Annotated in this window: 46 protein-coding genes, 1 tRNA gene and 1 other RNA gene (2 of these 48 cut by a window edge); 32 read left to right on the top strand and 16 right to left on the bottom strand. The window is 58.6% G+C overall.

Going from position 1 to position 57,467, the window contains the following annotated elements:
* Window positions 1–43: the 5' portion of a bifunctional DNA-binding transcriptional regulator/O6-methylguanine-DNA methyltransferase Ada gene (gene ada / locus JIN78_RS02900; RefSeq protein WP_200390430.1), read on the bottom strand. It extends 1,013 nt beyond the left edge of the window; only the first 43 of its 1,056 coding nucleotides appear in the window; it begins with the start codon at window positions 41–43; the stop codon falls past the left edge of the window.
* Between the two features lie 160 nt (window positions 44–203).
* Window positions 204–764: an elongation factor P gene (efp, locus tag JIN78_RS02895; protein ID WP_234037743.1), complete on the bottom strand. Its 561-nt coding sequence runs from the start codon at window positions 762–764 to the stop codon at window positions 204–206.
* 344 nt (window positions 765–1,108) lie between these two features.
* Between efp and JIN78_RS02890 the strand changes: the two genes are divergently transcribed.
* From JIN78_RS02890 to JIN78_RS02865, 6 genes are all read left to right on the top strand, one after another.
* Window positions 1,109–2,779 (top strand): GspE/PulE family protein, encoded by a 1,671-nt coding sequence (locus JIN78_RS02890; protein ID WP_200390429.1) that lies wholly within the window; start codon window positions 1,109–1,111, stop codon window positions 2,777–2,779.
* 24 nt (window positions 2,780–2,803) lie between these two features.
* Complete coding sequence (locus tag JIN78_RS02885) at window positions 2,804–4,477, top strand: GspE/PulE family protein (RefSeq protein ID WP_200390428.1); 1,674 nt, start codon at window positions 2,804–2,806, stop codon at window positions 4,475–4,477.
* A 72-nt stretch (window positions 4,478–4,549) separates the two neighbouring features.
* The gene (locus JIN78_RS02880) at window positions 4,550–5,827 is read left to right on the top strand and encodes a type II secretion system F family protein (RefSeq protein WP_200390427.1); all 1,278 of its coding nucleotides are present in this window, start codon (window positions 4,550–4,552) and stop codon (window positions 5,825–5,827) included.
* Window positions 5,828–5,851: 24 nt separating this feature from the next.
* A complete protein-coding gene (locus tag JIN78_RS02875; protein ID WP_200390442.1) occupies window positions 5,852–6,406 on the top strand; it encodes a prepilin-type N-terminal cleavage/methylation domain-containing protein in 555 nt (184 codons plus the stop codon).
* A gap of 196 nt (window positions 6,407–6,602) precedes the next feature.
* Window positions 6,603–9,788, top strand: a complete 3,186-nt coding sequence (locus tag JIN78_RS02870; protein ID WP_200390426.1) for a DUF1553 domain-containing protein — start codon at window positions 6,603–6,605, stop codon at window positions 9,786–9,788.
* 4 nt (window positions 9,789–9,792) lie between these two features.
* Window positions 9,793–11,247, top strand: a complete 1,455-nt coding sequence (locus JIN78_RS02865) for a DUF1501 domain-containing protein (RefSeq protein ID WP_200390425.1) — start codon at window positions 9,793–9,795, stop codon at window positions 11,245–11,247.
* Here JIN78_RS02865 and JIN78_RS02860 read toward each other — a convergent pair.
* From JIN78_RS02860 to JIN78_RS02850, 3 genes are all read right to left on the bottom strand, one after another.
* Window positions 11,244–11,711, bottom strand: coding sequence for an FxsA family protein (locus JIN78_RS02860; protein ID WP_200390424.1), 468 nt, complete (start codon window positions 11,709–11,711; stop codon window positions 11,244–11,246). The genes JIN78_RS02865 and JIN78_RS02860 overlap by 4 nt on opposite strands.
* Before the next feature lie 93 nt (window positions 11,712–11,804).
* Complete coding sequence (locus JIN78_RS02855; protein ID WP_200390423.1) at window positions 11,805–12,749, bottom strand: AAA family ATPase; 945 nt, start codon at window positions 12,747–12,749, stop codon at window positions 11,805–11,807.
* A 71-nt stretch (window positions 12,750–12,820) separates the two neighbouring features.
* Entirely contained in the window at window positions 12,821–16,975 is a 4,155-nt protein-coding gene (locus JIN78_RS02850; protein WP_200390422.1) for a ThuA domain-containing protein, read from the bottom strand.
* A 188-nt stretch (window positions 16,976–17,163) separates the two neighbouring features.
* On the opposite strand from JIN78_RS02850, the gene JIN78_RS02845 reads away from it, so the two are divergent.
* Window positions 17,164–18,321 (top strand): phospholipase D-like domain-containing protein, encoded by a 1,158-nt coding sequence (locus tag JIN78_RS02845; RefSeq protein ID WP_200390421.1) that lies wholly within the window; start codon window positions 17,164–17,166, stop codon window positions 18,319–18,321.
* Window positions 18,322–18,339: 18 nt separating this feature from the next.
* Here the strand turns inward: JIN78_RS02845 and JIN78_RS02840 are convergent, their stop codons facing one another.
* Together JIN78_RS02840 and JIN78_RS02835 are read right to left on the bottom strand one after the other, a co-directional pair.
* The gene (locus JIN78_RS02840; protein ID WP_200390420.1) at window positions 18,340–18,771 is read right to left on the bottom strand and encodes a hypothetical protein; all 432 of its coding nucleotides are present in this window, start codon (window positions 18,769–18,771) and stop codon (window positions 18,340–18,342) included.
* A gap of 4 nt (window positions 18,772–18,775) precedes the next feature.
* Window positions 18,776–19,993, bottom strand: a complete 1,218-nt coding sequence (locus JIN78_RS02835; RefSeq protein ID WP_200390419.1) for a hypothetical protein — start codon at window positions 19,991–19,993, stop codon at window positions 18,776–18,778.
* A gap of 198 nt (window positions 19,994–20,191) precedes the next feature.
* Here JIN78_RS02835 and JIN78_RS02830 point away from each other — a divergent pair, with 198 nt between their 5' ends.
* Window positions 20,192–21,523, top strand: a complete 1,332-nt coding sequence (locus tag JIN78_RS02830; protein ID WP_200390418.1) for a right-handed parallel beta-helix repeat-containing protein — start codon at window positions 20,192–20,194, stop codon at window positions 21,521–21,523.
* Here the strand turns inward: JIN78_RS02830 and JIN78_RS02825 are convergent.
* Both JIN78_RS02825 and JIN78_RS02820 read right to left on the bottom strand, forming a co-directional pair.
* Window positions 21,520–22,239 carry a uracil-DNA glycosylase family protein gene (locus JIN78_RS02825; protein ID WP_200390417.1) on the bottom strand — a complete coding sequence of 240 codons (720 nt, stop codon included), beginning with the start codon at window positions 22,237–22,239 and terminating at the stop codon, window positions 21,520–21,522. The genes JIN78_RS02830 and JIN78_RS02825 overlap by 4 nt on opposite strands.
* Before the next feature lie 73 nt (window positions 22,240–22,312).
* On the bottom strand, window positions 22,313–22,783 hold the full coding sequence (locus tag JIN78_RS02820) for a MauE/DoxX family redox-associated membrane protein (protein ID WP_200390416.1): 471 nt from the start codon (window positions 22,781–22,783) through the stop codon (window positions 22,313–22,315).
* Between the two features lie 117 nt (window positions 22,784–22,900).
* Here JIN78_RS02820 and ffs point away from each other — a divergent pair.
* The 3 genes from ffs to JIN78_RS02805 all read left to right on the top strand — a co-directional run bounded on the left by ffs (window position 22,901) and on the right by JIN78_RS02805 (window position 24,325).
* Window positions 22,901–22,995, top strand: an RNA gene (gene ffs / locus JIN78_RS02815) — signal recognition particle sRNA small type.
* A 277-nt stretch (window positions 22,996–23,272) separates the two neighbouring features.
* The gene (locus JIN78_RS02810) at window positions 23,273–24,127 is read left to right on the top strand and encodes a hypothetical protein (protein WP_200390415.1); all 855 of its coding nucleotides are present in this window, start codon (window positions 23,273–23,275) and stop codon (window positions 24,125–24,127) included.
* A gap of 27 nt (window positions 24,128–24,154) precedes the next feature.
* Window positions 24,155–24,325 (top strand): hypothetical protein, encoded by a 171-nt coding sequence (locus JIN78_RS02805; RefSeq protein ID WP_200390414.1) that lies wholly within the window; start codon window positions 24,155–24,157, stop codon window positions 24,323–24,325.
* Window positions 24,326–24,346: 21 nt separating this feature from the next.
* On the opposite strand, the gene JIN78_RS02800 is transcribed toward JIN78_RS02805, so the two are convergent.
* Complete coding sequence (locus JIN78_RS02800; RefSeq protein ID WP_200390413.1) at window positions 24,347–25,444, bottom strand: hypothetical protein; 1,098 nt, start codon at window positions 25,442–25,444, stop codon at window positions 24,347–24,349.
* A 78-nt stretch (window positions 25,445–25,522) separates the two neighbouring features.
* Here JIN78_RS02800 and JIN78_RS02795 point away from each other — a divergent pair, with 78 nt between their 5' ends.
* The 3 genes from JIN78_RS02795 to JIN78_RS02785 all read left to right on the top strand — a co-directional run bounded on the left by JIN78_RS02795 (window position 25,523) and on the right by JIN78_RS02785 (window position 28,575).
* Complete coding sequence (locus tag JIN78_RS02795; protein ID WP_200390412.1) at window positions 25,523–26,638, top strand: MGDG synthase family glycosyltransferase; 1,116 nt, start codon at window positions 25,523–25,525, stop codon at window positions 26,636–26,638.
* Window positions 26,638–27,240, top strand: a complete 603-nt coding sequence (locus tag JIN78_RS02790; RefSeq protein ID WP_200390411.1) for an HAD family hydrolase — start codon at window positions 26,638–26,640, stop codon at window positions 27,238–27,240. Before JIN78_RS02795 ends, JIN78_RS02790 begins: the two co-directional genes overlap by 1 nt.
* A gap of 174 nt (window positions 27,241–27,414) precedes the next feature.
* Entirely contained in the window at window positions 27,415–28,575 is a 1,161-nt protein-coding gene (locus JIN78_RS02785) for a GAF domain-containing sensor histidine kinase (protein WP_200390410.1), read from the top strand.
* Window position 28,576: 1 nt separating this feature from the next.
* On the opposite strand, the gene JIN78_RS02780 is transcribed toward JIN78_RS02785, so the two are convergent.
* Entirely contained in the window at window positions 28,577–29,344 is a 768-nt protein-coding gene (locus JIN78_RS02780) for a hypothetical protein (protein WP_200390409.1), read from the bottom strand.
* Window positions 29,345–29,615: 271 nt separating this feature from the next.
* On the opposite strand from JIN78_RS02780, the gene JIN78_RS02775 reads away from it, so the two are divergent.
* Window positions 29,616–31,508: a GxGYxYP domain-containing protein gene (locus JIN78_RS02775; RefSeq protein WP_200390408.1), complete on the top strand. Its 1,893-nt coding sequence runs from the start codon at window positions 29,616–29,618 to the stop codon at window positions 31,506–31,508.
* Window positions 31,509–31,512: 4 nt separating this feature from the next.
* Here the strand turns inward: JIN78_RS02775 and JIN78_RS02770 are convergent, their stop codons facing one another.
* Entirely contained in the window at window positions 31,513–32,454 is a 942-nt protein-coding gene (locus tag JIN78_RS02770; RefSeq protein WP_200390407.1) for a type I phosphomannose isomerase catalytic subunit, read from the bottom strand.
* Window positions 32,455–32,608: 154 nt separating this feature from the next.
* Between JIN78_RS02770 and JIN78_RS02765 the strand changes: the two genes are divergently transcribed.
* Window positions 32,609–32,884, top strand: coding sequence for a DUF8066 domain-containing protein (locus JIN78_RS02765; RefSeq protein WP_200390406.1), 276 nt, complete (start codon window positions 32,609–32,611; stop codon window positions 32,882–32,884).
* 161 nt (window positions 32,885–33,045) lie between these two features.
* Here JIN78_RS02765 and JIN78_RS02760 read toward each other — a convergent pair whose 3' ends face one another.
* Entirely contained in the window at window positions 33,046–34,347 is a 1,302-nt protein-coding gene (locus JIN78_RS02760) for a bifunctional UDP-3-O-[3-hydroxymyristoyl] N-acetylglucosamine deacetylase/3-hydroxyacyl-ACP dehydratase (RefSeq protein WP_200390405.1), read from the bottom strand.
* Window positions 34,348–34,447: 100 nt separating this feature from the next.
* Here JIN78_RS02760 and JIN78_RS02755 point away from each other — a divergent pair, with 100 nt between their 5' ends.
* The 11 genes from JIN78_RS02755 to JIN78_RS02705 all read left to right on the top strand — a co-directional run bounded on the left by JIN78_RS02755 (window position 34,448) and on the right by JIN78_RS02705 (window position 44,972).
* The gene (locus JIN78_RS02755) at window positions 34,448–35,200 is read left to right on the top strand and encodes a Nif3-like dinuclear metal center hexameric protein (protein WP_200390404.1); all 753 of its coding nucleotides are present in this window, start codon (window positions 34,448–34,450) and stop codon (window positions 35,198–35,200) included.
* 143 nt (window positions 35,201–35,343) lie between these two features.
* Window positions 35,344–35,414, top strand: a tRNA-Gly gene (locus JIN78_RS02750).
* A 50-nt stretch (window positions 35,415–35,464) separates the two neighbouring features.
* Entirely contained in the window at window positions 35,465–36,043 is a 579-nt protein-coding gene (locus JIN78_RS02745) for a hypothetical protein (RefSeq protein ID WP_200390403.1), read from the top strand.
* Window positions 36,044–36,084: 41 nt separating this feature from the next.
* Window positions 36,085–37,296, top strand: a complete 1,212-nt coding sequence (locus JIN78_RS02740; RefSeq protein WP_200390402.1) for an outer membrane beta-barrel protein — start codon at window positions 36,085–36,087, stop codon at window positions 37,294–37,296.
* A 116-nt stretch (window positions 37,297–37,412) separates the two neighbouring features.
* On the top strand, window positions 37,413–39,551 hold the full coding sequence (locus JIN78_RS02735) for a GumC family protein (protein WP_200390401.1): 2,139 nt from the start codon (window positions 37,413–37,415) through the stop codon (window positions 39,549–39,551).
* Window positions 39,552–39,573: 22 nt separating this feature from the next.
* On the top strand, window positions 39,574–40,146 hold the full coding sequence (locus JIN78_RS02730) for a polysaccharide biosynthesis/export family protein (RefSeq protein ID WP_200390400.1): 573 nt from the start codon (window positions 39,574–39,576) through the stop codon (window positions 40,144–40,146).
* Between the two features lie 100 nt (window positions 40,147–40,246).
* Window positions 40,247–40,978 (top strand): PDZ domain-containing protein, encoded by a 732-nt coding sequence (locus tag JIN78_RS02725; protein ID WP_200390399.1) that lies wholly within the window; start codon window positions 40,247–40,249, stop codon window positions 40,976–40,978.
* An 89-nt stretch (window positions 40,979–41,067) separates the two neighbouring features.
* On the top strand, window positions 41,068–41,820 hold the full coding sequence (pyrH, locus tag JIN78_RS02720) for a UMP kinase (RefSeq protein WP_200390398.1): 753 nt from the start codon (window positions 41,068–41,070) through the stop codon (window positions 41,818–41,820).
* Window positions 41,821–41,847: 27 nt separating this feature from the next.
* A complete protein-coding gene (gene frr / locus JIN78_RS02715) occupies window positions 41,848–42,414 on the top strand; it encodes a ribosome recycling factor (protein ID WP_200390397.1) in 567 nt (188 codons plus the stop codon).
* Between the two features lie 27 nt (window positions 42,415–42,441).
* Window positions 42,442–43,767, top strand: coding sequence for an AsmA family protein (locus JIN78_RS02710; RefSeq protein ID WP_200390396.1), 1,326 nt, complete (start codon window positions 42,442–42,444; stop codon window positions 43,765–43,767).
* A gap of 62 nt (window positions 43,768–43,829) precedes the next feature.
* Complete coding sequence (locus JIN78_RS02705; protein WP_200390395.1) at window positions 43,830–44,972, top strand: vWA domain-containing protein; 1,143 nt, start codon at window positions 43,830–43,832, stop codon at window positions 44,970–44,972.
* A 26-nt stretch (window positions 44,973–44,998) separates the two neighbouring features.
* Here JIN78_RS02705 and JIN78_RS02700 read toward each other — a convergent pair whose 3' ends face one another.
* Window positions 44,999–45,898: a sugar phosphate isomerase/epimerase family protein gene (locus JIN78_RS02700; RefSeq protein WP_200390394.1), complete on the bottom strand. Its 900-nt coding sequence runs from the start codon at window positions 45,896–45,898 to the stop codon at window positions 44,999–45,001.
* Window positions 45,899–46,071: 173 nt separating this feature from the next.
* Here JIN78_RS02700 and JIN78_RS02695 point away from each other — a divergent pair, with 173 nt between their 5' ends.
* On the top strand, window positions 46,072–46,839 hold the full coding sequence (locus JIN78_RS02695; protein WP_267906997.1) for a PspA/IM30 family protein: 768 nt from the start codon (window positions 46,072–46,074) through the stop codon (window positions 46,837–46,839).
* Window positions 46,840–47,182: 343 nt separating this feature from the next.
* Window positions 47,183–49,717, top strand: a complete 2,535-nt coding sequence (locus JIN78_RS02690) for an MFS transporter (protein WP_200390392.1) — start codon at window positions 47,183–47,185, stop codon at window positions 49,715–49,717.
* Here the strand turns inward: JIN78_RS02690 and JIN78_RS02685 are convergent.
* Both JIN78_RS02685 and JIN78_RS02680 read right to left on the bottom strand, forming a co-directional pair.
* A complete protein-coding gene (locus tag JIN78_RS02685) occupies window positions 49,714–50,667 on the bottom strand; it encodes a sugar phosphate isomerase/epimerase family protein (RefSeq protein ID WP_234037742.1) in 954 nt (317 codons plus the stop codon). The two genes, JIN78_RS02690 and JIN78_RS02685, sit on opposite strands and share 4 nt — an antisense overlap.
* Window positions 50,668–50,702: 35 nt before the next feature.
* Window positions 50,703–53,702: an SMP-30/gluconolactonase/LRE family protein gene (locus JIN78_RS02680; RefSeq protein ID WP_200390391.1), complete on the bottom strand. Its 3,000-nt coding sequence runs from the start codon at window positions 53,700–53,702 to the stop codon at window positions 50,703–50,705.
* A 91-nt stretch (window positions 53,703–53,793) separates the two neighbouring features.
* Here JIN78_RS02680 and JIN78_RS02675 point away from each other — a divergent pair, with 91 nt between their 5' ends.
* The 3 genes from JIN78_RS02675 to JIN78_RS02665 form a co-directional block, all read left to right on the top strand.
* On the top strand, window positions 53,794–54,450 hold the full coding sequence (locus JIN78_RS02675) for an SDR family oxidoreductase (protein WP_200390390.1): 657 nt from the start codon (window positions 53,794–53,796) through the stop codon (window positions 54,448–54,450).
* On the top strand, window positions 54,447–54,725 hold the full coding sequence (locus JIN78_RS02670; protein WP_200390389.1) for a hypothetical protein: 279 nt from the start codon (window positions 54,447–54,449) through the stop codon (window positions 54,723–54,725). The genes JIN78_RS02675 and JIN78_RS02670 overlap by 4 nt, the downstream gene beginning before the upstream one ends.
* A gap of 220 nt (window positions 54,726–54,945) precedes the next feature.
* A protein-coding gene (locus tag JIN78_RS02665; protein ID WP_200390388.1) for a helix-hairpin-helix domain-containing protein crosses the window boundary here: on the top strand, window positions 54,946–57,467 show its 5' portion. It continues 877 nt past the right edge of the window; the window shows 2,522 of its 3,399 coding nt (coding positions 1–2,522); it begins with the start codon at window positions 54,946–54,948; its stop codon lies beyond the right edge, outside the window.

The following is a 57,467-nucleotide window of genomic DNA, read 5'->3' as shown; positions in this document are numbered from 1 at the left end:
CCTCCCAACGCTGGCAGTCGGTTTTGTCAGGGGAGGGGGGCATGAGGTTCGGGCTGGGAAACGGTTTTTTGCGGATCGTTTTCACACCGGGACACTGGCACGGGCCGGAAAGATACGCACTCCGGTTCTTGCGGTTTCATCCGGGCGACAAAAAAAGCTGACCCTCGGGTCAGCTTTTTGAGAAAATGAAATGGTGGATCGGCTCAGGCGCGGCCCACGTAGCTGCCATCTTCGGTATTCACCTTGAGGACATCGCCTTCTTTGACAAAGAGGGGGACCTGGATGGTGATGCCGGTCTCGAGAGTGGCGGGCTTGGTGGGGTTGTTGGCGGTGTCACCCTTGATGCCCTCGGAGGACTCGGTGACGGTGAGCTCGACATTGGTGGGGAGGTCGATGGAGACGGCCTCGCCTTCGAGGAAGAGGATTTCCACTTCCTGGCCTTCTTTCATGAAGTCCTTGGCGTCGCCGACGAGCGACTCGTCGAAGCTGACGGTCTCGTAGGTGGTCAAGTCCATGAAGTGGTAGCCGGAGGGGTCCGAGTAAGAGAACTCGAGTTTCTGGCGGTCGGTCTCCACGATTTCCACCTTGTCGGAGGAGGCGAAGCGGATGGTCTTCTTGTTGCCGTTGTTGAAAGAGCGGATGGTGGCGGCGATGAGGGCATTGCCCTTGCCGGGGGTGCGGTGCTCCAGACCGAGGACGATCCCGCGATCCCCTTCGTATTTGATGCACTGTCCTTTCTTGAGGTTGGTTGCGACGACTGCCATGATGGGGAGCTTTGAAATCGCAAATAGGGCTCGTGGAAAGGGAAAAGTGGAGGGAAGGGGGAGATTTTTGCCTATTTTGGAAAATTCTTCTCAGAAAATGGGGGTGTGAACGTTACTTGCGGGTGTGGTTTTCTGCTCAGCGGAGCGGGTCAAATTCACTTTCCTGCCAGATTTGGCATCTTTCGTCGCTCTTTCGTAGTGGCGATGGCTTTACCTCGAGGAGGATTCTCAACCTTTCTGGCACGGCGCATTGACAAGAGGGGGGCGTTTGGAGCAATTTGTTATTTCATGGAGGCTGGGCCTGTGTCCGCTTCCGTATTTTCCAAGCACACACCACCCTACCCGTGTATTCGAATCAGGATTATCTCAGTCAATTGTTGGTAGAAGCCGGAATGGTTTCTCCCGAAGTCGTGGATGAAATCAAGCGATCGGGCACTTCCGAGATCGTGGATCGGCTCCTTATGGACGGAGCGGTGAACGAGTCGCAAGTGACCTCCGTTATCGCGCAGAATGCCTCCATGGAGGTGGTTGACTTGTCGGAGTATGAAATTCCGCAAGAGGTTGCGGCTCAGATGACTTCGGATGTGGCCAAACGCTTCCAAGCCGTTCCGGTGCACGATGATGGCAATCAATTGATGGTGGCCATCGCCGATGGATTGAATTTCGAGGTTCTCGACAGTTTACCCCACGCGGTGGGTCGGGAGATCAATCCGGTCTTGGCCAATCTCTCCGATATCCGCCGCTTGTTGGTGGACGTTTATCGCGTGGGCGCGGCCGACGAGGATGACATTCCCGAGTTTGAGGTCTTGACCATGGAAGGGGTGGAGGAAGTGAGTGAGGAAGATGCGCCTATCGTGCGCATCGTGACCACCACTCTCATGAATGCCTTCAAGCAAAAGGCATCCGATATTCACATCGAGCCCTTGGAGACCACGCTGCGGGTGCGTTTCCGGGTGGATGGCAAGCTGGTGGAGGTGGAGAACCATCCCAAGAAGCTTCTTCCCGCCGTGGTGGCCCGCCTCAAGGTCATGAGTGGCTCCATGAGCATCGCGGAAAAGCGCTTGCCGCAGGACGGCCGCATCCAGATGCGCATTGCGGGCAAGTCGGTCGACCTCCGGGTTTCCACCGTTCCCTCCAATCACGGCGAAAGCGTGGTGATGCGTATTTTGGACAAATCAGCCCTGACTCTCGGATTGCCCGAGCTCGGCTTCCTTTCCGATGACGAAGCCACTTTCAAGGAGATGTTGGCTCTCCCCGACGGGATTCTGCTCGTCACCGGTCCCACCGGTTCTGGTAAGACCACCACTCTTTACGCCTGTCTCAACGAAATCAACCGTCCCGACAAAAAGATCATCACGGTGGAAGACCCGGTGGAATACCAGCTGGCGGGGATCAACCAGGTGATGGTGAAGACCGATGTGGGCATGACCTTCGCGGCGGCCCTGCGCTCCATGCTTCGTCAGGCTCCCAACATCATCATGGTGGGGGAGATTCGGGATAAGGAGACGGCCACCATTGCCATGAACGCCTCGTTGACTGGTCACTTGGTGTTCTCGACCCTGCACACCAATGATGCCACCAGCACGGTGGCCCGTCTGGCGGATATGGGCATCAAGCGTTTCCTCATTGCTTCGGCGGTGCGGGCCGTGCTCGCCCAGCGTCTGGTGCGGCAACTGTGCCCGAGCTGCAAGGCCCCCGTGCCTTTGACCGAGCGCGAGATGCGCATCCTCAATATCGACCGCGACCGGGCCGCCTCGGACAACATCCTCGGCCCCATCGGTTGTGAGAAGTGTCGCCAAGGTGGCTACAAGGGGCGGAAGGGTATCTTCGAGATTTTCAAGGTGGACGATGAAGTCCGCAACATGATCAACGACGATCTGAGTAGTCCGGAGCTGCGCAAGCGGGCTCGCGAACTCGGTATGCGCACCCTGCGGGAGGATGGCATCCGGAAAGTATTGGGAGGCATGACCTCGGCGGAAGAAGTCATCCGCGTGACGATGGCTGACGAAAACTAAGAACCCTTTTTACGAAAACAGGACATGGATAATCATCAAGTCATCGAACTTTTTCAGAACCGCGGCATGTTGGAGCCCGGTTTGCAGGCCGAGCTCAAAAGTCAATTGGAGACGAGCGGCAAAGATGTCGGCGAGCTTCTTACCGACTACCAGATTCTCAGCGACAAAGACGACATTTGGCCCATCATCGCTCAGGAATTGGGAACGGAGGTGTTTGACCTCAGTTCTTACAATCCACCCCGCCAAGTGGTGGCCATGGTGCCCGCCGGATTGGCTCGCCTGCATGGAGCCCTGCCCCTGCTGGTGGACGAGCGCGGTTTGACCGTGGCTCTCACGGATCCTTTCAATCCTCAGACCATCGAGGATTTGCGGTTCGCGCTGGGGCAGTCGATCAATCAGGTGATCGCTCCCAATGACCAGGTTGAAGCCAAGCTCAACGAGCTCTACGCCGGCAACCAATCCGAAGCGATGCAGGAGGTCCTCGGCCAAATGGCGGAAGAATTCGGGAGCAAGTCGGCCAGCGAAATGGAGGATGAGGCCAATGCCGCTCCCATCATTCGCTATGTGGACCTCGTTCTTCACCAAGCGATTAAGGAGAAAGCCTCCGATATTCATTTTGAGCCCTTCGAGAATGATTTCCAGATTCGCTACCGGGTGGATGGTGCTCTCTACGCCATGGATCCGCCTCCGGCTCACCTGGCTCTTTCCATCATTTCCCGCGTCAAGGTGATGGCCAACCTGAACATCGCCGAGAAGCGGGTGCCGCAGGATGGCCGCATTGTGAAGAAAGTGGGCGATCACCACGTGGACATGCGGGTCTCCTCCCTGCCCACCACGCACGGAGAAAGTGTAGTGCTGCGGGTGCTCGACAGTTCTTCGGTCAATCTCGACCTTGATGCCCTGAGCCTTCCCTCCGAGATCGACAGCTACATTCGCGAGACTATCGAGAAGCCCAACGGCATTTTCGTGGTCACCGGCCCCACTGGGGCGGGTAAGACCACCACTCTCTACGCGGCCCTGCGCGAAATTAACCGGGTCGACACCAAGCTCCTCACTGCCGAGGACCCGGTGGAATACGACGTGGATGGCATCATCCAGATTCCCGTAAACGAGGCCATCGATTTGACCTTTGCCCGCGTCTTGCGCGCCTTCCTTCGTCAGGACCCGGACAAGATTCTCGTCGGGGAGATTCGGGACCTGGAGACTGCACAAATTGCCATTCAGGCCTCTCTGACCGGTCACCTGGTGCTCTCGACCCTGCACACCAATGATGCTGCGGGGGCGGTCACCCGTCTCATCGATATGGGCACCGAGCCCTTCTTGGTGGCAGCTTCGTTGGAAGGGGTTCTTGCCCAACGTCTCGTGCGGCGGATTTGCTCCGAGTGTAAGGCGGATTACGAGCCCAATGAAGCTACTATTGCTCAGCTCGGTCTCTCTGCCAACGAGTTGGGCGACAAGAGGTTCTATACCGGGACGGGCTGCGAGAAGTGTAACCATGGAGGCTATCGCGGCCGCCGTGGTCTCTTCGAGCTGCTCAACATGTCCGACCCCATCAAGGAGTTGGTCACCGAGCGAGCTCCTTCGGTAGTCATTAAGCACAAGGCGATTGAGTTGGGGATGACCACGCTGCGGGAAGACGGACTACGCAACATCTACGATGGCACCACCACCATTGAAGAAGTTCTGAAATACACCTAAAAAAAATTACCCGAATTGGTGGCTTGCACAGGCCCCGATTCTCAAGCTACACACATTACAACCAGAAACGACATGGCAAATTTCCAGTACATTGCGCTCGATGCTTCGGGCCAGCAACACGAAGGAGCTATCGAGGCGGGAACGCGCGAGGAAGCAATTCAGCAGCTGCAGGCGCAGGGTCTCTATCCCACCAAGGTGGGTGAGGCCGGCAAGGGCGGAAAGAAAAAGGGTGGCGGGGCCAAGAAGCCGGCTGCCAAAGGCAAGAAGGGCTCCAAAGGAGGCGTGGGCGGCAAGCTCAAGCCCAAGGTGTTGATGATTTTCACCCGCCAGCTGGCGACCCTGATTGATTCCGGTCTGCCTCTTCTGCGTGGTCTGAATGTTTTGGAAAAACAGGAACCCAATCCCGTGCTCAAGGGCACCATCGCCTCCCTCGCGGATTCGGTGCAGGGTGGTTCCACTTTTTCGGAGAGCCTCTCCCAGCATCCCAAAATTTTCAACAAGCTCTATGTGAACATGGTGAAAGCCGGTGAGCTGGGCGGTGTCCTTGAGATTGTGCTCAACCGTCTCGCGGAGTATCAGGAAAAGGCGCAAAAGCTGAAGAACAAGATTGTTTCCGCCATGGTCTACCCGGTGATCGTGATGTGTATCGCGGTCTTCATCCTGACCTTCCTCATGATTTTCATCGTGCCGAAGTTCAAGGAGATGTTCCAGGACATGAACGTGGAGCTGCCCATGATTTCGAAGATCGTTTTCAATGCTTCCGGCTTCCTGATGGCGACCTCGGTGCCCTTTGTGCCCAATGTGGTCTGGTTGCTTGTGTTGGTGGCTCTTATCTACGTGGGCTTCACCTCGTGGGGCAATACCAAGGGGGGGCGCAAAGCCATCGATAGCTTCAAGCTCAATGCTCCCTTGTTTGGTGACATTCAGCGGAAGAGCGCCATCGCTCGCTTCTCCCGGACGCTCGGCACCCTGGTGACTTCCGGTGTGCCCATTTTGCAGGCGCTCAATATCACCAAAGAGACTTCCGGCAACGTCGTGGTCTCTGGTGCCATCGAGAAGATTTATGACTCGGTGAAAGAGGGTGAGTCCATCGTGAGCCCCATGCAGGGCAGCGATGTCTTCCCCTCCATGGTCATCAGTATGGTGGACGTGGGTGAAGAGACCGGTCAGCTCCCTGAGATGTTGCTCAAAATTGCCGATGTTTACGATGACGAGGTCGATAATGCGGTGACTGCCCTGACCTCGATTCTCGAGCCCATCATGATCGTCTTCCTCGCCGTGGTGGTGGGTGGTATCGTCTTCGCCCTCTTCCTGCCTCTGATGAAGGTGATTCAAACCATGCAGCAGTAATCGCTGCCCAATCCCAAGTAACTTATGAAAGTAATTTCACTCTCCCAAGAACGAACCCGGGCCGGCTTTACGCTGGTCGAGATCCTGGTGGTCATTTCCATCATGGTGGTCCTGATGGCGATGACCTTCGGCATCGGAGGCTGGGCGATGAAAAATGCCAAGGTCCAAAAGGCGAATACCCAGGTCAAACTCTTCGAGAACAAGCTGCAGGAATACGAAGTCGATAACGGCGAGTTTCCTCCCGGCGATGGTTCGGAGCGAAGTTCCATTTCGCTTTACCAGACCCTCTACGAAAACGGCATTCAGAATGGCACCAAGGTCTACATGCCGGAGCTCGATCCCGATAGCTCGGATCAGTTCAAGCGCAAGATCGAGAAAGATGGCACCATCCTCGACCCCTTCAAGTACAAGAACCCCTATTACTATTTGCGGGGAATTGACGAGAACGGGAACGAAGTGGGCAATGCCTTCAATCCTGACTTCGATCTCTGGTCACTGGGACCCAACGGCGTGGGCCGTGGTAAAGGAGGCAACAGTGATGAAGACCTGGATGACGACATCACCAACTGGGATGGTTGAGCATTCCCTGGTCTCTTGAATTTATCGAATCGCCTTCTCTGCCTCGTGCAGGGAGGGCGATTTTTTTAGGCAGAGAGGCCGTTAGAGGCAAAATTGTTGAAAAAGGGCGTAATTGTTGTCTTTTTTCGGCATTTGAGCCCGGGCGTGAAAGACAAGGACCTCATCCCGCGCTATTGTAGGGAAGAGAACCTTTTTCATGCGCGCACTTTTCTTCACCCTTTTTGCTCCCTTCGCCTCGGCGGCGCCTGCCAAGATCGATGTGATCGATTTCAATGATCACGTGCAGCCGATCTTGTCCGAGTATTGTTACCATTGTCACGGCCCGGACAGCTCCACCCGGGCGCCCAAAAGCGAACCCCTGCGATTGGACCGGGAAGAGGATGCTTTTGTCGCGCGGGAAGACTCGGGCCAACCGGTCATTATCAAGGGGGATGCCGGGAATTCCGAATTGATGCGACGGATCCTCACGGAGGACACCTCTGAAATCATGCCTCCGCCCAAGGCGCACAAGGTGATGAAGGAGGAGGAGATTGCCATTCTCAAGCAGTGGATCGATGAGGGCGCTCCTTACGAAGAGCACTGGGCTTTCATTCCCCCCGAGCGGCCGGATTTGCCGGCGCTGACTGGTGCGGCTGGCGAGTGGGTGCGGAATGGAATCGATGCCTTTGTGGCCGAGGCGCACCATGAGCAAGGCTTGTCGGCTAGCCCCCGGGAAGAGGATTCGCGGCTTTTGCGTCGCCTGAGCCTGGATCTAACGGGCTTGCCTCCGACCCCTGAGCAGCTTGCGCGTTGGCAGGGTAATGTGGGCCAGGCGACAGACGAGCTCTTGGGCACTCCCGAGTATGCCGAGCACTTTGGTCGCCATTGGCTCGATGCGGTTCGCTACGGAGATACCCACGGCATTCACATCGACAATTACCGCTCCATCTGGCCCTATCGCGACTGGGTTTTTGAAGCTTTTCGGCAGAACATGCCCTACGACCAGTTCACGCGCGAGCAGGTGGCGGGAGATTTGCTGCCCAATGCGACCTTGGAGCAGAAGGTGGCCTCCGGTTACAACCGGTGCCTGCCCACCACGGGAGAAGGAGGGGCCATCGCGGAAGAGTTCGAGGCCATCTACGCCCAGGATCGGGTTGACACCACCGCGGCGGTCTGGTTGGGCCTGACCACGGGGTGTGCGGCTTGTCACGACCACAAGTTCGACCCCATTTCGCAGAAAGACAATTATGCCCTCACGGCCTTTTTCCGCAACAGCACGATGTCGGCGATGGATCGCAACAGTGCGGAACACCCGCCGAATCTCTTTGTCCCTGCGCTGGACGACCGGGAGAGATGGGCTGAGATCGGCGATCGCATTGCGGCGCAAAAAAAGAAGGTCAAGGAACGGGCGGCGGCTGCGGAAGGCGATTTCGTGGCTTGGGCGGAGAGCCTGCGCGCGGCGGGGCCGGAGAAGGTGGACCGCCCGGCGACCGGGAACCTGGACCAGGGACTGGCCTTCCACCTTCCGCTCAGTGGCGACGCCGGGGAGGTGGCTGGACGCATTGCTGGCCAGGAGCGCAGTTGGACCGCCCCTCACCGGAAATTTTTGGAAGGCCCCCTCGGCCCGGCCACTGTGGCCAATGACGCGGGGATTAGCATTTCCGATGAAATTAAGCTCGATGCCAATGGACAGTTCAGCATGGGGCTCCTGATCTATCATGAAGGCCGGCCCGATGGCCCCGTCATTGCCAAGATGGACGGGCAGGCGGCCTACCGGGGTTGGGATTTCTGGATGGAACAAGGCCGCTTGGGTTCCCATCTCATCGAAAGTTGGTCCGGGAAGGCTCACAAAATCATGCTGAACAAACCGTTGGCGGAAAAGACCTGGCATCATGTGGTCGTGACCTATGACGGCACTCGTCCTTCCCATGAGCGGGTGAGCATTTTCGTCAACGGCAAGCGAGAGGCTGCCAATACGAATCCCAATACCAGTGCCGAGACTTTTGCCACCAGCAAGCCGCTGATGCTGGGCGCTCGCTCGGGGGGCTCCAAGCTTTCTGGCGGCAAGGTCGCCATCCAGGATTTCCGGATTTATGACCGAGTCCTTACCGAAAATGATTTGGCGGAGTTAACCGGATTGCTGAATTTTGTCCCCCTGGAGATCGCGGCCACCACTCCCCTGGCGGAGCTTCCGCAGGCTCAACGCGATTCCTTGAAGCGCTATTTCCTGACCGAAGAAGACGAGCTTTACCAGGCCGCCAACAAGGAACTGCGTGAACTGGAGAATGAAAAGGCGGTCATGAAATCGCGCGGGGGAATTTCTCTCGTGATGGATGATCGTAAGGATCAGGAGGCCTTTGCCCACATTCTGACGCGGGGCGATTACCGCCAGAAAGCGGAGAAATTGGCGCCCGATGTGCCGGACTGGCTGCCGCCGCTGGAGGAGGGAGTGCGCCCGGATCGACTGGCGTTGGCCAACTGGCTGGTTGACCCCGCCAACCCCTTGCCCGCGAGGGTGACGGTCAACCGGGTGTGGTATTACTTTTTCGGGCGTGGTCTGGTGGAAACTACGGAAGACTTTGGGGTGATGGGGGCGCGGCCCACCCATCCCAAGTTGCTGGACTGGCTGGCGGTGGAGTTCGTGGAATCGGGATGGGATTTCCATCATTTGTTGCGGCTCATTGTTTCTTCGGCGACCTATCAGCAATCCGGGCGGATCACGCCGGAGTTGCGGGAAGCGGATCCGGACAATCTCTGGCTCGCCCGCGGGCCCCGCTATCGTCTGGATGCCGAGCAAATCCGCGACCTCGCGCTCTCGGCTTCCGGTCTTCTGGTCAGAAAATTCGGGGGTCCTTCGGTGAAGCCCTACCAGCCCACGGGGGTTTGGTCGGCAGTAGCGATGAATGAATCAAATACCCGCTTCTACAAGCAGGACGAGGGTGAGAACCTCTTCCGGCGCTCGGTTTACACCTTCTGGAAGCGCACCGCTCCTCCCGCTTCGCTGGACCTCTTTGACGCTCCTTCGCGGGAAATGTTCTGTGTCCGTCGCGATCGCACCAATACTCCGCTGCAGGCCCTTGTGCTCATGAATGATCCGCAGTTTGTGGAGGCTGCCCGTCATTTGGCGGAGGATGCCTTGCAGGGAGAGAAAACATTCGCCGAACGCGTCGATGCCCTCTTCCTCGCCCTGGTCGCCCGTCCGGCCAGCGAGCGGGAGCGGGAGATTCTGGCGGAAACGCTCGCCCAAGTGCAGCAGGGCTTCGCTGCAGAGCCTGAACGGGCCCAAGAGCTTCTCTCAGTGGGAGCGACGGATTTTGCCAAAGACATCCCAGCACCCGAGTTGGCGAGCTGGACCGTGCTTGCTTCCCAAGTGCTCAACCTAGACGAAACCATCACCAAGTAAGACCATGAATCCTCTTCTCGAATACAATACCCAAGTCTCGCGTCGCCAGTTCTTCCGGCAAGGAGGCACGGGGTTGGGCATGGCGGCCCTGGCTTCCCTCTTGCCCAGCGAAGCTCTTTCCCTCGGTGGTCGGCAGGAATTTGATTTTCAAGCCATTGCCCCCAAGGCAAAGCGCGCCATTTTCCTTTCCATGGTTGGAGGCCCGGCCCAGATGGAAATGTGGGATCCCAAGCCCCACTTGCGTGATCAGTTTAAGAAAGACCTCACCGGTTACTTGAAATCGCAGGGTCAGCGACTGACGGGGATGACCGCCGGGCAGTCCTCCTTTCCGCTCGCGCCCTCGGCCTTCGACTTCAGCCAACATGGCAAGAGTGGCATGTGGGTGAGCGAGCTGCTGCCTCATACCGCCAAAGTGGTCGATGATATTTGCCTCATCCGCTCCATGCACACGGAGGCGATCAATCACGAGCCCGCCAATCAGCTCTGCTACACGGGCAATCAGGTGGCTGGCAAGGCTTCCCTCGGGTCCTGGTTGAGCTACGGATTGGGTAGTAGTAACGAGAACCTGCCTTCCTTTGTGGTCTTGCACGCGAAGCATAGTAATCCGGCGGCCAACGTGCAGGCCATCTCCAATCGGCTCTGGGGATCGGGGTATCTGCCTGGCAAGTTTGCAGGCGTCGAGCTGCGCTCAGTGGGGGATCCCGTGCTTTATTTGCGGGATGCTCCGGGGATTGATCGGGCTACCCGGCGTCAGATGCTGGACGGGCTCACCGCGCTCAATCAGGAATCCCTGCAGTTGGTGGGTGACCCCAATATCCAGACTCGCATCCAGCAATATGAGATGGCCTTTCGCATGCAGGCTTCCGTGCCCGAATTGACCGATCTGTCCAGCGAGCCGGAATCATCCTTCGACCTTTACGGGGAAGATAGTCGCAAGGCGGGCACCTTCGCGAGCTCGGCTCTGATGGGGCGGCGGCTCTTGGAACGGGGAGTGAAGTTTGTGCAAGTCTTTCACCGTGGGTGGGATCAGCACGGCAGCCTCCCGCAGCACTTGCCCGACCAATGTCGCGACATCGACCAAGGGTGTGCGGCGCTCATCACTGACCTCAAGCGGCGGGGCATGCTGGAGGATACCCTCGTTATCTGGGGTGGTGAATTCGGTCGCACCATTTACTCCCAAGGCAAGTTGACCAACGAAACCTATGGGCGCGACCACCACCCGCGGGCTTTCTCGGTCTGGATGGCCGGGGGTGGCATCAAGGGCGGCCTCACCCACGGCACCACGGATGAATATGGCTACAATATCGTCGAGAATCCGGTGCATATCCGTGACCTCCATGCCACCATCTTGCACCAGTTGGGGCTGAATCACGAGACCATGACCTATAAGTATCAGGGTCTTGACCAGCGGCTCACCGGAGTGGAGCACGCCCATGTGCTGAAAGATATTCTTGCTTAAATATCAATCACTTTGCCCGGGGAGGATTTTTTGGATTCTTCCTCGGGAAGCTCTGGTTGCCGGTCGAAGCCGGAATGGAGGGGATTCCCGCCTACGCTGACGTTCACTTTGTGGGAGAGCTTTTCGGTCAAGATCTGTCGCAAAATGGCCCGGACGGGCGGGAGGAGGAGGAGGAAGCCCACCGTATCGGTGAGGAAGCCGGGGGTGAGGAGCACCGCGCCAGCGATGAGGATGAGCAGGCCGTCCAGAATCTCGCGATGAGGCATGCGGCCTTGGGCGAGGGCTTGCTGAAAGCTAGCGATGGCCTTGCCGCCCTGCGACTTGGTGAGGGCGGCTCCGAGAATGGCGGTGACGATGATGATGGCCAGGGTTTCCGGCAAGCCGATCACTTGGCCCAATTGGATAAAGAGGGCGAGCTCGATGACGGGCACGAGAATGAAGAGAAGGAGGAGACGTCCAAACATGGGAAAAGAGACCGTGGGGCAACTGAGCCTACACCCTGAGAGGGGAGAGCGCCGATGCAAAATGGAAAAATCGCGCGATTTTGCAATGGGGGGTCACACCGGAAGAGGAGTGTCGGCGAGAATTTGCTCCACCACGGCCACGGGGGTGAGGCCGGCGAATTTGGCATCGGGCTCGAGCACGAGGCGGTGGGCGATGACGGGCACGGCGAGGTCCTGGATCATCTCCGGAGTGACGAAGTCTTTCCCTGCCAAGAGGGCCATCGCTTGGGCAGTGTGCATCAGGGCGAGGGAGGCGCGGGGGGAGGCCGGGAGCTTGACTTTCTCCGCCTCCCGGGTGGCGCTGACCACGCTCACGATGTAGTGGCGGACTTCATCGGAGAGGTAGACCTCGCGGGCGAGGCGGCGGATGGCTAGGAGGTCCTCCCGGCTGCAGACGGGACCCAGGTCGTCGAGGGGATGGCGGGTCTGTTGCTCGGCGAGGAGGACGACCTCTTCTTGCACGGAGAGATAGCCCAGATCACACTGCATGGCGAAGCGGTCCATCTGGGCTTCAGGGAGGGGATAGGTGCCCCGGAACTCCACCGGATTCTGGGTGGCGACGACGAAGAAAAGCTGGCCCAAATCGTAGAGGCGGCCCTCAATGGTGGTTTGGCCTTCTGCCATCGCTTCCAGCAGCGCGGATTGGGTGCGGGGAGAAGCGCGGTTGATTTCGTCCGCCAACAGAAGATCGGTGAAGATGGGTCCCTGATGGAAGCGGAACTCGGACTTTGAGGGGTCGAAGATGGAGACGCCCAAGACGTCGGAGGGCAGGAGGTCGGGGGTGAATTGGAGGCGCTTGAATGCCATGCCGTTAATGGTTAGCGCGAGAGCTTTGGCCAAAGTGGTCTTTCCGGTGCCGGGATAGTCCTCCAGCAAGAGATGGCCCCCGCTGACGAGGCAGGCGAGCACCTGGCGGACGACTTTCTCCTGTCCCCGGATGACAGTGGCAATGGCGGATTCGATCTGGTGGAGGGTCGCGGTAGCCTCGGCAGTGGTCATGTGCCAGCGAGCTTGCCGTTGCTGATGGGGGGAGGCAATGCCCTTTTTTTGCAAGACCGTGCGAGGCCCGGCTAGTTTTGGGTGCCATCCGTGGCTTCGGGCGAGAGGCGGAGGAAAAGGCGCGCGGGAGCTTCCGCGGGCAGGGTCTCGAGGGGCATTTCGAAAGCGGTTTCAGTGACTGGCCAATCTGCTGCTTTCAGCACTCCCTGGTCCTGCCAGTCCGTCAAATCCACCGAGACCCAGACGCGATAGGAGCGGCCGGGCACCGATTGGAAGGTGGCCCAGACCGTTTCTCCCTCTCCGGGCCGGCATTCGCTGACTACCACCCGGCTGTTGGCATCCAGGGGGTCGGTGCCAAAGGCCCGTTCACTCTCGTCGGCGAGCCCATCCTGATCCCTGTCGCGACCAGTTCCCAAATCTTGGAGATCAGTGGTGAAGGCCAATTCCCAGGCATCGGGGAGTCCGTCGCCATCGCTATCGGGGTCCACGCTTTCGGCATCGGTGGAGAAGGTGATGGCGAAGTAGTAGTCGCGGCCAAAGCTGGTGTAGATGGAGTCGCCAAATTGGGGGGACTGCCCGACGGTGACCGTTCCCGATTGATGATTGCCGGGACCCCCGGAATAGTGGATTTCATCTAAGTCTGTGCCCGAGGAGTAGGCAATCGCACCTGGCTGGGACCCGCCACTGCCATCGGCTCGGGCGTCCAGAAAACCGGGCGCGATGGTTTCCCCGGGGGCGAGGATGAGAGAAGCCCCTCCGACCGCGAAGGAGACATTGTTCTCTCCCGGAGAATAACCGTTGCGGCTCGTGCCTACGGCGAGCACCGTAAAGTCGTTGTCGCCATTGACCCGGACGATGAAGGGGGTGAGGGGATCAGTGACTTGGGCAGCATGGAAGAGGAAGCCTTCCAAGGTGATTTCCAGATCGTGCAGGGTGTCATTGGTGAAGGTGTCGCTTTCATTGATTACCATATTGCTGTGCCAGGTATCAACGCGGTCGGACTGGTCGATGGGGTTGCCCAGGCTGCCCTCGTTGGGGGCGCTGTGGGTGTAGGCATCCGCATCCAGACCTAGGATCCAATTGGCCACTCGCGCCACCGCCTCTTCGTCGACGAGACCTTTGGCCAAGGGCGGCATGGCCAGTCCATCAGAGAGGGAATTGAGGCGGTGGAAGAGAACGGACTGTTGGAGAAAACCGGGGGAAATCACCACAGCGGGATCCAGCCCCAGGGCGTCGAGAAGCTCTCCCCGCATCAATCCCTGGGCGGTGAGAGGCGTGGTCAGGCGGGCGTCGAAGAGGGCACGCGTGCCCCCGGGGTGGTGGCAGTGGGAGCAATTGGCATCGAGGTAGGAACGGGCGTAATGCGCATCGCTGAGGGTGTTTTCCCTTTGTGCCGAGGTGACCGAGTTTCGGAGGGAAATCTCCGAATGATTACTGGAGAGGAGCCCCAATTTGGAAAGGGTTTCGATCTGATTGGCCACGCGGCCCGTTTTTTCATAGTGGAAGAGCCGGTTGAGTTGTCGGGTTTTGAGCCCCAGCACGTAGCCTGCCGATTCGGTGTGGCAGAGATTGCACTGATTGCGGGCGGGGAAGTAATAGGGGAAACTTTCGCTGCCGAAGGTGAGGGTTTCATAGGAACCTTCTTCCAAGAGGTCGGCCTCGCTTTGGTCCGCGCGCCAACGGTAGGTTACTCCGCCCCAAGCCCCGTCCGTGCCGTGGATGAGGACTCGGGTTTCCAGCTTCTCGTCGGTATCGGGGTGGTTGAATTGTTTCACTAGCACGGAGCCGACCGGCAAATGCCAGCTCTCTTCCTCCGAGTAGGTGATTTGTTCGCCCGCGGTGTCCGGATGGCCATCGTTGGGGATCATCAGCCAGCGTTGTTTCCCCGCTCCGGCAGTCCAGAGCGGCATGTTGACGGTGTAGGGAATGAGGCCCGCAGTCGGCGTGAGGGTGGCCAGATCGGTGAAGAGCCCGGTGGCGGAGAGAGTAGACGGGAAGATCGACCGATCCACCACCTCGGGTTGGGGGAGCAGGCGGGAGATGGAGCCTCCGCCGATGGCCCCTCCGCCCAGTTGGAGGGCAAAGAGCTCTCCTTGCGCATTGTGGCCAAAGGAGGAAAGCCCGTCAAAAAGGCTGCCCCCGCGGCCCTGTCCGATTTCTTCCACTGTCAGGGTGGTGCGGGTGATGGGATCGTAGTCGAGGGCATAGATTTTTTGGGTGCCATTGTCGCCAAAGAGGTATTTCCCCCGGAGGCCGGGCAAGAGATTTCCCCGGTAGACTTGGCCGCCGATCACGCAGTTGCCCACCCCACGCCCGTAATCGTGCACCGGCTCCCTTTCCGTGCCGAGGTAGGGCTGCGGGCGGGGCCGGTAGCCCTCGGTGAGCCCTTCGCGATAGTTCCATTGAAAGTTCAGTCCGGGCGCGTCCACCACATCAATTTCTTCCCGGCGTCCGCTGCCCACATCCCCGATCCAGAAGAGGCCACTTTCCGGGTCGAAGCTCATGCGGTGGGGTTGACGCAGCCCGATGGCGTAGAATTCCTCCAAAGTCGCACCACTCTCGTCGATCCAGGGATTGTCGGAGGGGATGTAATAGCCTTGCGTGTAGGAGTTGTGACTCGGCTCCGCCCTGCGGGGTTGTCGACGGATGGGGTGACTGATTTCGCCGCCCTGTTGATCGACATCCAAGCGCCAAATCCCCGACCGGGCGCGGTCATTGAGGGTTTGTGTGTGCGCATTGGCGGCCGCATTTTGGCTCCCTTCGTCCCCGAAGGCGAGATAGAGGAAGCCGTCATCGCCAAAGGCCATGCCTCCGCCGTCGTGGCCCTTGTAGGTGTCATACTGGTTAATCAGGATGAGCTCGCTTTCCGCATCGAAGGAGTTTTCCGCAGTATTCCAAGTGAATCGTGCGAGGCGGTCGTAGTAGGGAGGCTGCGCGGTTTCGTGGTCGTTTTCGTTGAAAAGATAGAAGAGATAAATGAAGTCCTTGCCCTCTCCGTGGCCGAAGCGGGGGTGGAAGACAAAAGTTTGTAGCCCCCCGTGCTTGGAAGAGCTGTCGTTTGTGTTCCAATTGTAATACCAAGCCCGATCCCGGATATCGAGGAGGAGTTCCCGCTCAGTAGTCTCGTCGTCATCTTGCAGCCGATAGAGTCGGCCATCGAGCTCGGCTACCACCACCTGATCGTCCGCTTGTGGCCACGGTTTGAGGTCCACCGGGGAGTCCCACGACAGCAAGGGAAAGGCTTCCCGCAGCTGGACATTGGCGGAGGCCCGCGACTCCTCCGGCAGGAGTCCGTTATTGAAGGGTGCCACCGCCTCGACCTCGTCAAGACCGGAGACCCCCACCTCGTAGGCACGGAGAGAGGGCCCTGTGGTGCCGGGAAAGTCGGCGGGCACCTCTTGACCCGGATCCCGCTTGGCCAACCACTTGAGAGCCCGCACCATCAGCGTCTGGAAGGCCGCGCAGCGAGTGCCGGTGGGCTCGGCCTGGTTGGCCCAGACATGGCCCAAACTGGAGGCATAGCATCGTCCTTCTCCATAGCGGGTGACCCATTCCATGGGAAATTGCAGCCCGGTGTCCGGATCCTTGGCATAGGAAATCACCGTCACGTTCTCGACGGGACCACGCGCATAGCGGTAAATCTCGGTATCAGCAGTGATCCAGCTTTGGGGAAGTCCGGCATGGATGGGGTGGTTGCCCAGTTTTTTCACCAAGGCATTGACGCGTGCTCCATGCCCAGTGTTTTGCCCATCTCCGGGACCCAGGATGCGCAAGGATTCGTCGGGCTCGATGATCACAGCGGAGCCAAAGTTCACGCCCCGCCAGCCCAAGCCGATCATCTTGTTGTATTCGTCCCATTCCGCAAAGGAGTTGTTCGCTTCGTGATAGGCAAAGAATCCGCCCCCGCTGGCGAGGTAGTTTTCGAAGTCCGTTTTCACCTCCTCCGGCCATTGGGGTTTACCTCCCAGATTGTTGTAGCCAGACATGACCACATCGTAGTTGGCGAATTCCGGCCGCCAATCCTCCCAAGCGGGATCCCCCGCCGTGGAGGGTGAGATGCTGAAGCTCACTTCGAAGGACCCCTCCCGAGCCAAGATGGCGCGGACAATTTCCAAGCGGTGTTCCCAGTCATGATTGGTCACGCCCTCCACAATCAGGAGTTTGATTTTCTCGTTGGCGGACAGTGACAAGGAAAGGAGTGTCAAGAGGAGGAAGATGAGTTTCATAGAAAGTCGATCAATTGATGATAAGAAAACGTGTAGACCTTCGACAAGGCGGGAATCCTTGGGAACGGCTCCAAGGAAAATGACTTCTCGTTGACTTTCATCTATAAAGAACTCTTGGGGAGATTGTTAAGGGGGAAAGGGGCAATCGTCAGTTGCAACTGCGCCCAGGTGCGCCATTCTGGAGGACGATGGTGTCCAAGAACCAACCGGAAGCGGTCGATGCGCGGGGAAATCCCGATTTTCCCCAGCGGGAGGACAATTCCCTGCGCTTGCTCATCAATGGCGAGGAGATCTTTCCCGCCATGCTGCAGGCTATCCGCGAGGCCCGTTACTCGGTGAATCTGGAAACCTTTGTCTACTGGTCGGGCGAAATTGCGGAGGAGTTCGCGGACAGTCTCGCCGACGCCGCCAGGCGGGGGGTGGCGGTGCGGGTGGTGCTCGATTGGTTCGGCTCGCAGGACATGAGCGAGGAGTTGATCGAGAACATGAGCGAGGCAGGGGTGGCGGTGCGGCATTTCCGTCCTCTGCAATGGTTCAATCTGAGGCGCTCCAACCGGCGCTCCCATCGCAAGCTTCTGGTGGTGGATGGGAGGATCGGGTTCACCGGTGGGGTCGGCATTGCCGAGGAGTGGACCGGAGATGCTGAAGACAGCGAGCACTTTCGCGACAACCACTACCAAGTGCGCGGGCCGGTGGTCGGGGACTTGCAGCGCCTCTTCTTTGCCCATTGGGAGCCCGATGATGTGCCGGAGGACGATGACGACGCTTTTTTTCCGGTTTTGGCGAAAGAGGGAGAGGTGACATGCCGTCTCATTGCCGCCGAACCAACGGAGGAGAGCAACGAAATCGAGCGGCTCTACCTTCAACTGCTGCAGGAAGCCCGGACTCGTTTCTACGCGGTGGCTCCTTACTTCGCGCCCAGCGATCGTCTGCTGGCCGCTCTCGCGGAGGCGGCGGAGCGGGGTGTCGAGGTCGTGATCATCGCGGCGGGGAGAAACAACGACAAGCGGGTCGTCCGCAAGGCCTTCCGCAATGACTGGGGCGTTCTTTTACAGGCCGGGGTGCGCATCTTCGAGTATCACCGCACCTTGATTCACGTCAAAATGCTGCTCGTCGATGAGGACCGGGTGCTTGTGGGTTCGGCCAATTTCGATGTCCGCTCTCTGCGCATCAACAGCGAGGCCAGTTTGCTCATCGAGAACCGGGCCTGGGCCGAGAAGCACGAAGAAGTCTTTCTCGCTGATCGGGCAGACTGCGAAGAAGCCACTTACGAGGAGTGGCAAAACCGTTCCTGGAGCACCAAGACCAAAGATCGCCTCTCTCACCTGCTGCGGGATTTTTTGTAGGTAAGGCTTGGGAAAAACTCAGATCTTCACCACCTCGACCGGGTAGTGGAAGCGGATGAGGGCTTCGCGGAATTGTTCGCTATTGCCGAGGGTGCCACGCGGGATCTGCAGGATGTCGCCGTTGGTTTTGACGAGGGCAATGGGACTGCTCGACCCATCGGGCAGGAGAATGCGGGCGAGGTCCTCGCGGGCTACTTTGGCGGATTCGTCGGGAGACTGGTAAAGGATGGCGTTAGGGCCGACTGTGGAGGTCCAACGGCTTTCCCAGCGGGTCAGTTGTCTGAAGTTGACGGTTAAGAGAAAAACTGCCGCGTAGGGAGCAAAGTTGTGATCGGACTCTCCGAAGGTGAGTTGAGAGAAAGCGAGAAGGAGGATGAGGAGAAGAGTCAGCCCGTTGTGCAACCAGTGGCGTCGCACTTTGGAGTAATGATAAACGCTCTCTTCCGACATGGTCTCAGAAATAGAAGGTTAGGTTCATTTCCAGCTGACGGCCATCGAGTTCGCTTTTCATCTCGTCGGGCATGGCGGGAATTTTGGCCTTTTTGATGGCCATCATGGTGAAGCCTTCCTGGATGGCTCCGCCCGCGATGCGGGAATCGAAGCGAAAGCCCGTCACTTTACCAGTGTCGTCCAGCACGAAGCTAACGGCGAGGACTCCGGGGAGGATGTGTTCGCGGCGGAGAATGCATTCGCGTTGCCAGGCTTTTTCGATCTCGCGGTTCACTTGGGCGAGGAAGCGGCCTTTGACGGTGGCCTCCACTGCCAGGGAATTTTCGCCTTTGCGGCCGATGGAGCCACTGACGCGGGTTTTTTGTGCTTCGCGGTCGAAGCCGCCTTCCAAGCCCCGATCTCCGCTCACTCCGCCTGCATTCTGGGCAACGGCGGGCTGGGGTTTGGGCAGGGTTTCTTCGACGGGTTCGCGCACGTCCTCTTCTTCGGGCGTTTCTTCCTCCAGGGGGACCGGGAGGCTTTCGTCCAGCGCAAGCAATTCGCGGGCTTTGGCTTGGGCCTTTTCCAAGCGCTCTTCCGCCGTTTCCTCTGCCAGGGGGTCTTGTTCCACGGGTTCGTCGGGTAGTTCGGCGAGGGTTTCCTCGCGAGGTTCGGGGGCTTCCGTTGGCTCTTGCGGCGGGGAGTTTTCGGTGGTGAGGGCGGTCTCGGAGAGAGGAAGGGGTTCGCCCGGAGTGCCCGGAGCCCCTTCTTCCTCGCCATCGGCAAAGTCGGAGTCCACCAGCTCCAGATCGTTAGCGCTGCGGGGATCGGCACCGTCTTGGGTCGGCACCTCAAGGCCGTTGTCCACGATTTCACCCGAGTTGGCAGCGGCGGTATCGCGCTCGCCGAAGTATCGGGGGCTCTCCACCGGCGATGCGCTTTCCTGCGTGGGTTGGGTGTGGGCAAAGCTCTTTTCGGGCGGCTCCGGTTCGGGGGCCGGCTCCGGCTCGGGAGTTGCCTCAAAGGCTTCTTGCAAAGTTTCCAGCCGTTCTGCGGTGAGCGCCATCACCGGGGCGTCGTCCGCGATTTCGGCTTTTTCTTCTGAGGCGAGGCTGCGATCGAAGAACTCTTGGGCGAGGAGGATGATCCAGATGAGGGCCAGCAAGAAATGCACTGCGAGGGAGACCAGGAGGGCCTGGGTCCACTCGGGAGGGCGGGTTCTGCGGGCGGCGTAGCTGTTCATCGGTGGCCTCGGGAGGCTTTTACCATGGCACGGATGAATTTTTCAGCCAGAAAAAGCGGGGAGTGAAGGGGAAAGGAAGGCGGGCGGTCCCTGGGGAGGCAGGAGGTTTGTGGTGATAGGGAAGGGGCCTTGGAGACGTTACTGGCCAGCGTGATGAGAAATTTTGGGGACCGAAGGGGGCGATTTGCCCCGGGGCTGATGGCGGGGTTGGTGGCTTGGCTGCTCGGAGGATTTTTTCTTTTGGCGGAAGAAGTTCATGAGGTCTCGGATCTGGATGCCCTGCTGGCTTTGGCGGAAAAGGATGACCAAACTGTTCGCCTGGCGCCCGGGCGTTACCGATTGTCCGACTATGCTACCGAGGAGCGCTTGCAACAGTGGCGGCGGGAGGGGCGTTCCTCGTTTTTTCGCTTCAGCGGGGATCGCAATCGTTTCTTGCTCGAGGGCGTGGTCTTGATTTGGGAGACCGGACTGCGGGAAAAGCTGCGGCCCCGGATTCATGCCAGCGAGATCGAGGTGAGTGGTTCGGGCAATCTCTTTCGGGGTTGGCAGATTCTTTGCGAAGGCGAGGGCACCTCGCCGGGAGGGCAGTTGCTGGCGCTCAGCGGGGAGGGCAACCATTTGCAGGATTGTCGCTTCGAGGTGCGGGGCTCGACCCCCTACGGCTATGGCGATAGCTTTGGCAAAGGAGGCTCTCCCGTTATCGGCCATCGCAAGCACAGCGGGGTCCTGATTACGGGAAATGGCAATCGCTTGAGCGACTGTCATCTCGTGATGCGCTCTTTCGGGCACGGCTATTTTATCCAAAAGACGGCTTCCAATCTGGTGTTTGAGAATTGTGTGGTGGAGGGGGAGGTGCGAAGCACGGACGAGATGTTGGCGGAAAAGTCGGGAGCGGCTTTCGAGAAAGGTTTCCGCACTGTTTTTCGCAATCGCAATGGGGAGCATCGCTTGCTTCCGGGCTACACCAAGAGTCTTTGTGAGGATGGTTTTCGCACCTACGGGGAGCATCAGAATCTGGTCTTTCGCAATTGTGAGGCGCGCCACATGCGGAGCGGCTTCGAGCTGCGCACCGAGGGCTCGGTGCAGGTGGAGAACTGTCGCGCAGTGGCTTGTGAGCGGGGGTTCTGGGTGGGGACGAGGACGGTGATGCGTGCCTGCGAGGCGGAAGCCCGATATGGTCCCGCCCTGTTTCTGGAAGGTGAGAACGCGGATCTGGAGTTGACCGTGCACGTCCCGCGTTCCGGGCGTGTGGTCCATGGGCTGGCCATGATCTCGGGCCGGGAGCACCGGGTGCGTCTGTTGCCGGGAATCCTTGAGCGAGAACTGCCCGTTTGGTTGGGCTTTGGCATCCCGGGAGCAGGGGAGGGCCAAGTCGCCTTTTCCCCCCGCCGGGCTGAGAAAGTGAAGTTGCGCAACGAAGCGAGCAGTCCCGTCGTCCTCAGTGCCGAGGCGCGGGGCTGCCGAGTCGAGAGCAAGGGTGCCATCACGGCCCGGAAGGGGGTGGACAACGAGGTGGAACGTCTTCCCTAGGAAACGATACCCAGCTCGCCCAGTTGACGCCAGGCGGTGCCCGCAAAGTCGCGGTTGGCGGCAGGGCTGGCCGGGGAGGGATGGAGGATGCGCCCGAAGGTGAACTCCTCCTTCCGCGTTCCGGCGGCCTCCGCCAGTTTTTTTTCGGCATAGGCTCCCACTCCGATGAGGAATTGGGGCTGCAGGAGCTCGATGAGGGTGCGCAGGTGGGCCTGGCAGTGCTCCTCCACCGGCGCGAGGGAGTCGGCGGGCAGTTTGTCGGGAGTGAGGTTGGCCCCGGTATCCTTCATCCAAACCAAGGGGCAATAATTGGCCACAAAATGGTCGGCGAAGAACTGGTCCGCCGTGCCGAATTTTTCGGCAAACAGGCCCCAGAGGCGGCGGCCGGAGACTTCCGAGCGCGGGCAGGCAAAGCCCGTGATGGGGCGTTTGGGGTGCTCCGGTTGGGGCTTGGCGACTGGACCCGAGATGCCCATCCAGTCGCGCACATGCTCGATTTCGCCAAAGGGAACCCCCGTTTGCGCCATGCCGTAGGGGCCGGGGTTCATACCTAGAAAAAGCACCCGCTTAGGGCCTTGGCCGTATTTTTGCAGATAGTCGCAGTGGCGGTCCCAAGCGTATTCCAGCGGATTGTAGGTGTAGGCCACGGGGTCGGGAAAGCTGAGCCCGCGCAGGTTCTGGCGCAGGCTGTCGGCAGCGGCGAGGAGGGCGTTCATGCTTCGGCCAGCAAGGCCTCGATTTAGCCTGGGAGCAAGTCGCATTTGAGGTGAGTCTCTTTCTCCCCCGGGCTCACTCCTCGGGGAGATGGAGCTTGCCGGGGCCGAAGACCTGGCCTTTGGCAGGGGTGCTGGAGTGACGGAGGAGAAGAAGGGTGAGGAGAAGCAGAAGGGCGTTGAGCCCGAGATGGAGGGGGAAATTGGTGGGCTCTTCGGAGGACCCGAAACAGCCGCAATTGATGTTGAGCCCGCGGGCGGCGGCGTGGCTCAGCGCCGCTATGAAGGCGAGAAGAAGGCCGCCGATAGTCACCAGGCCTCCACGCAGGCCCCAGCGACCCACGAGGACGACAAGGCCCGCGATGATCTCGAGCCAAACCACGAGGAGGGCGGTGTAAGCGTCGAAGGGGGGGAATAAAATTTGATAGTTAAAGACGTCCTCGGTGAAGGCATTGAGATCGCGTAACTTGAGCACTCCGGTGACCAGGAAAAAGAGGCCCAGTGCGATGCGTGAAAGGTGAGACAAAACCGTGAATTCCCTCGACATGGCGACAGGCTAGCAAAGGGCCGGGCCGGGAGCAAACGGGGAGACGGGATGGGGGGCGAATAGAAAAAAGGTAAAAAACCACTTTCCGGAAAGGAGGTTTGCGATTACCCCTTCCCTTGCCAGGGGCCGCGGAGTGTGGGCTGGTGAACCCGGTCAGGACGGAAACGTAGCAGCCGTAGCTTGTCCCCCATTGCCGCGGTCCTCTGGTTTTTCTCAAGCGAGGCCTCGGCAGGCCAGTTCTCCAAGCGAAATTTCTCTTTCGCTCCATTTGAACGAGAGCTCCTTTTTCCATTCTGCTGATTTTCTTGCCGGCAGGGGCTTGGTGTCGGCTAACCCTCTCTTTGTTAGAATTCTCCCCATTTTTTCGGACCTGACAAAATAGGAGGGGCTGGTTTTTCGATTCCTCCGCGCCAAAGGGAGTAAAGCGAAGTGCTGTTTTTTTAGCGAAAAAAATTGACGGGAGGTTGATTTGCTGGTTTTTTAGCACGCATGAAAATCACGAAGGAGGTTTGGCAGGATTTGGGGGCCTTTCTCATCATCGGGCTAGCCGTTTGGGCGGTGCTGGCGCTATCGAGTTGTTCCCAGCCGGGGGTGCCTCCCAGCCCTGTGGTGGCGAGTTCGCCTTTGCGGGAAACGGTGGGCTCGGGTGCGCGCGCGGAAGAATTGTCGAGCGCGGCGGCGGACCCCGGGTCTCGTCCTGGTCTTGGCACGGGGTGGGGGGAGCGCGTGGCTTCGTCCTTGGCCCGAACGTCTTTCGAGCGGGCTAGCGATCGGCCCTTGGGGGGAGTGGCGACGATTTTTTACAATGACGAGGCTGGCATCGAAGCCATGGCCGGGCGTCATAAGAACCGCACATCCGCCTTTCAGCAAGCGGCCAATGGCGCGGTGGAGTGGGGGGTGAAAAGTGGATGGGGGACGCCCCTTCATTACATGGCGGGGGCGAAGCGCTTTGTGGTGGGCAAGGAGGGGAAAAATTATTCGCTGGTCGTGCGCAATGCCAGTGAGAGTCGGCTGGAAGTGGTGCTCTCGGTGGACGGGCTCGACGTCATGGATGGCCGCCCCGCGAGCTTCAAGAAACGGGGCTACATTCTGGGCCCGGGCGAAAAAATCGAAGTGAAGGGGTTCCGCACCAGCTACGATGCGGTGGCGGCGTTCAAGTTTTCCACCGTGGCGGCGAGCTATGCCAATCTGCGCCACGGCCAGGCCCGCGATGTGGGGGTCATTGGGCTGGCGGTATTTACTGAGAAGGGTAGTCGCTTCGCTGGCTGGCTACCGGGGGGTGAGGTGGGGCGCCGTCAGGAGGCCCGGCCATTTGCGGAAGCACCCTTGCGCACGGCGCAATAGCTGCTAGGAGTTTCTTTTTCCAAACTGATGATGAAAGCACTAAAGACAGTAATCGCGTTGGCGGGTCTCGCCTTCGCCGCCGGGTTGATGAGCAGCTGCAGCCCCTATCAGGAGCCTGCTGGTTATGACAACACCGGGATGGCACCAGCCGTTCCCTCCTCCAATTACGGCGGAAGCTACCTCTCGCCCGTGAAGTAAGGATGCTGCCGGGGCGGGGGATTACTCCTCCGTCCCGGGCGCATCGGGCGCCTCGTCGATGTAGGCCCAACGGGGAGCGATGAATTTTTCGATCAGCACTCCGCGCTCGGAATCTCCTCCCGGGAGGAAGCGCACTTGGAGAAGGGCTGGCTCGGGTTTGATGATTTGCGAAGCCCGCGCTGCGCTACCCAGGAAGAGGGAGAGCTGTCGGCTCACTTTCGATCCAAGTTCGACGTAGCCAAAGAGGTATTCATCGCTGTCGCGGAAGGTGAGTTGCAAGCTCTTGTATTTCTCCGAGTCCTTGAACTCATAGACATAAAAATTGTCGGGAGTGACGAAGACGCGGAGAGTGACGGGCTCGGTGGGGCGTTGGGCGATGTATTCGGAAATATCCACCGGTTGATAGCAAACGTCGGATTCCCAGTCGATGCGGACCTGCAGGTCGTTGTCGATCTCGGCGAGGAAGACCCCCGAGCTACCGTCGTCGAAGCTCGCGGTGAGCACCACGAAGGTGCTGAATTCGATGGGAAGGGTGTATTGCTCTTTCAGTAAGGCCCCTTCGCGGACTTTGAATTCCTGTTGGGCGTAGTAGTCCCGCATGAGAGGCTCGACCCGCTCCGGGTGGCGACTAACTGCCAATTTTTCCTCAATCGTGCGGGCAGAAGTGTATTTCTCCAAGGCCGCCCCCAAATCGGCCACGAGGCGGCGAGCCTCTTCTTTTTCTTGTTCCGTGAACTGGATGCGCTCACGGGCGGACTCTTGCGACTGATAGCGGGAGGTGGAGTCGCGCCCACCGAGAGCGAGGAAAACGCCTGCTCCCAGAAGGGCGAGAAAGGCGATGACTGCGAGGGCAATGAAGGCGGGCGGGATGCGCAGGGGAGCCGCCGGGGTGTCGGTGAGGAGGACGTCTTCCAGCTCATCAGGAGCTTCCGCCAAGGGATCTTCATCTTCCCGTGCGATCTCCCGCTGCAGGGCTCCTTCTTCATTAGAGCGTTTGAACTGGGCCTTCTTCCGGGGTGGAGCGGGGACCGGGGAGCCGGTGGAACCCAAGCGGGTCACCTTGTCCTCATCGACCACACGTAGTTCCGGTTTATCCCCCTTTTTAGAATTTTTGTCCACGGGCGAAATGATGTCTGAAAAACTCGTGTAAGGCAACCCCGTCGCACTTTAGAAAAGGCATCTCCTTTGGGACCAAGAATGAAAGGGAAACCCCGTATACTGATCGTAACCGCTGGCTATGGCGAGGGCCACAATAGTGCCGCCCGGGGTCTTGCTCTGGCCCTGGAGGGCCGGGCCGAGGTCTCGGTCTTTGACCCCTGCGCCCAGGGAGCCCCCCGACTCAATGAAGTTCTCCGCCGTGGCTACCGGGCGATGACCACCTACTCTCCCACCATCTGGGACTGGGTCTATCGGGCGACCGAGCGCCGGGATTTCTCCAAAGAGACCTTCCATGTGATGAGAAAGCCTGAGGAAGCGCTCGCCCGGCAGGTGCAGGAGTTCGCCCCCGACGCCGTCGTCTCCACTTACCCCCTTTACCCTTATTTCGCCGAGCGATTGCGTCAGCGGGGCCGCTGGAAGGGAATGGTCTTCACCGTTGTGACCGATTCCATCGAAATCAACAATGCCTGGCTACAAGCACCCACCGATTACTGGCTCGTCACCGATGGACTGACCCGCCGGATGATGCAGGGGCGGGGCTTGCCCGAGGGACGCATCGTCGAAACCGGTTTTCCGGTCTCCCCCCTCTTCCCGACCTTGGAGCCCCTCACTTCCAAGTCGCCCACCGATCCCTTCCGCGTCTTGCACTTTGCCACCGCCCGAAAGCCTCAGATTCAGGCCGTTGGAGTGCCGGTGCTGGAGTGTGATAACACCCATCTGACCATGATTCTGGGTCGGAACGTGCGGCGGCTCTACCGCCCGGCCCAGGAGTTAAAGAAAAGATATCCCGGGCGGGTCAAGCTGGTGGGGTGGTCCCGGCAGATTCCAAATTATCTCTGCCGCCACCATCTCGCGATCGGAAAAGCCGGGGGAGCAACTGTCCATGAGAGTATTGCGGCCTCCACCCCCATGCTCATCCATCATCTCGTGCCTGGCCAAGAAGAGGGAAATCTGGCCTTGCTACGCTCCATGGGAGGGGGCGATTTGGCTGATAATCCCGCCCGCTTGCAAACGAAACTGCAAGAGCTCCTTGCAAATGACTGCAAGGAGTGGAAACGTTGGAAACGGAACCTGGCTAAATACTCCCGGCCGCATTCCGCTACCATAACGGCACAATTCGTGTTAGATAAACTGAGAGAGGAAAAGAATTTTTGATGAAGAAGGCGGCTTTGGTTGATATTGGTAATGTGATTCTCCATGTGAACTTCGAGGATTCCCTGCGGACATTGATTCCGCCGGAACTGGCTGACCCCGTGGGACGTATCAACTCTCTGCTGGAGAAGAAGGATGAGTTTGAGTCTGGCGCGATGGGCGATGAGGAGTTCATTGCCTGGGCCAGCAAAAAGCTCCGCTTCGAGGGTCCCAAGGAGGATTTTCTGGCCGCTTGGAACGACATTTTCACCCCCAATCTCCCCATGTGGGAGACGTTGCGCGAACTCAAGGCGCGCGGTTTCCAGCTCATTCTCTTCAGCAATACCAATCGGATGCACGCCGATTACTTTCTGAGCCATTTTGCGGAGGTCTTCGATCTTTTCGAGGGCCGTATATTCTCCTATGAGGTGGGTTGCGCCAAACCGGACCCCGCCATGTATCACAAGGCTATGGCCGCTTACGATCTGGAGCCGGAGAACACGCTTTATTTCGATGATTTGCCCGAAAATATCACCACCGGTCTCCAGATGGGCTTTCTTTCCTGGCGCTACAATGCCGATTGTCATGAGGCCTTGACCCGCTGGCTGGTGGAAACGCTGGACTGAAGATCGCCTTCCTCGGGGGGAGAGTCGGGCGAAAGGCTCCAATTGAGACGGTATTTGTCTTGAGGAGAGCGAGTTGTCCGTTTGAGGGTGAGCCCCCGGCAATTTTTTTAGCATGGGACTCGTCATGGGTCTTGCGCTGCACACGTCTTTCGGGCACAAGACGTTTCTTGTAGTATGGCGTTAGAGGGTAAAAAGATAGAAAACAAGCTAGCAAATTCGCTGTCGGATATTCTCGGCGAATTGGATAGCAGCGAGTTCGACCGAATCGCTCAGCTGGCCTCACGCGCGGTTCAGGTGCCGGTGAGCCTGGTGACGATAGTGGAAAGTGAGCGCCAATTCTTTATTGGGGCCTACGGGTTGGTCACTCCCTACTGCGAGACTCGGGAAACGCCCCTCAGCCATTCCTTCTGCCGCCGGGTGGTGGCCTCGCGGAATCCGGTGGTGGTGACCAATGCCCGGGAAGACAAGCGTTTTTGCGACAACCCGGCTATCGAAGACCTTGGAGTGGTGGCCTATCTGGGTTTTCCGCTCATGGATGGGGAAGGTCAGGTCCTCGGCGCCTTCTGTCTCATCGATACCGTGCCCCGTCATTGGTCGGATGATGAAGTGATGCTGGCTCGGGACTTTGCCGCTCTTTCCATGACCCAGATTCAGTTCGAGTCCGAGAGCGTGCGCCATCGCAATCTCATCGATGTCTTGACTCATGATTTGAAGACCCCCCTGTCTTCCCTGGACTTTTCGGCCCGCCTCCTGATGGAGCAGAGAGAGGAATTCAAACCGGAAACCGCTCCGCTGCTCGATTCGATGTTGGAGGCAACGGGTCAAGCTTTTGCCATGATTCAGCAGGCCGGCTTCCGACAAGAGAAGGCTCTCAAGAAATCCTCTTGTCGCCTGGGCGTGGTGCTGGATGTCGTTTTGGCGAGCCTGACCGAGACCGCGAAGGCCAAGGGCATTGCCATTTCGGTGAAAACCCTTTCCCAGCTGGAAGTCCCCTCGGTGGACGAGTGGCTTGTGGAGCGGGTGCTGGAGAATCTGGTCAGCAATGCCATCAAATATTCCCCCGTGGGGGGCCAGGTTTCCATCGAGATGGTCAAACGGGATCGGATGGCGGGCTTTCTCGTGCGTGACAGCGGTCCGGGCTTTAGCAAACGGGATATTCCGCGTCTCTATCAACGCTACTCGCAACTGACAGCCAAGCCCACCGGAGGGGAATCATCCAGTGGTCTGGGGCTTTCCATCGCCAAACGGCTGACGACCCAGACCGGAGGTCAGTTGGAGCTCATCAGCCAGCCGGGGGAAAGCGCATGCTTCGAGGTGCTCTTTCCCCAGTCTTGATTCACTCTGCTTCGGCAATATCGCGGAAGGGTTTCAGAAAAATGCGGCCTCCGGGGGAGCGCTGCGAGTAAAGGTGCACCAGGCGCTTGTCGCCGGGGTGGCTTAGCGAGCCAGAGTTGATGGAGGACCATTCTCCGTTTTCATCCTTTTCTTTCACCACCATGCTGGAGGAGTTGTTGGCCTTGGTCTTTTGCCCGGTGATGACGATGTGCGTCTGGGAGGCACAGTCGTAGGGGGTCTCTTCCAGCTCGATGCGCAGATCGCGGTCGGAGAGATTGAGGACGAGAGTGCCCCCCGGAGGGAAGGCTTGGGCGGAGTCGGGAAGGACGGCGACCGAGCCGGGGATTTCGGCCGGGCTCTCGACAACTTCTTCCGCAAGCCCCTCACTTTCTTGGCTTTCAGGCGTTTCTTCTTCGGTGAGGGGTTCCACTGCGACCGCTTCGTTCTCTTGAAAAATGAGGATGTAGGAGGGGGAGGCCTCCGTCACTTCCGCCCGGGCCAGGACTTTGCTCGCGTCCTCCACGCTGGCTGGATCGGCCTCGCTGGTGAAGACCCAGGACTTGCTCTCCACCCGGGCTGTTTCGAATTCGTGATTGAGGTAGGTCTTGATCGCGATGGGTTGGCCGGGCGCTTGCCCATTGCTGCTGTGGAGGAAGACCTCGCCCTGGGGAAATCCCCGGCTCACTGTGAGCGCTCGCAGTCGAATGTCGTTTGCCCAAGAGACAGAGGCGAGAGAGAGAAAGAGTAAGGCGAGGGAGGGGATTTTCATAACACTCGAGACTAAATCTTTCGTTCTCGTCTTGGAAAGGGGAAAATCCTTGGTTCGGAGATTTCCTGTCTCGCAGGCAGGCCGGGCGTTTGGGAATCGAGGTCATTCTTTTTTGCCGATATTTGCCAAGTGTTTTGTAAGCTTGGTGCTGGCTTGGGCGTAAGCTCAAGTCGTTCCCCGTGAACGGTCTACTTGTATAAAATTGTCTGAATTCTTGTGTGTTTTTCCTCTGCTTGTCTTTGCTCTGACTTCGAGGTCGGCTTGTGCGGAGATGACTTGGCCGGAAGAGGGCGTCTTGCCGAGATTTGCCAAGCCCGCGCCTCTTTTGCAAACTGCGGTTCTGGAAGGTCTAAGTCCGGATGAGCAATTGACTCTGGTGGGTTTGCAGGGGGTGGTGAATCGAACCGAGCCAAGGATCTACCTCTTGAAAAGGTCGTCGCGACATCCGGACCGCTGGGCGGAGACCCAAGAGCTGGGGCTTGCGGAAGTGCCTGAGTCGTGGCTCGCTCTGGTGGAGCGCTTTCGTGAGGAGGTCAGTGGAGTGGTGCGCTACGATCCCGAGACGAGTCCCCACTATCGTAATGTCGCTGGCACGGTGGCTGGCATGAAGGGAGCCCTGCCCGTTACCGACGAGGTTTTCGCCAAACTGAAAGAGGCCGGGGTCGATCTTCCGGTCGTGGCCGACTTGAGCGCCGAAAAGGCGAGTTCTCCGGTGGAAATTTATCTTTGGATGCATGGGACTTATTGGGCGGACTGTGAAAAACGGGTGATTCTGAGCGCCAAGCCCTTCAATCATCGGGGGCCGGGAGATTTCCACCACACCCGGGACCTGGCTGCGGCGACCGGGGCGGCCGTGGTCTGGCTGGACTGCCGCATTCCGGAAGAGCGCGAAGTGATGCGTTTGTTCTTCCAAGATATGAAGGCGGGGGAGTCCGTCGCCTTGGGTTGGTATGCCAGCGAACGTTCGGGGATTACCACCGCTTCCGAGTCCGGTATCAGCACTCTGCCTTCGGATTATTACCAAAACAGCACTGTTCATTCCGGTGTCGCCAACGAGATCGCTATTCCGGCAGTCCCGAAGCTCCCGGAATTGGCTAATAAGGTTTATATCTCTCTCTACATCAGTGATGGAGATAATATCCAGTATTGTCAAAATGCCATGCGGGGTCTTTGGGATAGGAGCGCCGAGGATCGAGGGAAAATGCCGTTGAACTGGACCATTGCCCCTGGTCTGGTCGACATTGGCCCTGGTCTTCTCAACTATTATTACCGCACCGCGACCAGCGGGGATTGCTTTGTCACCGGCCCCTCGGGCATGGGTTACCTCATGCCTACCAATACGCTCGAAGAACCGGGTGCTCCAGTGGGAGTCTACTTGAAGGACTCAGCACGGATGGATGGTTATGCCTCATTGACAGAAACCTACCTCCGGCGCTCGGGTCTTCGAGTGGTTACAATTTGGGACAATGCCTCGGCCATGCAGCGGGCTTCTTATGAAAAAAATAGTCCCAGTCTCTATGGAGCGACGGTTCAGAACTTCAAGGACGACCCCACGGTGGCGAGTAGCGTGGAAGGAGGGCGCGTGCCTTTTGAGCGTTTGGTTCTACCCTATGCGGGCAGTTTTGAGCACCTGACCCGCGAGCTGCGAAACTCGTTGCGTCAATGGGAGGGCGATTCTCCGCTTTTCCTTTCCGCCCAAGTGGAGGTCTGGAAAGAGCTGCGGCCCCATCGCCTCCTTGCCGTCAAGCAGATGCTCGAAACCCTCTATCCCGGGCAGATCGAGTTCGTTCGCGCGGACCATTATTTCCAACTCCGCAATGCCAGTCAGGGCTTGCCCTTCAATCTGAGTCTTTTGCCCTCTACCCGGAGCGAGCCTGAGGCCGCGAGGGCGACCTTGGACGGCACCCCGACAAGCGCTTGGACGGGGGATTCCTTGGTGATTTCCCTAGCGGAATCCCGCCAATTTTCCCGCGCTCTGCTTACGAGTGAAGCGGTCACCTTGTCCTGCGAAGTGAGTTCTGACGGGAAGGAATGGCAGTCGGTCTTTGAAGGACCGACTACCGGATTTTGCGAAATCAGTTGCCCGCCGGTCGCTGCCCGTTTCATCCGCTTCCAGGCTTCCGCTCCCATTGAGTGGCGGGAAGTGGAAGTCTACGGGCACTGAAGGGTCAGGCAGAGGGGAGGGTGACCTGGAGAACCACGCTGTCGACGAGGGCCTCCAGGGGGGCCGCGCCCTTGGGCAGCAGCAGCCAATCGCCGGGCTCGTGATTTCCGCTGGCTGATTTCACTTGTCCGGACACGACCGCAACGAGGGAGAAGCGATCCGCCTGCGGGTTCTCGATGCTGCCACCGGCCACGACCTTGAGTTCGTCAGTCTGGAAATACTCACAACGGGCCAGGGTGGTGCCGTCCGGAGTGTCCATACCGGGCTCGAAGTCGTCGAAGTCGATGGAGGCGAGGGACTCCTCGACGTGGAGTTCGCGCGGCTGGCCATCGAGGCCCAGGCGATTCCAGTCAAAGACGCGGTAGGTGGTGTCCGAGTTCTGCTGAATCTCGAAAATGAGATTCCCGCCCCCAATAGCATGCAAGCGGCCGGAGGGAATGAAGATGGATTCGCCTTCTTTGGGCTGAATGCGATGGACCACCTCGGCGACCGTGCCCTCGGCAATGGCCTGCTCGAACTGCGCGCGAGTGACGCCATTCTTCAAGCCGATGTAGAGGCTGGCGCGTTCTTCGGCTCCGGCTAGATACCACATTTCAGTCTTGGGCTCGCCATTCAGCGAGGGGGCAAGCTCTGTCGGCGGATGGACCTGGATGGAAAGATCGTCCTGACAGTCGAGAATCTTGATGAGCAGGGGAAAGCGCTCCGAATCGGGCATCCCGGAGCCAAAAACTTCCGCGCGGTGCTCGCTCCAGAGCTGGTGCAGGGTTTGGCCCGCATAGACGCCTTCCTTGACCACGGACTGGTCCTCCTCGCGGTCCACGATTTCCCAGGATTCGCCGTAAGGCTGTTCATCGGGAAGCGGGCGATGATAGCGGGTTGCGAGGACTCGTCCGCCCCAGATGCGGGTTTTGTAGAGGGGCTCAAAGGTGAGAGGTGCTTGGCTCATGAGCTTCAGGCTAACAAAAGCGCTGCAAACCGCCAGTCACCAGTCGGTTTCCGGGTGACTAAATTCCCCTTGGCTATAGCTGCGTGCTCAGCCTTTCCAAAAAGAAGCCAGAATTCTCATTTCCAAGATTGCGAGCATCCTGTTGCATATAGGTATGGATTTACTTGTTGTCGGCTTCGGTGTTGTGGTGACGATTTTCTGGATGGTTGTCGCGTGGCGGGCGATGAGGGCCCATGAAAAGATTGCCGGTCAATTGAAGCGCTTCAACGACTCGTCGGAACAAGAAGCTGTTAATCGGCATCAAAAACAACTCGCGGGGAAACATCGGCTCTACCGAAAATTTCAGGCCGAGAATCCCGAGGTGGATGCGCTGGACGCCAAAGAGCGGCATGCCCGCTTCAACGATTGGCTGGATGAGCAGGGAGAGTGACTCTTTTCAACAGTATCATGGAAAACAAAACAGCCGAAGAATCATGGATTCTCCGGCTGAAGCTTCTCGTCGTAGATTTTACGGGGCAGCCTCACGAAGAGTGGCTGCCGTGACCTTGGTTTTGATTTTTGAGTCTTTGGCGCTTCGGTTTTTCCCGCTCTTTATTGCACCGCGAACTTGATGGTGGCGCTGGAGGCCACTTCGCCATTGAGGAGGCAACGGCATTCCGCCTGGCCAATACCGCGGCGGAAGGAGACGATTTCGGCCTCGATGAAGAGGGTGTCGCCGGGGGTGACGGGCTTGCGCCACTTCACTTTGTCGGCGGACATGAAGTAGCCCACTTTGCCCTGATTCTCCGGCACGCGCAGGACGAGCACGCTGGCGGTCTGGGCCATGGCCTCAAGCTGGAGCACGCCGGGCATGACGGGATGACCGGGGAAGTGGCCTTGGAAGAAGTCCTCGTTGAAAGTGAGGTTCTTGATCGCGGTGCAGGTCTTGTCGGTGAAGTCGATGACGCGGTCGATGAGGAGGAAAGGATAGCGGTGGGGGAGAATTTTGAGGATGTCGGGGAGATCGAGAACCGCTTCGCCCCGGGGAATGCTCACCGGAGGGACGGCTGTTTTCATCTTGGCATACTCTTTCTTGAGAAGAGCGGCCATTTTGGTGTTGGGCCCATGGCCGGGAGCGACGGCGATGACGTGGCCGAGGATGCGCTTGCCCCCCAGCATGAGGTCGCCGATGAGGTCGAGGGCCTTGTGGCGGGCGAACTCGTTGCCAAAGCGGCGCGGCTCTTTGGACATCACGTTCTCGCCGCGAATGACGACCGCGTTTTCTAGGGAACCACCCTTAATGAGGCCTTTTTCCAAGAGGGGGGCGACATCCTCGTAGAAGGTGAAGGTGCGGGCGGGGGCGATTTCTTTCTCGTAGAGCTCAGGGGTCACCTCGCTGGAGAAGTGCTCGGTGTGTTGGTCGTTGCGGCCCACGTTGGTGACGGTGAGGCGGAACTTGTTGTCGGGCACGATGGTGATGAGGGAGCCATTGCCGAGGTCGAGATGAAGGGGCTCGCGGATGTGCCAGGTCTTGCGGGGAGCCTCCTGCTGCTCGATCCCGGCTTGCTTGATGAGTTCCACAAAGGGGGCCGAGGAGCCGTCCGCGATGGGGGGTTCGTTGGCATCCATCTCGATGAGGGCGTTGTCGATTCCCATTCCGACGAGGGCGGAGAGGACGTGTTCTACGGTGTGGACCCGGTTGGAGCCGACGGAGAGAGTGGTGGCGCGTTCCACGGTCTCGACCAGGTCGACATTGGCCGGGATGAGAGGCTTGTCCGGCAGATCGACCCGGCAGAAGACGAAGCCGTGGTCTTCGGGAGCGGGCTTGAGAGTGAGGGTGACTTTTTCGCCGGTATGGAGGGAGGTCCCTTCCAGCGAAGCGGCGGCGGCGAGGGTATTTTGCTTGTCAGCCATGGGGAGCTTAATGGCGAAGGGGAACGGCTTTGAATAGCGAAAAATGAGACAAGCGGACTGCGTCATTGCCGGAGGGAGGATTCTCCGCTTCGTTGGAGGCATGGCTGAACTCTGTGAAATCACTGAATTTTTGGACCGGGAATTGCGCCTCGCCGAAGTGCCGGACTACCCGGGAGCGCACAATGGCCTGCAACTGGAGAACGACGGGCGGGTGAGCAAGGTGGCAACGGCTGTCGATGCCAGCCTGGCGGTGGTCGAAAAGGCGGTGGAAGCCGGCGCGGACCTCTTGGTGGTTCATCACGGGCTTTTTTGGCAGGGGGTGCGTATGCTGACGGGCGGGCAATACCGGAAGTTCAAAGCGGCCTTCGACGGCAATCTCGCTATCTATAGTGCGCACATTCCTCTCGACGTGCACCCACAATGGGGAAACAACGCCCTCCTGGCCCAGGCGTTGGGTCTGGAGGTGTCTACAACCTTTCTGCCGTGGAAGGGGCTTGAACTCGGCTTGGCTGGCGAGTGGCAAGGGACTTGGGAGGACCTCTTGGCAAGCATTCAGGAAGAAGTGGGACCCATCATCAGTTTCACCCGAAGCCAACAGGCCGTCGGTCGACTGGGCCTCGTCACGGGAGGGGCGGGAAGCGAGGTGGAAACGGTGCGGGCGGCCGGAATCGACACCTTTCTAACAGGGGAGGGCCCTCACTGGAGTTTTCCCCTAGCCGACGAACTCGGTCTGAATGTCATTCATGCCGGCCACTATGCCACGGAAACCTCCGGGGTGCGAAAAGTCGGGGAATTGTTGAGCGAAAAATTTAAAATTGAGGAACAATTTCTCCCCAGTCCGACCGGTCTTTAGAATGTTCCATCTGGGTAAAGTGCTTACCCAAGGGTTTTTATGGCTGCTCTAGTCGCCGAAATGGGTCTGAAAGAGATCCAAAATATCTCTGAAAAAAAGCCTTGCGGTCTGTTAGCCGGAGCGCTAAAACAAATCTCGAAAGCGCGGGTATAGCTTAATGGTAAAGCTCCAGCCTTCCAAGCTGATTATGAGGGTTCGATTCCCTCTACCCGCTTTTCTTCCCCTTTGAATTTCAAAAAACAGTTCACAACAGGAGAACCAATCATGAAAAATACACTTAAATTCGCTCTCGTGTCCGCCTTGTTGGTGGGTGCTCCGGCGGCCTTTGCGGCTGAGTCGGCTCAGAGCTGCAAAGATATCCAGTCGGTCGTCGAGAAAGCGGTGAAAGCTGATGCGGCGAAGGTTCTTGAGGTTGTCGAAGCTCAAGTGTCGGCGAACTCCGGTTGTGCTTGCGAAGTTGTCAAGGCTGCCATCGTGGCAACCGAAGCTGATAAGGATCTCGTTCGTTCAATTGTCGAAGTGGCCGTTGTGGCTGCTCCTGGCGAAATGCGTTTGATTGCTCAGTGCGCGGTCGCTGTTGCTCCTGATTCCGTGACTGAAGTGCAGCAGGTTCTCGCTTCTTTCGATGCTCAGAGCGGAGAAAGCGTGATGAGTTCTGGTTCCAAGGGTGGCCTCAGTAAAGGTGGTCTTGCTAAAGGTGATCCTGTTCCTCTTCCTGGTGTGGAGAATCCTCTCGATGGTCCTCTGGTTCCTGGAGGTCCTGGTGGAGATCCTTGGTTGCCTGAGCTTCCTCCTTTTCAGCCCCCGACAATTACTCCGGAGGGTGCTAGTCCCACTGAGTAAACTGATTAAGGTTAGCGTTTCTAGTTCAACTTCCCATACACATGAACAAATTTACAAAATCAATTTTTGCCGGGCTGCTTCCCTGTGCTGCAGTTTCAGCTCAGGGCCTTTATAGCATCGCTCCCAACGATGACGAAGCTAGCGAGAGTTTGCCCCTTACTTACGTTGTGGGCGCGTCCGTGGGATACGATGATAATCCTACTCCCTACTTCAGTAACGGAGATGAAGAGTCCTTCTATGTCAGTGCTTTTGCGCAAGCCAACTGGACAAGTGTGACTCCTCAGACTACTTGGGATATCTATGCTCGAGTAGGCGTTCGTCATTACTTTGAGAATTTTGACAGCAATGATGCAGATGAGACCAACGGTGATGTTCGCGTAGGTGTGAATTTTACTCATCGTTTCAGCGAGCGTCTTCGTTTCTCGAGTCGTAACTTCCTGGCCTTCGAGCAAGAGCCCGATTATGATTACGGATTTGGCAACGATCGCCGTGTCGGTGATTACTTCCGCTATTCGAGCGAAAATTCTGTTGGTTATCGCTGGACCGAGCGCTTGGGGACTCAAACCGGTGTGAATTTTTCGGGTGTAACTTACAGTGATATTGATGACTCCGATTACACTCGGGTGACTTTCCGTCATGATTTTCGTTATCGTGTGAGTCCTGCAACAGTGGTGACTGCAGGATATCGTTACGGATTTACCGATTCAGACGGTTCCGGCGACACCGATTCCCATTACATCGTTGGTGGTGTTGAGCACCGTATTAGTCCGGAAAGCGGTATCGTATTCCGTGCTGGCGCTCAGATCGTCGACCCTGACAATGGCGATTCCCACACCAAGCCCTTCTTCGAAGGAACTCTGCGCACTCGTCTGACAAGCCAACTGAGTTCTCAGGTTTTTGTTCGCTACTCGAGTGAAAACTGGAACCGTAGCTTTAGTGATGGTGACGGCATCCGTCACAGTTTTGAAGAAAGTCAGACCTTGCGCATCGGTGCGAAGGCGACTTACGCCTTGAGCCCCCAGGTCAGCCTGTTTGGTGGTGTTAACTACATCCTGACAGATTACGAAGATATTATCCGTGGAACCGGTGAAGGTGACGAAGGTCTCCTCAATCTTAATGCGGGAGTAAGCTATCAGATGACTGATAATCTTTATCTCACTGGTTCTTATAACTTCACTGACGCCTACTCCGACTTTGAAGGCCGTGAATACGATCGTAATCGCTTCCAGCTCGGTGTTCAGGCAACTTTCTAAATCTTTTCTTATTTCGTAAACAATCAACCCCCTCGGTATCGTTTACCGTCGGGGTTGATTTTTTTGTGCCAATCGCGTAAATCGTCCCCCCTAAGCTTGAAACAGCCAAACCTCCCATGAGTCATCCATCCGAAAATACGAACGAAGCCTCGCTGCATGCAGTCGATTATTGGCAAGTTCTCCGCAACCGTTACGGGATCATTCTCCTCACCTTCATTCTGGTCTTCTTGACGGCCGCCGTAATCACGAGGGTGATGCCCAAGCAATACGCCAGCACCTCAGTGGTCCAGGTGAACCCGGAGGTTCAGGGTTTTGGTTCCGACCTGGGTGCTTTGCAGTCCCGCCAATTCTTCCAAACCCAATTTGAAGTCATCACTGCCGCGAGAACCTTGAAAGTGGTCTCTGATAACCTGGACCTGGAAAACAAGTGGGGCCTTTCGGAAAATGCGGTTATTGGGGAACTCAAAAAAATGGTGGAGACGACCCAGCGGACAGGGACTGACCTCATCGAAATCCGAGTCAAGCACATCGAGCCCGAGGTGGCCGCCGAGGTGGCAGCCGAAGTCGCCTTCGCCTATCAGAAACGGCGTAAGGATGAAGAAACAGCGCGGGCGGAAGATCAGCTGAAAGCCCTCAATGACGAAATCGAAGATCAGATGGACAAGGTGCAGGCCAAGCGCATGAAGCTTGATAGCATCGTCCAGATCACGAAGCGCCCCTATTTCGAAGGAGCCCAGAATAGTCCTGAAGGAATGGAAATGGCCATTGCCCGCATGGCCGATCAACAGGCCTTCGAAATGAAAAAGAACCGGGACCAATACAAAATTTACCTCGATCGCCTTGAGAAATTGGATAGCGAGCAGGTCCTTCGCTACGCCGCTGAACTTCCGGTGGAGAACAACACCGTGCGAGGCCTCCATACCGAATATCTGGCTGTAAAGCGCGAGTTGGATGCGATGAAGGCATCGGGCCTCGGTGAGCGTCATCCCGACCTCCAAGTTCAGAAAGAGCGCTTGCAGGGCCTACGAGCGGACCTCGACACCGCCGTGGGCGCTCTTCGTGAGAGCTTGGCCACCAATTTCGAGATGATTTCGGAGCAGCTTCGCGTGATGGAAGACATTAGCACCGAGAAGGAAAGTGACCTGGTTGACCTGGCCACCGAGATGCACCAGTATCGTGAGGCTCAGCGAGATTATGAGTCCGCGCTGGAGCTACTGCAGGAACTCAAGCTGACCCACTCGGCTGAAAGGGTGGCCCTGCGCTCTCCCAAGGAGCCGATCACCATTCAGGAAGAACCGAAGGTCAATGAAAACCCCGTCAGCCCTAAAGTCACTCTGAACCTCGTTTTGGGTGCGGTCGTAGGTCTGATTTTCGGAATCGCCATCGCCTTCTTCCTCGAATACGTGGACACCTCGGTGAAAACCTTGGAAGATGTTGAGCGCTTCTTGCAGATGCCCGTCCTCGCGGTGGTTCCCAAGGACGTCGGCGTTTTGCACAAGCAAAGTGGCATGAGCCCGGATGCGGAAGCTTACCGGATTCTCCGCACCAACATCGAATTCAACCGCAAGAATCCCGAGGACAACGCCATTACAGTCGTATCCGGTGGAGCGGGTGAAGGAAAGTCCACTACCCTCGTGAATCTGGCCTATGTGTGTGCCCAAGGCGGTTACACCACCCTGATGATCGACGCTGACTTGAGGCGTCCCCGCTTGCATACCTTCTTTGATATCAATAACTCTGTTGGTCTGACCAATTATCTGACTACGGACTTGATGTTGGAAGACGTGATTTTGCAGACGCCCGTCGACAATCTCTACTTCATGCCATCGGGCGTGCTGCCAGCCGACGCCGCCGGTATCCTGAACTCTCGCCGCATGTCGGAGTTGATTCAGGACGTGAAGCAGCGCTTTGACCTCGTATTGGTGGACTCCCCGCCCATCCTGGGGGTGAGCGACGCGTCTGTTCTTGCGAGTGAGGTCGATCTCACCATGATCGTGGTTCAGCACCGCAAGCTGCCCCGGAATATGCTCCTTCGGGTGAAGCAAGCTGTTGAAAACGTTGGAGGCCACGTGATCGGGGTCGTTCTCAACAATGTCGACATTCGCAGCGATAATCAGTATCAATATTACACAAGTTACTACACCTACTACGCTCCTTCTGCGGAGCCTGAATCCCGGTCGACCCGCCCCGTGGTGTCCAAGGACAAGAAAGTGACAACCACCAAGCCGGTTACCGATGATTCGGATCTTTACTAACCCCTAAGAAGATTAACGAACTATGAAAACTATCCTTGTTGCCCTGGTCGCACTGCTGAGCCTTTGCCAGATTGCCTCTGCACAGATTCAGAAAAACACGAAACTGAAAATCACCGTGATGGGTGTTCCTGCTGGTGAACAAACGCGGATCAATGCCGTTTATCCCGTGGATAGCAGTGGCAATATCCGCATGTGGGAAATCGGTTCCATCCGTGCTGCTGGTCTCTCTTCGACCGCCTTGGCCAAACAAATCGAGAGTTCTTACAAGAGTGCTCAGATTTACACCTCGCCGACCATTCTGATCGAGCAGATCGGAAACGTCGAGACCGAGCTCCAGCAATTCGTGACGGTCATGGGTAGCGTTCAGCGGCCTGGGACTGTCCCTTACATCAAGGGCATGACGCTGGCGCAGGCCATCGCTGCCGCCGGAGGACCGAATACCTTCGGGACGACTAAACGGGTGAGCGTTTATCGCGAAGGGAAGAAGTATTCTCTGAGCCCGCGAACCAACGACAAGCACAAGCTTGAGCGGGTCTATCCCAGCGACACGATCGAAGTGGACCAAGTCAAGGCCTGGGAATCCGGGGGAGAGTAAAGTCTCTTCACTTCTCATTCTTTCTGGGCAAGGGGCGAGTTCCCTTGCCCTTCTTCTTGTCGTTGCCAAGCCCTGTCAGGGACGCTAGGTTAACAGCCTGATGAGGGGGCTTTCTTTTTTTCTCACTTTCCTACCCTTCGCTCTGCTGAGGGGGGAGGAATGGCCTGTGGCTGCCGACCTGAGGGATGAGAACTATCAGGTCCGACGAAGTAGCGAGGATCTCTTGGTGACCTGGGTGCGGGAGGAGGACTCGAAAGCGCGTGCGGATCAGCTCTTTGAGCGCTATTTGCAAAGCGACGATCCCGAGGAATTCATCCGCTTGTCCAATGTTCTTTGGGAAGTGCATTACGAGCACAAAAAGGATGAGATCCGGCAAAAAGGATCGGGATTCATTGGCATCGAAATGGATAACCGGGAGCGGGTCTTTGATCCCCAACGGGGTGAATTCGTCGAGCTGCCGCATGCTGGAAGAGCGGTCCTCATTTCACAGGTGATTGCGGAGACTCCAGCCGATCTGGCAGGCTTGCAGGGGGGAGATTTGATCCTCGCCATTGACGAGGAATTGCTCGCCAGCGAGAGCCCCAGTCAGAAGCTGAAGGAGATTGTGAGTGCACGGGCTCCGGGCGAGCTTCTGACCCTGACTCTCGAGCGGGAGGGGCAGCAAATCGAGCGGGAAGTGCGCTTGATGAACAGTCGGGCCGTGCGGGCGGAGCGAGCGCTGGAGGGCTTCGATGCCCGCGTTGATTGGGCTCTTGCGGAGCGCTTGAAGCGGGAAGCCTACCGCGAGTGGTTGGCCCAGCAGAGAATCGAGGCGCAGGCTGCGGGCAGGTAGTGCCTTTTGTTTTGAAAATTCGTTGGCAATCCGGGAGCCCGCGATTTTTTGGCTTGGACCGGGAGTCGGCTTAGGGAACTCTCAGCGCCGTGAGCGAACAATCGACGGAGGTCAAGCCGGAGCGGAAATTCACCCGCGCAGTTTTAAAACTCAGTGGCGAAGCGCTGCGTGAGGAAGGGAGCAAGGACAATATTTCCCCGGAGATTGTGGAGCGGATGGCTCGTGAAATCCGGGACGCGGTGAAGGGCACCGGTCTCGAGTTGGCGGTTGTTGTCGGGGGAGGCAATTTCTGGCGAGGAGCAAGTGCCAGTGCCCGGGGGATGGACCGCGCGACGGCAGATTATGTGGGGATGATGGCCACCGTGATGAATTCGCTCGCGTTGCAGAGCGCGCTGGAGGAGGAAGGCCTGACCTGCATCGTGCAGAGCGCCATCGAAATGAAGAATGTGGCTGAGCCTTATATTCGTCGCAAGGCGGAGCGGCATCTTTCCCATGGTCGGGTGGTCATTTTTGCGGCAGGCACGGGCAGTCCTTTTTTCTCCACTGATACGACTTCAGCATTGAGAGCCAATGAGATGGATGCCGATGTCATCTTCAAGGCCACCCAAGTGGACGGGGTCTACGACAGCGATCCCCGCCAGAATCCCGATGCCAAGCGCTACGAGCGGGTGAGCTTCATTGACTGTTTGACGAATCAGTTGAAGGTCATGGATGCCACCGCTTTCAGTCTTTGCATGGAAAACAACATGCCGATCGTGGTATTTGATGTCGGAGTGAAAGGAAATATCACTCGAGCCTTGAGTGGGGCGGATATTGGCACCTATGTTTGCAATCAGGCGTGAAGCTTTTGAACATAAAATCCTGAGAAAATGACTCCAGAAAGCAGTTTGGCAGAAGTGAAAGAGGCGATGGACAAGTCCTTCGAATACCTCGAGCAAGAATTTGGTGGTGTGCGCACCGGCAAGGCGTCCCCCACATTGGTGGATAACCTCGACGTGAATGTGACCAGTTATGGGAGTGTGATGAAGCTGAAAGGCTTGGCGGTGATTTCGGTCCCCGAGCCCCGCATGTTGATGGTGGCGCCTTTCGATCCCAGCACAACAAGTGACATTGAGAAGGCGATTCGGGAAGCCAACCTGGGGGTGAACCCAGCCATTGATGGCACCAATATTCGCCTCGTGGTTCCTGAGCTCACCGAAGAGCGCCGCAAGGAAATGGTCAAGCGGGTGAAAGCGATGGCCGAGGATGCCCGGGTGCGAGTGCGCAATGCGCGCAAAATGGGGATGGATGCGGGCAAAAAGATGAAAGCCGACAACATCCTGACCGAGGACAGCCAGAAGGACTTTGAAGGTGAAGTGCAAGAGCTCACTGATGCCGCTGTCAAAAAAATCGATGAAGCGGCTGCCGAAAAAGAAGCCGAGGTGATGACCGTCTGACTCGGAAGTCCCGATATTCAAAACGCCATGACCCGATCCCTACCAGCTCTTCGTTGGGCCGCCTGGGGGTTGGGTTTTGTCGTTTTGCTCGTCCTTGCTCTGCTTCTCGCCGTCGAGCGTTTCTTTTCACCCGCTTATTTGGAAGGCTGGCTCGCTCGTGAGCTCAATGCCCGGGTGACGCTGGGCGGGCGGGAGGTGAATCTCTGGTCGCGGGAGGTGGTCTTGGAAGATTTGGCCTTGGAGCCACGGGAAGAATTGGCGGGGCCGACTTGGATTCGGGTGGGGGAGGCCCGTCTGGGGGTGAGGTTGCTCCCCTTGTTCTCCCGCCGCCTGGAAGTGACGGGGTTGACGGTGGTGGAGCCCGAAGTGGCGATGACCTTTGCCGAGGGAGGCGGCTTGACTCTCCGGGAACTTTTTCGACAGCCGGAAGATGTCCCGAATGGGGGCAATGGAGGGGAGGAGCAAAGGGGAAGAGACAAACCTCGGGTCCTTCCTGCGGAGAAAAACGAGTGGTTGGCTCGTTTGGAGGTGCTCCAGCTTTCCGAGGGGGCGGTGCAAATCCATTGGCAGGAAGAGGAGCTCACCCTGGCTATCGAAGAGCTTGTCCTGACGGTGGAGGCTCTGGAATTCGAACCTGCCAATCTCTCGTCGCTGAACAATGTGGCGCTGGCCTTGCAGGGAGAATTCACGCTGACCGATGGTTCCGGCTTCCCCCTTTTGTTTCTCGGTCTCACTGGCCCGGTAACTGGGGAGCTCTTTGATCCGCTTTCGGGCGAGTTCGACCTTCGGGTGGCTACGCAACTGGTATTGGCGGAAGAGTCCTATCTGGACCCCAGAGTGGCCCCCGTGCGCAAGGCCAGCCAGTATGTTGAGAAGATTTGGCCGGGCACTCCTCCGTGGGCCGATGAGCAATTCGGCTTTAGCCGTGGTCGCCGTCTGGCGGGCTCTTATCATCGGGGAATCATCCGACTGGCGGCTCCGCTTTCTTTGGAGGCTGGCGACTGGGACCTGGGATTGGGGGCCGCGTCGTGGATCGACATGGGCCGCGGGCTTCATCAGTTTGAGGTGGAATTTCTCGCCGGGGAAGATCTGGACGGGCTGCTGGGGGGCCTGTGGACCGCTCTGCCTGCGGAGTTGCGGGAAAAAGCGGGGGCCCGTTTTTCAGCGGAGGGCAAAGCGCTGTGGCGAATCGAATCCCGTGGAGAGCTCGCCGATCCGGATTTTCGCTTCTTCAATCAAATCCCTCCTGATTTGGAACAGTTTCTGCGACTTGAAGGAACCCTCAACGACAGTTTACAAGAGCTGGAAGGAGAGCTTGACGGCGTTTTGCGGAGATTTCTGGATGATTTGTGAAATTCGATTGTCATTTTCCACTTTTTTGCAAATAAAACTCTCGTTGAGCAGTTACAGAGGAAATGAGTGCGGAATCCATTGTGAACCCAGAGATTGAGAAGGAGCTTCAGCGTCAAAGGGCTCGGGCCACGGTCTCGAGCCTGCTCATCTCATTGTTAACGGCCATCTTACTGGGCCTGATCCTTTACTTCATTGCGATCAAAGGAATCACCATTACCCAGCCGGACATTGTCACTTACAAGGCTTCGGCAGCGCAGGAGAATGAGACGGAGAAGCCCGAGCTAAATCCGAGCTTCCAACGCAAGCCGTCCGCGCCCTCCTCGGCAATGGCGAAGGTGATCGCGGCCAACACGGTTTCGCCGACGGCTGTTCCGGTCCCGGATACGGTGTCGCCTGTGCAGTCGCTCGATTTCGGCGATGGAGACGACTTCGGAGCGGGATGGGGTGCTGGTGATGGCGGGGCGGCTGGCGGTGGTGGCGGCACGACCTTTTTCGGCCAAAAGAGCAACGCCGAGCGGATCGCCTTTGTGATTGATTATTCCAAGTCGATGGGTGGTCCCCGGCAGCGAATCATGCGGGCCGAGCTGACGAAGTCGCTGGATGAACTTCCCGAGGGCTCCAAATATCAGATGATCTTTTTTGCGGGTCCGGTCTGGGTGGCTGGCGACAAAGTCCGGCACTACAAGCAGGGCGATCCCTATGAGCAAAAGGGCAACTTTATCGAAACTCCTGATGGTAAAGTCCATGAGTGGGAGAATAGTGGAGGCGCTGGCGGGTTCGCGCCCAAGCGCCGCCTGGCCAAGGCTTCCTGGATTGATTTGTCCCTGAAACCCAACGTTATTGGCAATGAGCGGCGGGCCGAAGAGGAGCGGGTGAAAAATGCCATCAAGGAGAGCAAAAAGGTGGTGGAGGAAACCCCGCTCATCTACGGCACGCGCTGGAAGTATGCTCTCGAGATGGCGATGGACATGGACCCTGCCCCGCAGGTGATTTACTTCATGACCGATGGCACCACCGGCCGGGAGTCGATGGAGGTGGCCGAGGATATTGGTCGGACTGCCAAGCGAAAGGGCACTATCGTCAATTGCATCGCCATGATGGAACCGGACGCCCACGAGGCCATGAAGGAGCTGGCCGAGCGCACCGGCGGCAAGTTCACGGTCGTGGAGCGCGATGGCAGCCACCGGGAGATCCCTCTCGATTGAGGCCGTGCCTCTCGGGTCGAGGGGGATCAAGCGTAGACGCGGCGGAGATAGTCCATCGATTGCCGGGCGATTTCCTCGGGTGAGGGCTCGTAGCGAAAGACCTCCACCGAGACCCAGCCGGGATAGTTGATTTCGTGCAGGGCCGCGGCGACGGCTTCGTGCTGGATCTCACCCATGCCCGGGCCCAAAAGATTTGGGTCATTGGCGTGGAAGTGGGCCACCCGGTTCCGTTGGGCGCGCACGATGTCGCCCATGTAGGCGTCGATCATTTCGCGGCCGGGTTTTGTGCCCGCAGGGGTCGGCGAGCCGGGCGTTTCCGCATCCAGTTCGTAGCTCATCGCCTTGACGTCGAGGTGCAATTGGCAATGGGGGTGATCGACGAGTTCCAAAAGGGTAGCGGTCTCTTGCGCGGAGGTGAGGAAGTTGGTTTCAGGATGCCCCAGGGGCTCCATCGCGATGGTCACGCCGAGGGGGGCGCAATGGGTCGCGGCTTGGCGGAGAAGGTCGGCGGCCCGGGCCATTGCGGCCTCGCGGTCCCAGTCAGGATCCAGATTGCGTTGTTGGGGTGAGCCCCAAACCATGATTTTTCCGCCGAGGGCGTGGCAGAGATCGGCCAGATGGCGGGTGTAGTCGAGGGTGGCTTGGCGCAGATGGTCAGCAGGGCTGGTGAGGTGAAAGCCGGCGCCGTCATGGAGATGGTCCGTCTTCGCCAGCAACCAGTGGAGGCCGATGATTTCCAGACCTTGGTCCTGGGCGGTTTGCTTCAATTCGGCCGCTTGGGCGAGGCTGAGATTCCGCGCATCGGCATTTTCCGCGATGGTAAAGGGAGCCACTTCCAGCCCGGTGTATCCCAGCCGCGCGGCGGCTTCACATTGTTGGGCGAAGGGGCGGTCTTGAAAGGTCTCGTTGCAGATGGCGAATTTCATGGAGCGGGGGCTTTTTAGCGGAAGCTGTTCGCTGGTGCACGTGCGAAGTGGATACCCCATTTGTGGGGAGGGGGAGCCCGGCGGGTCGCCATTGCAATTTCGCCCGCTTCTTATCCTTGCCTTGAAGGGGGAGAGAGAGTCATGGTGGAGGCGTTACCGAGAGGAGAAAAATTATGTTCAAGAGACTAGGAAATATGATCAAAGGCTTCTTTGGCCTCTTTGTGGGCGGCTTGGAGAAGAAGAATCCCGAAGCCCTGCTGGAGGTGGAAAAGGAAAATCTGCGCAAGCAGATTGCCGAGTTCAACAAGGGGCTAGCCAATCATGCGGGTCTCGTGGAGCGTCTTGTGAGCCAAGCCAAGCGCTTGAGTCGCGAGGAAGAGGAATTGCGGGCCAAGACGGCCGCAAACCTGAAGGCTGGCAATCGGGCCGCCGCAGCCGAATACGCTCTCAAACTCAAGACTGCAGAAAAGGAGCACGATGACGTGCAGGGGCAGTTGGAAGATGCCGAGAAGCGTTACCAAGAGCTGCTGCGCGCGCGCGACGTTTCGGTGAAAGAAGCCAAGGACAAGATTGATCGGCTCTCCCGCGACATCGATGACATGAAGATTCAGAAGGCCACGGCTGAGTTGAACGAGATGGCTTCTGGCATGGTCACTGAAATCGGGGGGGCGGGAGATACTCTCAACCGCCTCGAGAGCATCGTTGAAGAGGAGCGGACCAAGGCGGCTGGCCGGGCGCGGGTGGCCAAGGATGCGCTCGACCTGGGCGAAGTGGAGGAAAAGGCAGCGGAGCAGGATGCCCTTGCGGAAATGGCTCTGGCGGAATTTGCCGCTGCTGAAGGTATTGAAATGGAGAAGCCAGGCAGCGCCTCCAGTGCGAGTGATTCCCCTGCGACCCCGAGCACCGGGCAAGGTTCGATGGGGCCGGTGAAGGAATCCTGAGGTTCCCCGGTCATTTGTCTTTCGACTCAGAGGGCCGCCCGAAGAAAAGGGCGGCCTTCCCAATATCTGAAGGGGAGCGTGCCTCCTCCCCAGTGATTTAACAGGCATTTCCCACTCTGTTGGCGAAGTAGTCGGGTCGGAATTCTTGTTTTCAGGGACCTCCTTGTGCCCGGGTTTTCTCTGGGAGGCGGAGGCACGGAGGCCTCCTTGTGCCCGGGTTTCACTGGGAGGCGGAGGCACGGAGGCCTCCTTGTGCCCGCTGGAAGCGCGCTCCACTGCTCTTCATTGCTTATCTTTACGGCAGTCTTTTTTGGAGGGTATCGACTGAAACAATGATTTCTTTTTGACAATCGATTTCCCCCGGCTGGCTCTCGCTGATATGAATTCCGTCATGCCCACTGATTTGGATTCGCACGAGCCAAGCCGACGCAACTGGCTGTCCTTCATTGCCATTGCGGCTATGACGGGGCTGAATGCCTTCAACGACAATTTCGCCCGGTTCATGCTTCTCCCTCTGGGGGGCTGGCTTGTTTCCCAAGGGGCGGGATTTCCGATTGAGCACCCGCTCGCCATTCTGATGGTGATGCCCTATCTCCTTTTCGCTCCCAGCGCGGGTTGGCTGGCGGACCGTTTTCCCAAGAATCTGGTGGCCCGGTGGGCTGCCTGGATGCAGGTCGTGGGCCTTGCCTTTATGGCTTATTCCGTCTGGGAACGGTCTCTTCTCCTCGCCGTGTGCGCGTTCTTTGTCCTCGCGTTGCAGTCGGCTTTATTGTCCCCGGCTAAGGTCGGGATTTTGAAGGAACTTCTCGGGAGGAAGAAGCTGGCTTTCGGAAGCGGGGTCAGTGAGGGGATCACGATTTTATCCGTGCTCCTGGGGCAGATTCTGGCAGGGATCATCTTCGATCAGCGCTTGGCCAAGCTGGGGGATGGATGGGCGGCGGCCGCCGGTCCGGTGTTTTTCCTGGCTGCGGCTTGTCTTTTGGCGGTGGTGTTGGCTCGGCTCATCGAGCCAACCCCGGCTCACGAAGTTGGTCCGCTCACGCCGCGGGTCGCCTTCCGGCATGTGCGTGATTTTCGTACGGTTTGGGCCGAGAAACCCTTGCGGCTTTGCTCGCTGGGCGTGGCCTTTTTCTGGGGATTCGCCACCTTCATTCTCCTCGCCGTTTATGAGGTCGCCTATCAGTTGCACGATGGCGGGGAAGGAACGGGCACGACCAACTCTTTTCTGATGGCGACCGCCAGTGTCGGGATTGTGGTGGGAAGTGTGACGGCCGGTCTGCTCAGCCGTCGGGGGACGGAGCTTGGCCTCGTGCCTCTGGGGGGGGTGGTGATGACCAGTGGAGCCATTTTGCTCGCGCTGGCTCCCGAGGGCGGGTGGCTCTTCCGGGGGGGCTTGTTTGTGGCTGGAGCGGGAGCGGCCGTCTTCCTAGTGCCGCTCAAGGCCCACCTCATTGACCTCAGTCCCAGCGAAGAGAGGGGCAAAGTGCTCAGTGTTTCCAACCTGATGAACAACCTCGGGGGGGCGGCTGCCATCGCTCTGCAACTTCTTTTCAAGATTGGGGGAGTGGCGGTGGCTTGGCAAATGGCCTTCTTCGCCGTTTTCGCAGCGGCGGTCACTCTTTACGTCGCCAAGCTCTTGCCGCGGAGCTTCTGGCGTTTGATTGCCCTGACCTTGATTCGTCGGCTCTATCGCATCGAGGCTCTGCAGGCCGGGAACATGCCAGCCAGCGGAGGAGTCATCCTTTGCCCCAATCATCTATCTTTTGTCGATTCCCTCGTGGTCTCGGCTGCCAGTCCGCGCCCGGTTCGCTTCCTCATTGCGGAGAAATGTTACCGTCATCGTTGGGTGGGCCACTTTGCGCGTCTTTTTGAGGCGGTTCCGGTCTCGCCGGAGAAGGCCAAAGAGGCGATTCGTCTGGCGGCCGAAGAGGCGGCGGCGGGGAATGTGGTTTGTCTCTTCCCCGAAGGTCAGCTCAGCCGCACGGGGGCGATCTGCGAGGTCAAGCGTGGCTTTGAGATGATTGCCCGCAAGGCGGATTGTCCCGTGGTGGTGGCGCATATGCATGGTTTGTGGGGCACCTTCACCAGTTTTGCCGGAGGTCGCTATTTTCGCAAATGGCCCCGGCGGTGGGGATCCCGGCTGCAAGTGCGCTTCAGCGAACCGCTGCCGCCCCGGGCTGCGACCGCAGGGGCGGTGGCCGAGCGCTGGCGGGTGCTGGCGGAGGCTTCGCTGGAGGAGGAAAGCCTTGCCTGCGATCTGAGGCCCGGGGAGCCGCCCTTGCTCTGTGAGCCGCCTGCGGGTTGGCGGGAAGAATGGCGGCAGGTGTGCGCTCTTGGCCGGGAGGAAAGGCAGCTCCTGGTCCGGCAAGCCCGCGAACTGGCGGCGGTGGCCTTTTGGGAACGGGGCGATCGGGTGCTGCTCGAGTGGTCCCCGGGTGAGGAGCTATCCCGCGTGTTGGCCTTTTTTCTGCCGACATTGACTGGGGTCAGGATCGCGCCAGTGGCAGCGGGAACCCGCGAGAAAGAGCTCCAGCATCTGGCCCGGGAGGAAGCGCTTAATCGCGTCGTCTTGCAGCGCGACTCCTTGTCCCCGACAGCCTTGGCCCAGTTGGCAAAAGGAGGGCGTCGGGTCCAGCTCCTGGCTGCCTGGCGCGGTGGGGAGGACGTTCTCCGGGAAGAAGGTCTCCTGCCCAGTCTGGTGCAGGAGGGAAGAATTGTCACTTGGTCGATGCCGCATCCCGAGGAGAAAAATTCCTCCCTGGCCCTCTTCCAGCCCGGCTGGAAGGAAGGCTCGGTCGGGCGGCTCCTGCCCAGCCGGACCGCGCCTGCGGGCTGGCGGGAGGACTCGGAGCGCTTTCTTTTCCGCCAGGCCGACTAGCCCTCGATGCCGAGCTCGCGGCAGAGCTTTTCGAACTCCTTGCCGTATTCCACGTAGGAGTTGTAGCACTGTTCCCAATCGGGCTCTGCGCCATCGACGGCGTGGAAGACGGTGGCCACGTGGGGCTCAATGGCGAGGCCGCCGTCGTAGCCGGAGTTCTTCAGCTCGGTAAGGATCTCGCGCACTTTGCCTTGCCCGCGCCCTGGAAGGGTGTATTCGGCGGGTTCGGTCTCGCCCGCAGGGGGATTGGTGCAGTCCTTGATGTGGACGTGGATGATGTGTTCGCGCACGGTTTGGAAGAACTCCATGGGGTCCTGCCAAGGGAAGTCGCCATCCGCTTGTGGCTTGGAGCGATCCTTTTGAAAAACGGGATTGGCGGTGTCGAAGATGAGCTTGAGCCCTGGCACTTCCTCCACCAGCCGCAGGGTGTGCTGGGGGGAAAAACCGCCCCAGTTCATGCAGTTCTCGTGGGCTGCGGTGAGGCCGGCTTCGGCGAAACGGCTCACGATCTCGCGCAAGCGGCGGAAACGTTCCTCCTCGTGTTGCTCCTCACCCCAAGGCTCTTGCGCAAAGGACATCACCCGGATGATGGAGGTGCCGAGGCGTTTCATGCGGGGAATGGCGCGGTCGATTTCGGCCAAAGTGAGGTCAAAGTCGGAGCTGATTTTTTTGCCCCAGTTTCCGATGAGGGAGCCGAATTCGGGGATGATGATACCTGCGGCGTCGAGTTGGTCGGCTACGGCCTGGAATTCTTCTTCAGGCAGTTCGTGAATATTGCTGCCATTCACTCCCCGGGCGGAAATGCGGGTCCATCCGATTTCCTGGGTGGCTTTGATCTGGGTGGCTAGGTCGCGAGCGGCTTCGTCGGCAAATCCGGTGAAATACATGGCCAGACTCTTGGCCGGATGGCGCAGCGAAAAAAGGAAAAAAACGGCCTCCCTCCTGCGCATGAAGGCAGAGGGGAGGCCGTCGGAGCAGGTTTATCCTAGCGGTCGAGGCTGTCGAGGCGCAGGACGCGGTAGAAGACCCGGTCGTCGAGTTCTTCGCAGGGCACAGTGCAATCGAGGACCCCGCCGGTGCCGGTGAAGACTCCGTTTGCATAGCCATCGCCTTCCACCACGCATTCGGTGGTTTCCCAGTCGTCTTGCAGGTTCCGGCTCTCCTGAATGCGGTAGAAGCGTCCCGGCAGGGTCTCAATCTCGAGCTTCACGGCCGGTTCGGGACCGGTGAGCGCTTGCAGGCTCTTGATGGAGGGGCGGGTCTTGCCGTCATCGCCTGCTTGCAAGAGAATGGGTAGCTGGGTGGCCAAAAAGCCGTCCCCGAAGTAGGCCTCGATTTCGGCAAAGCCCAAGTCTCCGCCATTGTCGTTGCGGGCCCAATAGTGGGTCAGCTCCAGGCGACCTCCGGGCTCCAGATCGATGGCGTAGGGCTCGTTCTCACGCAGCTTGCCTTCTTGGTCCACGGCCACCAGTTGCAAGGTCTCGTCGAAGAGCCAGAGTTTGGTGCTGAGAGGGCTGTCGCCCGGGTTTTCCAGCACAAAACGCATGGGACGGACTTCGCCCGGGCCAATTCTCAGGGTTTCGGCGGTGGGATCGGCGAGCTTGATGACGGGGGTATCGCCACTGGGGCGATAGACGATGCCGCGGCAGCAAATGGGCTCCGGGCTGGCGTCCGTTTCCGCACAGACCTGAATGTTGGTGCAGGGTCGGTTGCCTTCCAATCGTTCGCAATTCACCGTGATGGTCACCGAAGCGCAGCCACCCGGAGGGACGGGGCCAATGACCCCCGAGTTCGGGGAGAGATCGCCGGGAGCGAGTGCGATGGGGCAGGAGGGATTGGCAAAGGACAGGGCGGACCACGTGTAGGTGCGGGGAGTGAGGGAGTTGTTGCAGATGGTGTAGGTCAGGATGGCCTGCCCGGTTTTCGGACAACAGGGCACCTTGCGGGTCAAGCGGCAGGTATCGGGTTTGGGCTCTTGACCTTCGCAGGGCGGCAGCTCCACACAGAGGTTCGGGATAGCGCAGCAATTTTCTTCACTGCCATCGTGGAGGGCGAGATTGAAGCACAGGGGGCCAGGTGTGCCGAGATAGCAGACCGTGACCGCACCGGTGGCCCCCGGCGCGATGCTGGTCGGGCTCAGGCTCACCGAAGCCGGATCGAAGCCGGCGGGTGGCAGGAAGGTGGCACCCGTGAAGGTGATGGGAGCGGGCGAGAGATGGGTCAAATTCCGAACCTGGAAAGTGAGCGTGTATTTGATGAGACCGGTGGCCTCATCGCGCTCGCACTCGATGCGGTGGGCGAGGACCTCCGCGCATTGGCAATCGGGTAAGTCGACGCAAACCGTTTCCAGGCAACAATCTTCTCCGGTTTCACTCAGGAGTTTGACCTTGAAGTAGACCATCCCTCCTTCCGGGGAGACGGGCAAAGTGATCGAGAGATCGTAGCTCTCGCCCGCCGCGAGAGGGGTGGGAAGGGTCAGGATCCCGCTGGGTTCGGGCTGCACCGTCGTCGACCCACTGGGCAGGGTTCCATCCGGGCAGGGCTTGAACTGAAGATAGTAAACCTCGGTGTCGGGAAGGTTGTGGGAAATCGAGAGATCCACGGTGTAGGGCGCTCCTTTGTCTTCCGGGCAATGAATTTCGACCACTTCGATGCGGGCGCAGTCGTCGCGTTCCCGTAGAATTTCGATATCGCCGCCGGAGCCTTTCCAGTCTTCGGTCGTCGTATTGGTAAAGCCGGGCATATAGGGCACCTTCCAAGAAAAGGCGGCCTGCCCGGTGACCGGGACATCGGAGAGGCGCACACCAAAGTTGCCGTGCGGTCCGAAGTTCGCCGCCATATCGGCGGAGGAGGACCAGAGCACGTTGTCTTGGGTGCCTCCCTCTTCGCCCAGCGCCACCCCGCCGTAGGCTTCCCCATCGAGGGCATTGCAGCCCGTGCGCATGAAGTGGGTGTGGGTCCAGCTCCCGGAGATGAGCTCGGCCACCTGAGTGCCGCTATTGTGGTTGTAGGCGGTGGTGTCGTTGACCATGGTGCGCACTCCGAGGATCATCTTTTGCCCATCCAGGGTGAAACTGATATCCGAGACGGGGGCGCTGACCGACCCCCAGGTATTTTGCCCCGGGGGAAAGAGAATGCTGGTATCGGTTGTGGGGATGAAGTCGCCACTGCCGTCGAGGTCCACGCGGCGGATTTCGGCCGGGTTGCCCACCGAGCCGTCGTTCCAGACCGAGTAGTAGACGGCACCGTCTTCGTATTCCACGGCCCAGAGGCGTTCATTGCGGGGAGGCATGCCAACCGCACCGGAGTCCGGGCTGAAGGGATCGTGGAAGTTCAGCACGGTGCCGGTCGCGTCTACCCGGTAGATGCGGCCATCTTCCAGAGAAGTGACGAACAGTTGATCGTGATCGTAGTCCCAGGAGACATTTCCCAGGCCGGGGCCCGAGACCAGGCCCGAGCCGCTTCCCCAAGTCGATAGGGGCATGGCTTGTTGGCCGGGGATGACGCAAAAAACGGTGGTCGCGCCCGTGCTGCCATCGATGTGATAGACGGTGCCGGCGGCATTGAGATCGGATGCCCCGCCGCCAATATCGCCATAGCGGTGATGAAGCGGCCGGTAGGTCCCGTAGAGACCGTGGGCGGCCACGTAAATGTCGTCGTTGGTCCCGAGTGCGATGCCGAAGACATTGCCCAAATCTTGAGCATTCCAAGAGGCATGGTGATACTGGGAAGCGTCCCAGAGAGGGGCGGCGGGCAGGCCGCAGGGTCCATAGTCCGCGCTGGCGGGGTTGCGCAGATCGACCAGCCCGAAGGTGGGTGCGGAGGCGGCAGGGATGGGGGTGCCAGAGCCATCGTTGGCTGGAGCTCCACAGGTGACGGCGGCGATTCCTCTTTGTAGCGGGGAGCCCGACCAAGGTGCCTGCCCGAAGAGGGAGGCGAGGGCCGAGGCCCCCAAGGTGAGTGTTGCGATGAGTTGTGTCTTCATAGGCCAACAATGGCAACCGAAGAAAAACAACGGCATTTCCGACAAATTTTCTTTTTCGGGAATCAAGGGCCGAATGGTAGTTTGGGCCTACATGGCAAAGACAGTTTGGATCACGGGGTGTTCGCGGGGACTGGGGTTGGAGATGACCAAGGGCTTCCAGGCCCGCGGGTGGCAGGTGGCGGGTTGTGCCCGGCGGCTGGGGGAGATGGGGGAAGGTTTTTTTCGCGCGGTGGATGTCTGCGATGAGAGGGCGGTGCGGGAGTTTTGCCTTCAGGCGGCAGCCAGCACGGAGGCACCCGATCTGCTCATCAACAACGCCGCCGTTATCAACGAGCCCCGCCCTCTCTGGGAGGTGACGGGGGAGGACTTCGATCGCACCATCGACGTCAATATCAAGGGCGTGGCCAACTTCATCCGGGCTGCGGTGCCTCTGATGATAGCGCGTGGCACGGGAGTGGTGGTGAATTTTTCCAGTGGCTGGGGCCGCAGCGTCTCGGCCCAGGTGGCTCCCTACTGTGCGACCAAATGGGCCATGGAAGGCTTGAGTCAGGCCCTCGCCGAGGAGCTGCCGTCTGGCTTGGCGGCGGTCGCCCTCAATCCCGGCATCATCGATACCGAGATGTTGCGCAAAACCTGGGGAGAGGGGGCGGCTGGTTTTCCTTCTGCGGAAGAATGGGGTCGGGTGGCGGTGCCTTTTTTGGAACAGCTCTCCTCCCGGGATAACGGAGCCAGCTTGACGGTCTCGTGAACTTGGAGGAATTCTCCTACTTGGCGGCGATGTCGGCGGGGGCCGCGACCGGTTTCGTCACCCGCATGGTGGCCACCGGACCCGCCGAGTCTCTCGGCGCACTCGTCTTGGGCGTTCTGCTGGGCTGGATCAGTTGTTTCGTGCCTTTTTTCCTCTCCCGCCTGGCGGAAAACGCTTTCTCTGGAAAGATTTCTGCGGCCTTTTTCTTCCTCGGGGTGGCCGGGCCACTACTCACCACGGCCACAATGCTGATGACAATGGCTGGGGGGGCGTGACGGCGTGACGGGGAAGAGATTGAAAAAGGCGGCTCGGTAAAGAATTCGAGCCGAAGAAGTCAGGTGGACCTCCAAGGGGTAACCCAAAATGGGGATTGAACGGGTGTGAACCATAATGTAAATACGATGTGTTATGAAACCCATGAAAAGTCCTCTTCCTTCCCCGAGAGCGTGCTTGCGGCGTCAACGAGCTGGCTTCTCGCTCATTGTGACGGTGACGATGCTCATCCTTTTGTCCCTGATTGCCGTGGGATTGCTCAGCCTTTCCAGCACTGTGTTGCGCTCGTCTGCGGCCGTGATGGACGAGCAGGTTGCCCGGGCCAATGCCCGCATGGCCTTGCAAATGGCGATTGGGCAGTTGCAAAAATACGTTGGTGACGACCGTCGCATCACGATGGCGGCTGACCAGAAGCCGGCCTCGGGCGATGGCAGCGAGCCAGCGGCGGAAGAAGGCTATCGTTATTGGACGGGGGTTTACGAATCTTGGGATGACACGCTGGAGACCCGGCCTTCTCCGCGCCATTTGGCGTGGCTGGTGTCTTCCCCCGAGCGGGGGGGAGCGGCCGAAAACCGTCCCTACAGCCCACAGAGTGCCGCTCGTTCCATCAATCTGGTGGGAGAAGGCACGGTGGGTGAAAACGATGTTCACTTCGTGGAGGCCCCGGTGATCACGGTGGGCGCCGAGCAACAGGGAGGCATCGCCTGGTGGACTGGCGATCAGGGAATGAAGGCCGCAGTAGCTCTGCCAGAAAAGGAGCCAGCCGGGGGCTTGGCCGAGATTCGTCGCGAGCACCAGACTGCGTCCAATGCTGCTCTGGAGTTCGTCACCTTTGGTGATGATTCCGTCTTTGAGGATTTCGAGCCTTCCGATCCCCGGGTGGCGGCGATGACGGGTTGGGGCCAGTTCGAGTTCGTGAGTTCGTCAGAGGCTGCCCATGACGGTCTCTTTCATGATATGGCAGCCCGTTCCACCGGATTGCTGACCAATGTGCGCCAGGGGGGCTTCCGCAAGGACCTTTCCATGTTCCTCGAGGTCAATACCCGTTCCCGGCGCCCCAATTTTCCGATGGAGCCGCTTTATCGGGTCGGTCGTGAGGACGGAATTAATTTCGAGGAACTCTCTACCTATTACAATCTTTACAAGGAGCTGGGCAGTGGGCGTTCTCGTTACACCACCGGTGGTTCGGTGCCCGGGGGAGCCCCTGCCTTGACTATGGAGCGAGGTCCCGCCGCCGCCCGGAATGATTATTTCCATCACTACAAGCAGCCTACCATCCTCAGTTATCAGGCGGTATTTTCGCTGGAGGCGCGGCCAGCTTCCGGGCAGCGGGACACTTATGATTTGTATCTGGTCATTGATCCGATTCTCACCCTTTGGAATCCTCATGATGTGCCGATTGTCCTGCCTCAGGGAAGTGCCTACATGACGGTGAAATATTTCGGAATGCCTTATGACTTGGATGTGACCGTGAACGGACGCCGTTATCGCTGTCCGATCATGTCCTCCCTTTCCACCAGTGATTCCAATTACCTTTCGCTTACTGTCGGGCAGGAAGATCCCTTAGCCTTTAAGCCGGGAGAAGTGATCAAGTTCTCCCAGAGTGGTGACGAGCAAGCAAAACTGACGGGATACGGTTCCAATCGTCACAAACTGGCCGGTCGTTCGGGCTTTAACTTTGGTGGAGGCGTGGCCTTGCTCTTAAAAAACGACGCCAATCAGACGGTGACGGCTCCTCGTGGTGCCGAGATCATCTATCGCGCCCGGCCCAACAATTTGACGGCGGGCGCGCGGAACGGAGCAGGTAATGTGCTGGCCGGTTATTCCACCCACACTCGCCATTTCTCTACAACCCACCATGAGGTCTATATTGGCGATGATCGGGGTTCCAATAGTCTCGGCGTGGGAGGCATGTATGTGGATTATGACTTTGGCAACCAGCGCCTGAAGCGGGGAGAATCCCGCAATGAAAATACTCCTGGCACCAAACCGCCTCGGGAGCGACTCTACGCCAATCGTTTTCCTGATGTTTTTGAGACCCTCGACGAGGATGATACCCGGGCCCTGAACGTGGGGCAGCTCGCGGTGGAGAAAGCCCCCATCATGATGTATTCCTACTACGTCAAGACTGAGGAGGCCAATGATCGCGGTTCCCGCAGCTTCATGCGCTTCAACCCCAAGGCCCACCATGTTGACTTCTACGATCTCTCTGAGGAGGAGTTGGACCGGATGCCCTACGAAATCAAGGTCGAAGCTCTGAATAGTTGGACCAATCGCAATTTGGAAACCAGCGAATCGGGGGCAGGGTTCTTCGGTGGAGGCTACCGTTCCTCTTCGGGTTCCAATTATGTAGTGACTCATTCCATTCCGCGTGAGCCGCTGGCTTCCATTGCCGCTTTGCAGCATTCTGCCGCCAATGGCTTCCTCCACCAGCAGCCCACTTATGGGTATGCGGCCTTGAATGCCCGCGAGCCGCTTTTGCCTCAGATTAGTCATGCGATTGGGAATTCTTATGCCCCGGCGGTCTTGAGTCCTAGCGAGACCGAACGCACGATCTCCGGGCGTCGTGCTCTTGCGGACCATTCCTATCTCGCCAACCGGGCGCTTTGGGATGATTGGTTCTTCTCGACCATTGCGCCGGAGGATGCCGATGGCTTTAGCCGCAAGCGCAGTCAACAGGAGGTGGCCCAGCAATTCCTGGAAGGCGAGGAGCCTCTCAGCAATGTTCGCTACCAGCCCAATTT

It is taken from the genome of Roseibacillus ishigakijimensis (assembly GCF_016595415.1).
GTDB lineage: Bacteria > Verrucomicrobiota > Verrucomicrobiia > Verrucomicrobiales > Akkermansiaceae > Roseibacillus > Roseibacillus ishigakijimensis.
The sequence above is the reverse complement of the archived record's forward strand: the minus strand, read 5'-3'. Positions and strand labels throughout refer to the sequence as shown.

Excerpts from the sequence above, each read along its gene's own strand:
- JIN78_RS02680 (WP_200390391.1), bottom strand. The coding sequence starts at position 53,702 with ATGAAGACACAACTCATCGCAACACTCACCTTGGGGGCCTCGGCCCTC.
- JIN78_RS02870 (WP_200390426.1), top strand. The coding sequence starts at position 6,603 with ATGCGCGCACTTTTCTTCACCCTTTTTGCTCCCTTCGCCTCGGCGGCG.
- JIN78_RS02785 (WP_200390410.1), top strand. The coding sequence starts at position 27,415 with ATGGCGTTAGAGGGTAAAAAGATAGAAAACAAGCTAGCAAATTCGCTG.
- JIN78_RS02760 (WP_200390405.1), bottom strand. The coding sequence starts at position 34,347 with ATGGCTGACAAGCAAAATACCCTCGCCGCCGCCGCTTCGCTGGAAGGG.
- JIN78_RS02740 (WP_200390402.1), top strand. The coding sequence starts at position 36,085 with ATGAACAAATTTACAAAATCAATTTTTGCCGGGCTGCTTCCCTGTGCT.
- JIN78_RS02810 (WP_200390415.1), top strand. The coding sequence starts at position 23,273 with ATGAAAATCACGAAGGAGGTTTGGCAGGATTTGGGGGCCTTTCTCATC.
- JIN78_RS02780 (WP_200390409.1), bottom strand. The coding sequence starts at position 29,344 with ATGAAAATCCCCTCCCTCGCCTTACTCTTTCTCTCTCTCGCCTCTGTC.
- JIN78_RS02795 (WP_200390412.1), top strand. The coding sequence starts at position 25,523 with ATGAAAGGGAAACCCCGTATACTGATCGTAACCGCTGGCTATGGCGAG.
- JIN78_RS02790 (WP_200390411.1), top strand. The coding sequence starts at position 26,638 with ATGAAGAAGGCGGCTTTGGTTGATATTGGTAATGTGATTCTCCATGTG.
- JIN78_RS02845 (WP_200390421.1), top strand. The coding sequence starts at position 17,164 with ATGGTGTCCAAGAACCAACCGGAAGCGGTCGATGCGCGGGGAAATCCC.
- JIN78_RS02705 (WP_200390395.1), top strand. The coding sequence starts at position 43,830 with ATGAGTGCGGAATCCATTGTGAACCCAGAGATTGAGAAGGAGCTTCAG.
- JIN78_RS02725 (WP_200390399.1), top strand. The coding sequence starts at position 40,247 with ATGAGGGGGCTTTCTTTTTTTCTCACTTTCCTACCCTTCGCTCTGCTG.
- JIN78_RS02825 (WP_200390417.1), bottom strand. The coding sequence starts at position 22,239 with ATGAACGCCCTCCTCGCCGCTGCCGACAGCCTGCGCCAGAACCTGCGC.
- JIN78_RS02865 (WP_200390425.1), top strand. The coding sequence starts at position 9,793 with ATGAATCCTCTTCTCGAATACAATACCCAAGTCTCGCGTCGCCAGTTC.
- JIN78_RS02745 (WP_200390403.1), top strand. The coding sequence starts at position 35,465 with ATGAAAAATACACTTAAATTCGCTCTCGTGTCCGCCTTGTTGGTGGGT.
- JIN78_RS02835 (WP_200390419.1), bottom strand. The coding sequence starts at position 19,993 with ATGAACAGCTACGCCGCCCGCAGAACCCGCCCTCCCGAGTGGACCCAG.
- JIN78_RS02850 (WP_200390422.1), bottom strand. The coding sequence starts at position 16,975 with ATGAAACTCATCTTCCTCCTCTTGACACTCCTTTCCTTGTCACTGTCC.
- JIN78_RS02700 (WP_200390394.1), bottom strand. The coding sequence starts at position 45,898 with ATGAAATTCGCCATCTGCAACGAGACCTTTCAAGACCGCCCCTTCGCC.
- JIN78_RS02775 (WP_200390408.1), top strand. The coding sequence starts at position 29,616 with ATGACTTGGCCGGAAGAGGGCGTCTTGCCGAGATTTGCCAAGCCCGCG.
- JIN78_RS02805 (WP_200390414.1), top strand. The coding sequence starts at position 24,155 with ATGATGAAAGCACTAAAGACAGTAATCGCGTTGGCGGGTCTCGCCTTC.
- JIN78_RS02875 (WP_200390442.1), top strand. The coding sequence starts at position 5,852 with ATGAAAGTAATTTCACTCTCCCAAGAACGAACCCGGGCCGGCTTTACG.
- JIN78_RS02830 (WP_200390418.1), top strand. The coding sequence starts at position 20,192 with ATGGCGGGGTTGGTGGCTTGGCTGCTCGGAGGATTTTTTCTTTTGGCG.
- JIN78_RS02880 (WP_200390427.1), top strand. The coding sequence starts at position 4,550 with ATGGCAAATTTCCAGTACATTGCGCTCGATGCTTCGGGCCAGCAACAC.
- JIN78_RS02885 (WP_200390428.1), top strand. The coding sequence starts at position 2,804 with ATGGATAATCATCAAGTCATCGAACTTTTTCAGAACCGCGGCATGTTG.
- JIN78_RS02735 (WP_200390401.1), top strand. The coding sequence starts at position 37,413 with ATGAGTCATCCATCCGAAAATACGAACGAAGCCTCGCTGCATGCAGTC.
- frr (WP_200390397.1), top strand. The coding sequence starts at position 41,848 with ATGACTCCAGAAAGCAGTTTGGCAGAAGTGAAAGAGGCGATGGACAAG.
- JIN78_RS02820 (WP_200390416.1), bottom strand. The coding sequence starts at position 22,783 with ATGTCGAGGGAATTCACGGTTTTGTCTCACCTTTCACGCATCGCACTG.
- JIN78_RS02840 (WP_200390420.1), bottom strand. The coding sequence starts at position 18,771 with ATGTCGGAAGAGAGCGTTTATCATTACTCCAAAGTGCGACGCCACTGG.
- JIN78_RS02730 (WP_200390400.1), top strand. The coding sequence starts at position 39,574 with ATGAAAACTATCCTTGTTGCCCTGGTCGCACTGCTGAGCCTTTGCCAG.
- JIN78_RS02675 (WP_200390390.1), top strand. The coding sequence starts at position 53,794 with ATGGCAAAGACAGTTTGGATCACGGGGTGTTCGCGGGGACTGGGGTTG.
- JIN78_RS02770 (WP_200390407.1), bottom strand. The coding sequence starts at position 32,454 with ATGAGCCAAGCACCTCTCACCTTTGAGCCCCTCTACAAAACCCGCATC.
- JIN78_RS02710 (WP_200390396.1), top strand. The coding sequence starts at position 42,442 with ATGACCCGATCCCTACCAGCTCTTCGTTGGGCCGCCTGGGGGTTGGGT.
- efp (WP_234037743.1), bottom strand. The coding sequence starts at position 764 with ATGGCAGTCGTCGCAACCAACCTCAAGAAAGGACAGTGCATCAAATAC.
- JIN78_RS02755 (WP_200390404.1), top strand. The coding sequence starts at position 34,448 with ATGGCTGAACTCTGTGAAATCACTGAATTTTTGGACCGGGAATTGCGC.
- JIN78_RS02860 (WP_200390424.1), bottom strand. The coding sequence starts at position 11,711 with ATGTTTGGACGTCTCCTCCTTCTCTTCATTCTCGTGCCCGTCATCGAG.
- JIN78_RS02765 (WP_200390406.1), top strand. The coding sequence starts at position 32,609 with ATGGATTTACTTGTTGTCGGCTTCGGTGTTGTGGTGACGATTTTCTGG.
- JIN78_RS02695 (WP_267906997.1), top strand. The coding sequence starts at position 46,072 with ATGTTCAAGAGACTAGGAAATATGATCAAAGGCTTCTTTGGCCTCTTT.
- JIN78_RS02855 (WP_200390423.1), bottom strand. The coding sequence starts at position 12,749 with ATGACCACTGCCGAGGCTACCGCGACCCTCCACCAGATCGAATCCGCC.
- JIN78_RS02685 (WP_234037742.1), bottom strand. The coding sequence starts at position 50,667 with ATGCGCAGGAGGGAGGCCGTTTTTTTCCTTTTTTCGCTGCGCCATCCG.